General features: G+C 34.3%; 47 protein-coding genes and 2 pseudogenes. 31 read left to right on the top strand and 18 right to left on the bottom strand.

Annotated features, from left to right (window positions below):
- Nucleotides 1-324: 324 nt before the first annotated feature.
- The 5 genes from JOS54_RS07850 to JOS54_RS07830 form a co-directional block, all read right to left on the bottom strand.
- Nucleotides 325-945, bottom strand: a complete 621-nt coding sequence (locus JOS54_RS07850; RefSeq protein ID WP_203245032.1) for a R3H domain-containing nucleic acid-binding protein — start codon at nucleotides 943-945, stop codon at nucleotides 325-327.
- A 1-nt stretch (nucleotide 946) separates the two neighbouring features.
- A complete protein-coding gene (locus JOS54_RS07845) occupies nucleotides 947-1,858 on the bottom strand; it encodes a YidC/Oxa1 family membrane protein insertase (RefSeq protein WP_203245031.1) in 912 nt (303 codons plus the stop codon).
- 20 nt (nucleotides 1,859-1,878) lie between these two features.
- A complete protein-coding gene (gene rnpA / locus JOS54_RS07840; protein ID WP_203245030.1) occupies nucleotides 1,879-2,208 on the bottom strand; it encodes a ribonuclease P protein component in 330 nt (109 codons plus the stop codon).
- A gap of 30 nt (nucleotides 2,209-2,238) precedes the next feature.
- Nucleotides 2,239-2,373 (bottom strand): 50S ribosomal protein L34, encoded by a 135-nt coding sequence (gene rpmH / locus JOS54_RS07835; protein WP_203245809.1) that lies wholly within the window; start codon nucleotides 2,371-2,373, stop codon nucleotides 2,239-2,241.
- Nucleotides 2,374-2,451: 78 nt separating this feature from the next.
- On the bottom strand, nucleotides 2,452-3,201 hold the full coding sequence (locus tag JOS54_RS07830) for a M15 family metallopeptidase (RefSeq protein ID WP_203245029.1): 750 nt from the start codon (nucleotides 3,199-3,201) through the stop codon (nucleotides 2,452-2,454).
- Between the two features lie 75 nt (nucleotides 3,202-3,276).
- On the opposite strand from JOS54_RS07830, the gene JOS54_RS07825 reads away from it, so the two are divergent.
- From JOS54_RS07825 to JOS54_RS07800, 6 genes are read left to right on the top strand one after another with little or no spacing between them, the layout of a single operon-like run.
- Entirely contained in the window at nucleotides 3,277-4,110 is an 834-nt protein-coding gene (locus JOS54_RS07825) for a hypothetical protein (protein WP_203245028.1), read from the top strand.
- Nucleotides 4,107-4,679: an aminoacyl-tRNA hydrolase gene (gene pth, locus JOS54_RS07820; protein ID WP_203245027.1), complete on the top strand. Its 573-nt coding sequence runs from the start codon at nucleotides 4,107-4,109 to the stop codon at nucleotides 4,677-4,679. Before JOS54_RS07825 ends, pth begins: the two co-directional genes overlap by 4 nt.
- A gap of 53 nt (nucleotides 4,680-4,732) precedes the next feature.
- The gene (gene mfd, locus JOS54_RS07815) at nucleotides 4,733-8,155 is read left to right on the top strand and encodes a transcription-repair coupling factor (RefSeq protein ID WP_238928354.1); all 3,423 of its coding nucleotides are present in this window, start codon (nucleotides 4,733-4,735) and stop codon (nucleotides 8,153-8,155) included.
- Nucleotides 8,145-8,411: an RNA-binding S4 domain-containing protein gene (locus JOS54_RS07810; protein ID WP_203245026.1), complete on the top strand. Its 267-nt coding sequence runs from the start codon at nucleotides 8,145-8,147 to the stop codon at nucleotides 8,409-8,411. The genes mfd and JOS54_RS07810 overlap by 11 nt, the downstream gene beginning before the upstream one ends.
- A gap of 33 nt (nucleotides 8,412-8,444) precedes the next feature.
- Nucleotides 8,445-8,738: a septum formation initiator family protein gene (locus tag JOS54_RS07805; RefSeq protein ID WP_203245025.1), complete on the top strand. Its 294-nt coding sequence runs from the start codon at nucleotides 8,445-8,447 to the stop codon at nucleotides 8,736-8,738.
- Nucleotides 8,739-8,740: 2 nt separating this feature from the next.
- Entirely contained in the window at nucleotides 8,741-9,418 is a 678-nt protein-coding gene (locus JOS54_RS07800; protein ID WP_203245024.1) for a hypothetical protein, read from the top strand.
- Between the two features lie 125 nt (nucleotides 9,419-9,543).
- On the opposite strand, the gene JOS54_RS07795 is transcribed toward JOS54_RS07800, so the two are convergent.
- On the bottom strand, nucleotides 9,544-11,061 hold the full coding sequence (locus JOS54_RS07795) for a bifunctional UDP-sugar hydrolase/5'-nucleotidase (protein ID WP_203245023.1): 1,518 nt from the start codon (nucleotides 11,059-11,061) through the stop codon (nucleotides 9,544-9,546).
- 56 nt (nucleotides 11,062-11,117) lie between these two features.
- On the opposite strand from JOS54_RS07795, the gene JOS54_RS07790 reads away from it, so the two are divergent.
- The gene (locus JOS54_RS07790) at nucleotides 11,118-11,879 is read left to right on the top strand and encodes a tyrosine-protein phosphatase (RefSeq protein WP_203245022.1); all 762 of its coding nucleotides are present in this window, start codon (nucleotides 11,118-11,120) and stop codon (nucleotides 11,877-11,879) included.
- Between the two features lie 138 nt (nucleotides 11,880-12,017).
- Here the strand turns inward: JOS54_RS07790 and phnE (JOS54_RS07785) are convergent, their stop codons facing one another.
- From phnE (JOS54_RS07785) to JOS54_RS07770, 4 genes are all read right to left on the bottom strand, one after another.
- Nucleotides 12,018-12,833, bottom strand: a complete 816-nt coding sequence (phnE, locus tag JOS54_RS07785) for a phosphonate ABC transporter, permease protein PhnE (RefSeq protein WP_203245021.1) — start codon at nucleotides 12,831-12,833, stop codon at nucleotides 12,018-12,020.
- A gap of 10 nt (nucleotides 12,834-12,843) precedes the next feature.
- A complete protein-coding gene (phnE, locus tag JOS54_RS07780; RefSeq protein WP_203245020.1) occupies nucleotides 12,844-13,671 on the bottom strand; it encodes a phosphonate ABC transporter, permease protein PhnE in 828 nt (275 codons plus the stop codon).
- Nucleotides 13,668-14,420: a phosphonate ABC transporter ATP-binding protein gene (phnC, locus tag JOS54_RS07775; RefSeq protein WP_203245019.1), complete on the bottom strand. Its 753-nt coding sequence runs from the start codon at nucleotides 14,418-14,420 to the stop codon at nucleotides 13,668-13,670. Before phnC ends, phnE (JOS54_RS07780) begins: the two co-directional genes overlap by 4 nt.
- A gap of 65 nt (nucleotides 14,421-14,485) precedes the next feature.
- Entirely contained in the window at nucleotides 14,486-15,559 is a 1,074-nt protein-coding gene (locus JOS54_RS07770; protein WP_203245018.1) for a phosphate/phosphite/phosphonate ABC transporter substrate-binding protein, read from the bottom strand.
- A 157-nt stretch (nucleotides 15,560-15,716) separates the two neighbouring features.
- On the opposite strand from JOS54_RS07770, the gene JOS54_RS07765 reads away from it, so the two are divergent.
- From JOS54_RS07765 to JOS54_RS07680, 19 genes and pseudogenes are all read left to right on the top strand, one after another.
- Nucleotides 15,717-16,214: a QueT transporter family protein gene (locus JOS54_RS07765; protein ID WP_203245017.1), complete on the top strand. Its 498-nt coding sequence runs from the start codon at nucleotides 15,717-15,719 to the stop codon at nucleotides 16,212-16,214.
- Nucleotides 16,215-16,223: 9 nt separating this feature from the next.
- Complete coding sequence (locus JOS54_RS07760; protein WP_203245016.1) at nucleotides 16,224-16,955, top strand: M15 family metallopeptidase; 732 nt, start codon at nucleotides 16,224-16,226, stop codon at nucleotides 16,953-16,955.
- Between the two features lie 44 nt (nucleotides 16,956-16,999).
- Nucleotides 17,000-17,632, top strand: coding sequence for a dTMP kinase (tmk, locus tag JOS54_RS07755; protein WP_203245015.1), 633 nt, complete (start codon nucleotides 17,000-17,002; stop codon nucleotides 17,630-17,632).
- Nucleotides 17,622-18,581, top strand: coding sequence for a DNA polymerase III subunit (locus JOS54_RS07750; protein WP_203245014.1), 960 nt, complete (start codon nucleotides 17,622-17,624; stop codon nucleotides 18,579-18,581). Before tmk ends, JOS54_RS07750 begins: the two co-directional genes overlap by 11 nt.
- Nucleotides 18,578-19,624 carry a regulatory iron-sulfur-containing complex subunit RicT gene (gene ricT, locus JOS54_RS07745; protein WP_203245013.1) on the top strand — a complete coding sequence of 349 codons (1,047 nt, stop codon included), beginning with the start codon at nucleotides 18,578-18,580 and terminating at the stop codon, nucleotides 19,622-19,624. The genes JOS54_RS07750 and ricT overlap by 4 nt, the downstream gene beginning before the upstream one ends.
- Nucleotides 19,621-20,475 (top strand): 16S rRNA (cytidine(1402)-2'-O)-methyltransferase, encoded by an 855-nt coding sequence (gene rsmI, locus JOS54_RS07740; RefSeq protein WP_203245012.1) that lies wholly within the window; start codon nucleotides 19,621-19,623, stop codon nucleotides 20,473-20,475. The genes ricT and rsmI overlap by 4 nt, the downstream gene beginning before the upstream one ends.
- A 34-nt stretch (nucleotides 20,476-20,509) precedes the next feature.
- The gene (locus JOS54_RS07735; protein WP_203245011.1) at nucleotides 20,510-21,058 is read left to right on the top strand and encodes an FHA domain-containing protein; all 549 of its coding nucleotides are present in this window, start codon (nucleotides 20,510-20,512) and stop codon (nucleotides 21,056-21,058) included.
- Between the two features lie 52 nt (nucleotides 21,059-21,110).
- The gene (locus tag JOS54_RS07730; RefSeq protein WP_203245010.1) at nucleotides 21,111-23,969 is read left to right on the top strand and encodes an insulinase family protein; all 2,859 of its coding nucleotides are present in this window, start codon (nucleotides 21,111-21,113) and stop codon (nucleotides 23,967-23,969) included.
- Between the two features lie 85 nt (nucleotides 23,970-24,054).
- Complete coding sequence (locus JOS54_RS07725) at nucleotides 24,055-24,489, top strand: Fur family transcriptional regulator (RefSeq protein ID WP_203245009.1); 435 nt, start codon at nucleotides 24,055-24,057, stop codon at nucleotides 24,487-24,489.
- Nucleotides 24,449-24,988 (top strand): rubrerythrin, encoded by a 540-nt coding sequence (gene rbr, locus JOS54_RS07720; protein WP_203245008.1) that lies wholly within the window; start codon nucleotides 24,449-24,451, stop codon nucleotides 24,986-24,988. The genes JOS54_RS07725 and rbr overlap by 41 nt, the downstream gene beginning before the upstream one ends.
- Before the next feature lie 379 nt (nucleotides 24,989-25,367).
- Entirely contained in the window at nucleotides 25,368-26,066 is a 699-nt protein-coding gene (locus tag JOS54_RS07715; protein WP_203245007.1) for a response regulator transcription factor, read from the top strand.
- Nucleotides 26,056-27,996 (top strand): sensor histidine kinase KdpD, encoded by a 1,941-nt coding sequence (locus JOS54_RS07710; protein WP_203245006.1) that lies wholly within the window; start codon nucleotides 26,056-26,058, stop codon nucleotides 27,994-27,996. The genes JOS54_RS07715 and JOS54_RS07710 overlap by 11 nt, the downstream gene beginning before the upstream one ends.
- A 60-nt stretch (nucleotides 27,997-28,056) precedes the next feature.
- Nucleotides 28,057-28,269: a helix-turn-helix transcriptional regulator gene (locus tag JOS54_RS07705; RefSeq protein WP_002694906.1), complete on the top strand. Its 213-nt coding sequence runs from the start codon at nucleotides 28,057-28,059 to the stop codon at nucleotides 28,267-28,269.
- A 13-nt stretch (nucleotides 28,270-28,282) separates the two neighbouring features.
- Complete coding sequence (locus JOS54_RS07700; protein ID WP_203245005.1) at nucleotides 28,283-29,131, top strand: DNA adenine methylase; 849 nt, start codon at nucleotides 28,283-28,285, stop codon at nucleotides 29,129-29,131.
- Between the two features lie 5 nt (nucleotides 29,132-29,136).
- Nucleotides 29,137-29,451, top strand: a complete 315-nt coding sequence (locus tag JOS54_RS07695; RefSeq protein WP_203245004.1) for a hypothetical protein — start codon at nucleotides 29,137-29,139, stop codon at nucleotides 29,449-29,451.
- Between the two features lie 88 nt (nucleotides 29,452-29,539).
- Nucleotides 29,540-29,779, top strand: a pseudogene (locus JOS54_RS08045) (hypothetical protein); the annotation flags it as partial.
- A gap of 244 nt (nucleotides 29,780-30,023) precedes the next feature.
- Nucleotides 30,024-31,163, top strand: a complete 1,140-nt coding sequence (locus tag JOS54_RS07690; protein WP_203245003.1) for a hypothetical protein — start codon at nucleotides 30,024-30,026, stop codon at nucleotides 31,161-31,163.
- 465 nt (nucleotides 31,164-31,628) lie between these two features.
- Nucleotides 31,629-32,465: an amidase domain-containing protein gene (locus tag JOS54_RS07685; RefSeq protein ID WP_203245002.1), complete on the top strand. Its 837-nt coding sequence runs from the start codon at nucleotides 31,629-31,631 to the stop codon at nucleotides 32,463-32,465.
- Entirely contained in the window at nucleotides 32,450-32,845 is a 396-nt protein-coding gene (locus JOS54_RS07680) for a hypothetical protein (RefSeq protein ID WP_203245001.1), read from the top strand. The genes JOS54_RS07685 and JOS54_RS07680 overlap by 16 nt, the downstream gene beginning before the upstream one ends.
- Nucleotides 32,846-33,113: 268 nt before the next feature.
- On the opposite strand, the gene JOS54_RS07675 is transcribed toward JOS54_RS07680, so the two are convergent.
- The 8 genes from JOS54_RS07675 to JOS54_RS07640 all read right to left on the bottom strand — a co-directional run bounded on the left by JOS54_RS07675 (nucleotide 33,114) and on the right by JOS54_RS07640 (nucleotide 42,676).
- Entirely contained in the window at nucleotides 33,114-33,275 is a 162-nt protein-coding gene (locus JOS54_RS07675; RefSeq protein ID WP_203244948.1) for a hypothetical protein, read from the bottom strand.
- A gap of 195 nt (nucleotides 33,276-33,470) precedes the next feature.
- On the bottom strand, nucleotides 33,471-36,590 hold the full coding sequence (locus tag JOS54_RS07670) for an exodeoxyribonuclease V subunit beta (RefSeq protein WP_203245000.1): 3,120 nt from the start codon (nucleotides 36,588-36,590) through the stop codon (nucleotides 33,471-33,473).
- Complete coding sequence (locus JOS54_RS07665) at nucleotides 36,587-39,166, bottom strand: PD-(D/E)XK nuclease family protein (RefSeq protein WP_203244999.1); 2,580 nt, start codon at nucleotides 39,164-39,166, stop codon at nucleotides 36,587-36,589. Before JOS54_RS07665 ends, JOS54_RS07670 begins: the two co-directional genes overlap by 4 nt.
- Before the next feature lie 313 nt (nucleotides 39,167-39,479).
- On the bottom strand, nucleotides 39,480-40,274 hold the full coding sequence (locus JOS54_RS07660; RefSeq protein WP_203244998.1) for an ABC transporter permease: 795 nt from the start codon (nucleotides 40,272-40,274) through the stop codon (nucleotides 39,480-39,482).
- Nucleotides 40,268-40,999: an ABC transporter permease gene (locus JOS54_RS07655; protein ID WP_203244997.1), complete on the bottom strand. Its 732-nt coding sequence runs from the start codon at nucleotides 40,997-40,999 to the stop codon at nucleotides 40,268-40,270. Before JOS54_RS07655 ends, JOS54_RS07660 begins: the two co-directional genes overlap by 7 nt.
- Nucleotides 40,987-41,628, bottom strand: a complete 642-nt coding sequence (locus tag JOS54_RS07650) for an ABC transporter ATP-binding protein (RefSeq protein ID WP_203244996.1) — start codon at nucleotides 41,626-41,628, stop codon at nucleotides 40,987-40,989. Before JOS54_RS07650 ends, JOS54_RS07655 begins: the two co-directional genes overlap by 13 nt.
- Nucleotides 41,616-42,182 (bottom strand): SPASM domain-containing protein, encoded by a 567-nt coding sequence (locus JOS54_RS07645; protein WP_203244995.1) that lies wholly within the window; start codon nucleotides 42,180-42,182, stop codon nucleotides 41,616-41,618. The genes JOS54_RS07650 and JOS54_RS07645 overlap by 13 nt, the downstream gene beginning before the upstream one ends.
- Nucleotides 42,183-42,349: 167 nt before the next feature.
- Nucleotides 42,350-42,676, bottom strand: a complete 327-nt coding sequence (locus tag JOS54_RS07640) for a radical SAM protein (RefSeq protein ID WP_255520681.1) — start codon at nucleotides 42,674-42,676, stop codon at nucleotides 42,350-42,352.
- A gap of 1,157 nt (nucleotides 42,677-43,833) precedes the next feature.
- On the opposite strand from JOS54_RS07640, the gene JOS54_RS07635 reads away from it, so the two are divergent.
- The 5 genes and pseudogenes from JOS54_RS07635 (at nucleotide 43,834) to dcm (ending at nucleotide 47,407) form a co-directional block, all read left to right on the top strand.
- A complete protein-coding gene (locus JOS54_RS07635) occupies nucleotides 43,834-44,148 on the top strand; it encodes a glutaredoxin domain-containing protein (RefSeq protein ID WP_203244993.1) in 315 nt (104 codons plus the stop codon).
- Between the two features lie 6 nt (nucleotides 44,149-44,154).
- A pseudogene (locus JOS54_RS07630) lies at nucleotides 44,155-44,334 on the top strand (recombinase family protein); the annotation flags it as partial.
- A gap of 75 nt (nucleotides 44,335-44,409) precedes the next feature.
- Entirely contained in the window at nucleotides 44,410-44,703 is a 294-nt protein-coding gene (locus tag JOS54_RS07625; protein WP_238928353.1) for a helix-turn-helix transcriptional regulator, read from the top strand.
- On the top strand, nucleotides 44,684-46,162 hold the full coding sequence (locus JOS54_RS07620; RefSeq protein WP_203244992.1) for a Sau3AI family type II restriction endonuclease: 1,479 nt from the start codon (nucleotides 44,684-44,686) through the stop codon (nucleotides 46,160-46,162). Before JOS54_RS07625 ends, JOS54_RS07620 begins: the two co-directional genes overlap by 20 nt.
- A 9-nt stretch (nucleotides 46,163-46,171) precedes the next feature.
- Nucleotides 46,172-47,407: a DNA (cytosine-5-)-methyltransferase gene (gene dcm, locus JOS54_RS07615; protein WP_203244991.1), complete on the top strand. Its 1,236-nt coding sequence runs from the start codon at nucleotides 46,172-46,174 to the stop codon at nucleotides 47,405-47,407.
- The last annotated feature ends 72 nt before the right edge of the window (nucleotides 47,408-47,479 follow it).

Below are 47,479 nucleotides of genomic sequence, written 5' to 3'. Positions count from 1 at the left end.
TAAGATTGTGGATGTGTTTATAAATTAAATAGTTATCCACAAATAAGAAATCTGAAGTTCTTCTTTTAAGAATAACTAGAAGTATAAATTAGTCTTTTTTCAACAATCTAATTTCATCAATTGAAATGATCAAATAGACTGGAATAATTAGCATAAGAAAAGAAGTTTATAGGGTAATCATATTAGTAGTTTAATGAATTTACTTAACATATCTATATTGGTTTTCATTAAGGAGAATATCTATATTTGTGAATCCTTTTTTAGATAATCGATCAATTTAAAAAGCAGAAAACTTAACTCTTCTGCTTAATTTGAAAATACATTTTATAAAGACATATTTGGAATTTCTTCTACTTCTTCTTCATGGTAACGAATACAGATATGACGATTAGCACCAACCCCCTCTGATTCCGTAGAAATACCTGCCCAATCGGCTAAGGTTTTATGAATGACCTTACGTTCATCATTTGGCATTGGATCCAGTGCTGCATCCACATGACTTTGTTGAACCTGACGAGCTACCCGCTTGGCAATCGATTTTACCTTAGCATAACGGTCTTCCTTGTAGTGATTGATATCAATCATGACATCAATACGACGCTTAAATACCGCATTTATCGCAGCTTTTACAACAAAGTTTAAAGCCTGTAAGGTTTTCCCTTGCTTACCAATTAAGATAGCGTTATTTTCAGCGTTTAAGTTCACATGATAGGAACCACCTAAGTCTTCAATGGAAACTTCCATATCCAACTCAATTTCCGTGAAGAAAGCACCTAAATAATCAAATAAGAATTCTTTAATGTCTTCACTATCATAAATGTAAGCTTCAACACCTTCCACATCTTGATTTAAAATCGAATATTGCAATGTGCTTGGAAGAACACCACGTTCATTTGCAACGGCTTCTAACATTTCATCTAATGTTTTGCCTTTATAGATTTCCATATTAGCGACCTCCAATAGACTTCTGCTCATCAATTTTCTTTTGCACAATGACTGTCTTCACAATATCGACTAAGTTACGAACTAACCAGTAGTAAGACATACCGGAAGCCCAAGTTAAACCAAACAAAGCAATCATACCTACCATCAGGTATTGGGTCATGACTTGTTGGCTACTGCCACCAACTTCTTCTGGACGACGATGATGTTTCTTCGCTTCCGCTTCCGCTTTCTTCTTTTGCAAAATAAGCGGTAATTTAATCAGTGCAAATTGAGAAAGAATCATTAATAAGAATAAGATAACATAACCAGCAGAAGCTAGATTGCCACGCATCAATTGTTGCAAACCTTGCATTGGTGTTACTTGGAAGGTCATACCTAAGAAAGAACCATTCGCAACGGCTTCAGCACGTTGAATGGCGAAGAACATCGCCATGATGATTGGAAATTGAAGGAATTGAACCAACATCATAGAACCGGGATGAATATCATATTTATTCATCAAGGCTTGTTGCTCTTGAGCCATTTTCATACGAGCGTTGTCACTAGAAACACCTTCGTATTTTCTTTGAATCTTATTTAATTCAGGTTGAATCATCTGCATTCTTTGCATGGTTACTTGGGATTTAAAAGTAAACATTGCTAATAAAGTAGTAAGGGTAACCGTTACTAAGGCAATAGCACCACCAACACCAACTACATTTGACAAGTTGTTGATTAACCAAGCTAATGGCCAAACAAAGATAGCTGAGAACCAACTTTCTTTTTCAAAAACATATTTGAAAGTGGTTTGGCTGGTAATTAAGATTACCTTACCTTGAGCGTCATGAGGAACTGAACAACCACTGATGGTCACAATCACTCCGACAATGAAAGCTAAAGTAAGCAGCTTTTTCGTTCTTGTTGATAATTTCATAAGGACTCCTTGTGTAATGTTTAAATTATATCTTTAATTAAAGTTCTTTCCAATAGTTTTTCGTTTTCTTCAAAACACTTGTTTGGATATGCAAAACGAACAATCAAAACAACATCATAGGGATAGCGTTCAAAAGGAATCATTCCTTCCAGCATCATTCGAATTTGACGCTTGTATCGATTTCTTTGTACCGCATGACCAATTTTCTTTGGAATAGAGATACCAATTCGGGCTTGATCTTCCACTTTTTTTCGATAATAGAGCACAAAAGATGCATTCACTTTTTTCTTACCTTGGTGAATGAGTTCTTGAAACTCTTCTTTTTTCTTAATACGATTCACTTTTTTCATAAGACAAATAAAAAGTCACCTTTAGGCGACTTAAGCAGATAAAACCTTTCTTCCCTTTGCTCTACGTCTAGCAAGGACCTTACGTCCACCTACAGTAGCCATACGAGCTCTAAAGCCATGGGTAGCTTTTGTTTTTCTTTTGCTTGGTTGGTATGTTCTCTTCATCATGCCACCTCCAATACTTTTTTACATAACTGAAAACATTGCGAGATAATTATAGACAAAACCTAAGATAGTGTCAAACTACTTTTGGGTGTGAAAATACTCCTCAAAAGTAAGGTCAACACCACCTTCTTTCACCATTTTTTTCGCAACATCACTACCAACATAACGCCAATGCCAAGGCATATAAGTGTAGCCTGTAATCTTTTCTTTATGATTTGGATAGCGGAGAATAAAGCCATATTTATGCGCATTTTCAACCAACCATTTATAGGTACTTGTTTCAGCAAATTTAACTGTATTATGCCCGTCAGCTTTATCGGTAATATCCAAAGCTAAACCTGTCTGGTTCTCAGAAAAACCGGCACTGGCGGTTGTTTTATTCGCTTCTTCTTCCCCTAATAAATTCACCCGATTTTCGTAATAATCTTTTTGTTGGTCATAATTACGATAACCAGCGGTAATAAACATAGGAACCTTATCTTTTTTTGAAGCCTCAAACATTGCCTTGGCTTGATTAGCCGCTTCTTTTCTTAATTGAATAACATCGGCCGTACTATTTAAATAAGGACTAGATAAATCCGAAGGCACATAATCCTTTGGTAAACCATGTGTTTTATCCACTAAAACCGTAATGCTATTCGCTTCCGTTAAAGCTTGTGGTAAAGTTTTCTTTTGTGTATTCGTTGTGGTATTTTTTTGTTCAGGTTTAATAAAAGGTTTCGTTAATTGTGGATGGTTCAACAGAAAAATCGATACAGATAATATCACTATACCTACTACAATTACAGACTTCGCTATCACATTTAAGTTCATTCTTTTCTTAGACATAAAACTCCTTCATGTTCACTCCTTGCCATTGTACTGTATAATAATAAGCAATACAAATGGAGGATGTACACTATTATGCCAAAATTTTTAAATATTGCGATATGGGTTTTAATTGGTTATTTCATTGTTCGTATCTTTCAGACAAGCCGGAAAAACACCAAAACAAAAGGTTTAATCGAAGTCATTCGTTATGTGGATGATGAAGCTACATTCAATGATAAAATCGCTATTTTGGAAGATCAATTTCGTGATAAGAATGTTGAATATTTTCAAAAAACAGAGGTTTTAAAGCTTTGGGGTACGCTCAATCATGGAAGAACCGGTTCCTATACTTCTATATTAGAAAACATACAAGTAAAACAATTAGTGAATTATGATAAAGGGGCTTCGGTAGGTTCTAATGAAGATAGTTTCTTTTATCTATATTTATCCATTCCCAATCTTCTTTATGGTTTAAATGAATTGGACTTAATGAATGAATTATTCCGGAAATTAGAACCAATTACGGAACAATTACCTTCCGAAATGGTTGTTCAACTTGGTTTACAAGTGAAGAAATACTACCAAAGACAAGAGGACTTAGGAAAAGCCTTCTATCAATCTATCTTAGAAGGAGATTATGAAACTTTGAAATATTCTAAAAATATGATTAGTGTTTATAAATCTATTTGTTCTAGTTTGTTAGCGAAGATTGCTCAAGATGAAAATGATATCGTCACCCAAGACACTCATGCAGAAGAAATCCAACACTTCGCCTCTTTTAGTGTTGGACAGCGTTTCTTAAAGAACCTCGGCTTCCGGCTTCCAAAAGAAAAAGAGGAAGAAAAGGAAGAACCTACGGAACAGGACATGAATGAAACTATGGTGATGGAGAAACTAACCGATCCGGAAGATGAGAATCAAAAATGAAATTGATTGTTGGTTTAGGAAATCCGGGTCGGAAATATGAAAAAACCAGGCATAACAGTGGTTTTTTAGTCATGGATGAATTGGCTCGTTTGTGCCATGCTGATATTTCTCAAAATAAATGGAATGCCTTGATTACACAAGTTCGCATTGGTTCCGAACAAGTCATCTTAATGAAACCGCAAACTTTTATGAATGAATCGGGGATAGCTGTACGTCAAGCCTTTGATTTTTATAAGATAGCTTTGGAAGATATGCTGGTCATTCATGATGATATGGATTTAAAAGTAGGTTCACTTCGCATCCGTAAAAAAGGATCCAGTGGTGGACAAAAGGGAATGAAGTCTATTCAACAACACCTGAATAGCCAAGATATATCACGCATTCGTGTTGGTGTCGGTCATAGCAATCCGGGGGTTCATGAAGAAGTGCCGGATTGGGTATTGTCGCCGGTCTTTCCAGAAGAAAGAGAAACGTTTCAACAAGTTATTGAACAAGCAGCGAAAGCTTGTTATGAATGGGTGAATGAACCAATGGATTTGGTGATGAATCGTTTTAATAAGAAGGGTTAATGCAATGAACTCTTCTTTTGGTTGTATAATCACTAAGCAAAGGAGCATTGATTTTGTTGATACCGAATTGGTTAGTTCAAGTCACAAAAGAAAATAAAGCCTTAGATCAAATTCAGAAAAAGAAATCTCCGATTGCGATTTCATCTGTCATTCAAGAGGCTCTTTTAATCGTGCTTTCTTATAAACAAAAGCCAAGACCAATAATAGTCTTAAAATCCAATTTATACCTAGCTCAACAATTCTATGAAAGACTAACTTCTTTTTTATCCGATGAAGAATGCTCTTTATTTGGAACCGATGAAAGTCTTCGCATGGAAGCTATTGCGTCCTCGCCTGAATTAAGTGCGCAACAAGTCGATACTTTATCTTCTTTACAGAAACATCCAAATCAGATTGTTGTTACTTGTCCATCGGCTTATCTAAGATTTTTACCACTACCTAGTCAATTCCAGGAAGTTTCCATTCATTTAAAAGTCAATGAAGAATACTCCATGAATGACTTAAAAGAAAAATTACTGGCAAGCGGTTATCACCAACAATCTCATATTGACCAACCGTTAAGCTTTGCGATTCGGGGAGGCATCGTGGATGTGTATTCCATTAATTATGACCATCCTATTCGCTTAGAATTTTTTGATACAGAAATAGAATCCATTCGTTTCTTTGATGAAAATTCTCAAAAAACCATTGGAACTATTCAAGAAGTAGAGATTGTGCCAGCTTCAATTGTCTTTTTTTCAAAAGATCAAATCCAAGAAATTAAAGAGAACATTCAACAAGATTTAAACAATAATCCTAATGTGTTTTTACAAGATGAACTAAGAAATACCTTAGAGGCGATGGATGCTTATTTATTTGATAAGAGTATGTATCCATATTATGCGTTTGTTTCAAAAGTAGCTGGTCTATGGGATTATATGAATCAAGCGGAATTGTTTATTTCCGATGAAATCTTAGTACGAGATGCGATTAAGCGTTTAAAGGAAGACACCATTTCTTACATTCAAGAAATGGCACAGGAAAATAAACTGCTTCCTCGCTTTGCTTTGTGGCATGACTTGGAAAGAAGTGTACCAAAAGTACGTTGTTATTATGGCGATAGTTATGGCGATAATATTGCCCATATTGAAGAAGTTTATTTACCAAATGAACCTTTAGAAAAAAGAATTCAAATTGCACAAAGACAAATGACCACTATCTTTGTTTTAAATAAGAAAGAAATGCAAAGAGTGTGTGAAATCCTAAACCAAGAAAAGGCAGATTATCAATTTCTAAAGGGGAAAGACGAACTTGGTCAGGCTTCTTTGTATTTATATGAAGCAGATTGGTCACAAGGCTTCTTTTTAGCAGATAAAAATGTGGCAGTGTATACAGCACGTGAATTATTAGAAGTGCATCATCGTAAAGGTCGTTATGAAAATAAGTTTCGTAATGCGGAAGTGATTCATGCTTACCAAGAATTGGAACCGGGAGATTATGTGGTGCATGCGCATTATGGCGTCGGTCAATACCTGGGAATTGAAACCAAGGAAATTAAGCATATCAAACGAGATTTCCTAAGAATTATCTATAGAGCTAATTCGGAATTATTAGTTCCTTTAGAACAATTTCGTCTAGTTCGCAAGTTTGTATCAAGAGAGGGAGTGGTTCCTAAGTTAAACAAACTTGGTTCAGGAGATTGGGAAAAAACCAAAGCCAAGCTACAAAAAAATGTGGAAGAAATAGCCGGTCGTTTATTAGACTTGTATTCCGCTCGTGAACAACACATCGGCTATGCGTTTTCAAAGGATACTGAAGAAACAAAAAGATTTGAGGATGCTTTTCCATATGATTTAACCATTGATCAAGAAAGAGCAATGGTAGAAATCAAGAAGGATATGGAAAGTAATAAGCCCATGGATCGCTTGATTTGTGGTGATGTTGGTTTTGGTAAAACGGAAGTATCCATTCGAGCTTCCTTTAAAGCCGTTACTGACTATAAACAAGTGGTCGTTTTATGTCCAACAACCATCCTTGCTGAGCAACATTTTTCGACCTTTAAAAATCGTTATAAAGACTTTGCGGTTCGGATTGAAATCTTAGACCGTTTTGTACCTAAGAATAAACAAAAAGAAATAGTAGAAGATTTAGCGAAGGGAAAGGTGGATATTCTCATCGGTACACATCGTGTGTTGTCAAAGGATATTCATTTTAAAGATTTAGGTTTACTCATTATTGATGAAGAACAACGCTTTGGAGTCGAACACAAAGAAAAGATTAAGGAATTAAGAAATGGAGTGGATGTTTTAGCCCTAAGTGCAACACCAATTCCAAGAACACTTCAAATGTCTTTAATTGGCGTTCGTTCTTTATCTCAGCTAGAAACACCACCGTTAAATCGTTATTCCGTACAAACCTATGTGGTTGAAAAAAACCAAGCTTTAATTGTGGATGCGATTCAAAAGGAATTATCGCGTAAGGGGCAGGTTTTCTATTTATATAACAATATTGAATTTATTTACAACAAAGCTCGTACTTTACAGAAAGAGTTACCAGATGCACGGATTGGCGTTGTTCATGGTCAATTAGGACGTGAAGAAATTGAAGATATTATGTGGCGCTTTCATAATAAAGAAATAGATGTTTTAGTAACTACAACGATTATTGAAAATGGAATTGATATTCCAAATGTAAATACCATCTTTATTGAGGATGCTCAAAATTTCGGTTTATCACAAATTTACCAAATGAAAGGAAGGGTAGGTCGTTCGAATCGCTTGGCTTATGCGTATTTACTGATTCCAACGCGAAAACAATTATCGGAAATTGCCCAAAAGCGATTACAAGCTATCAAAGAGTTTGCGAAATTAGGCTCCGGCTATAAAGTGGCGATGCGTGATTTAACCATTCGTGGAGCAGGAGATTTACTAGGTTCTTCGCAATCTGGATTTATTGATACCGTTGGTATTGATATGTATATTGAAATGCTGGAAATGGCGATTGAAGCTAAGAAGAACAATCAAGTCGTGGAAAAGAAAGAGGCGAAAGTAAAAAACAACATTCAAGTTTCTTCATATATTCCAAAAGGCTTTGCGGCGGATGATTTTGATAAGCTGGATTTATATCAAAGAATTGATGCCTTGCGAACAAGTGAGGAATTAATGGAGTATAAGGTGGAAATTCGTGATCAATATGGTCGTTTACCAAAAGAGGTGGAAACTATTTTTGATAAGAAAGAATTGGATTTGGCTTTATCGCAAGCTCATGTTCAACATTATCTTGAAACTGTTAAAGGTAAAGAGATTACGTTTAGTCCATTGTTTTCACAAAGTGTGGATGGAGTGAAATTATTTTCGTTGTATTCAGAGTTGTCAAAGGATATTCAATTGAAGTATTTAAATCGGGCCATTACAGTTATTGTTCCAAATAATGAGAGTTTAAAGGTTTGTACGAAAGCTATTTATCTAGCAAAGGAGGCAATTCGTCATGAGAGTTGATAAATTTTTAAAGATTTCAAGGATATTAAAAAGAAGAACCATTTCAAAAGAATTGGCACTTCATGAACGAATTAAAATCAATGATAAGATTGTTAAGCCCAGTCATGAAGTGAAAGTAGGGGATGTGGTAGAGATTCAATATGGATTAAGAGTGCTTGCGGTTCGTGTCCTTTCGATGCAAGAAAAAACAAGAAAAGCGGATGCGGCTGAGATGTATGAGGTTGTTTATGAGAAACACTTAAATCTTGATGAATAGTGTGTTTCGTGATAAATTCTAAATGAGGAAATTATGGCAAAGAAAAGTAAGAAAACACGTTTAAAACCACTAACAAAGCTATTTCTTTTAGGGGCAACTGTCTTTATGTTGATACAGGTTATTCGTCAAGTGAATATGAATTTAACTTTACAATCACAATTAGCGGATGCGAAGGAAAAGCTTCAAAAGGTGAAGGATGAAAATAATCGACTTAATTCTGAAAAAGAGAAATTACAGGATCCGGATTATGTAGAAAGTTATGCTCGTTCAAACTATATGTTATCGAAGGATGGTGAACAAATTTTCTACATTCCAAAGGGGAAATAGCTATGAAAAAAATTAGTTTAGTTCTTTTGGTCAGTCTTCTTTTAGTGGCGTGTGGTACGAAAAAGGAAGAACCAAAAGTGGAAGAAAAGAAAGCAGAAACCAAAGAAACGCCACAGCCAAAAGAGGAAGATAAGACAAAATCTTTATCTCCAGATGAAGTAACTGATTTTGACCGCAATGCAGTAACGACTTTAATTAATCAAGAATTGCGTAAGAAATTTGGTGGTGATGTTGACTTAGTGAGCCAACAATCTATCTCTTTTACAAAGAAAGACGCTATGATTACTGCCAAGGGTACGTATTCTTTAAAGGGTGTTCGCAATGGCTTTGAGTTCCAATTTCAAGATAAGAATGTGGAATATGTTTTAACTTCTTCCAATATTCAAACTTCAATGACGCAAAGTAAAAAATCAGATGAAACACAAACTACATTACCCAATGAAAAACTGTATAAAACTTACGAAATGCGCGTTGGTTCAGGAATTTCTTTTACGGCGAAGCATAGTGGTGCCGGCAGCGTAAGAGCAACAGCTAAAAAAGAGGATGGAAAAGAAATTGAAATCTTCAATGAAAGTGGTACGTTTGAAAAGACGGTCACAACGGATTTAGAAGCGGGGAAATATACGATTTCGGTCTACACAACCGGTGGTAGTTTCAGTTTCAATTATCACGGGAAATAAAGAGATAAAATTTTTTAGGTTTTAAAGGGGTATTGGATCATTAGAAAACAGTAAACTTTATTGATATGTGTCTGAAAAATGGGTACATATCATAGAGTTACTGTTTTTCTTTTGTATGGAAGTCATTATTTTAATAAATGAATATTATCTTCAGGAATAAAGTCTATTTCAGGATGATTCTCAAGATAACCGGCAACTAAATCCGCAAAATCAATACCATTGTTTTGAATAACGACAGCTTCTTTTAACATATCAAAATTACCTCCGCCAGCAGCTCGATAGCTATTTAAAGCAATAGTAAATTCCTCTTCATCTTGCACACTATTTCCCTGGAAAACAAGCTGAGTAATTCGTTCATTAACTGGTTTGCTTAAATCAATGCTGTAATCAACACCGTCTATCATATCGTAGTTGTAATTCATCTTCTTTGGATAAATAAAGTTTTGTGATACCTCAATATCATTTCCTTTTAAAGTCCAATAAGAAGCACATTGTTCTAAGTAGGCTTTCAATTGTGCCCCCGTAATCTTTTTAACAACTAAGGTATTATCATAAATATACGTAGAAACAATATCTCGCATGGTAATGGTTTCTTTAAAACCAACAGCACCATCATAAATAGCGGAACCAGCCAATTGTGCTCCTGTTGTTTCCATTTGAATACGATTGATAAAAGTGACCAAAGGCGCTTTCTTTAAACGAGCTTGGAAGGTATCATGAATAGATAAATCCACTTTTGAATGACCAACAACAGTATCTAACCACTTTTGTGTTTCCCTTTCTTCTTTTTCCACTAATTTCATCATAGCTTCATCCGCCAACATATCATTTAATAGAATATGACTTTCAATATGATGATTTTCCGGATAAATATCAATCAAAGCTAATTCTTGTCCTTTATCAAGGGTTTGGGTGTAAATCGTATGAAATAACTCACCTGCTAAAGAACGATGTTGATGACCGCTAATCAGGACATCAATACCGGAAATCTCTTTTAAAATACGATAGCCTTGGTTTTCTCCGCGGTCTTCTTCTAATAAAGAACCATTGTTCAAATCTCTTTCAAAACCACCATGGTACATGCAAATGATGTAGTCCGGTTGTTCAAATTTTTGTAAATACTCGACGATTTTCTTCGCACTTTCATACGCATCCACAAATTCTAAACCGGCAATATTTTTTTCACTTTCCCAAGTTGGCGTATAAGAAGTCACAAGACTAAAAAAAGCTAGTCTAACACCTTCTACCTCTTTAACGGCATAACTTAAACCAAGAGGGACACCATCTCTTTTCACATTGGCACACAAACAAGGACTACCTACATGGTCAAGATGAGTTTGTAAGGCCTTTTGACCATAGTTAAAATCATGATTGCCTAGACCGATGAAATCATAATGCATTTCCTTCATGGCTTTGGTCATTGGATTAACATCATCAGCATGGAAATGATAATGATGACGAGTTAAAGGAGAACCTTGAATTGCGTCGCCGTTGTCCACTAAAATTGTGTGTTCATCTTTCAAAGAGTGAACGAGAGTCTTTAGACGAGCTAAACCGATGTTTAGGGATAAACCATTCGAGTATTGAGTTGGTAAGACGGTTCCATGGATGTCTGAAGTAGCTAAGATACGAATTCTTTTCATAGAGCTAAAATCCTTTCAATTTACTAATTATACAACAGCCGTGGTATGATTAAATTATGAATGCGGTTAGAAAAGAATTAAATTTAAGGGATTTAGGAAACATTCCAACTAGAACAGGACGAAAAATTAAAGAAGGTCTTTTCTACCGTTCATCGGGCTTAAATAAATTTAATGAACAAGATTTAGAGATAGTCAAAGCAATGGGTTTAAAAAAAATCATTGATCTTCGCTCTAAAGAAGAAAGGATGAAGTCACCTGATCCGGATTTAGGTGTACCAATTATTTATTTTGACAGCTATCGAGCAAAATATATGGATGATATTAATTTCGGTTTTGATGGTATGTTACGAAAAGGAAAAGAGGGACTTCACCAGCAAGAACTTCGAGTGAAATACTATGAAAATATGCCTTTTGGAAATCCTTATTTAAAGAAAGCGATGGAGCTAATTCAAGAGGATAATGTGCCATTCTTATTCCATTGTGCTAGTGGTAAAGATCGTACAGGTGTTATGGCAATCGTTATCTTGGGTCTATTTGAAGTGGAACAAGAAAAAATGATAGAAGATTATTTACTAACCAATTTGTATCGTAAATCCATCATTGATCAAGCTTTTTCGGAAAGAGCTTCTTTATTGCAAGAATATCCGGAGTTAAAGGGACCATTATTAGAAACATTTGGTGTGAAATCAGAAATGGGGTTAGCGATTATTTCGTCTATCCTAAATCGATATGGTGGTTTTGATCAGTATTATGAACAAGAATTTGGTATTGATGCCGAACTTAGAAAAACGTTGATTGAGCGCTATACAGAGAAATAAAAAAGGATTAACTATCCTTTTTTTCTGTTTAATAACAAGGTTGGCGGTTTAAAGTAATTGTTAATACAACAAAAATAGAAAAAAGACGAAGTTTTGTTCTATCACAAAAAAGACTTCACTAGGAAGTCTTAAAATGAACTATTGACGACCATGTGCCAAACGAGCACGAATCTTTGTTGAACAATATTCAATAATAATAACTAATACAATTAAGGATAGTAAGAAAGCTCCAACCGCATTCCATTTACTATTAGAAATAGCTTGTGATAATGGTGAACCAATACCACCGGCTCCAACAATACCTAAGATAGTCGCATCTTTTAAGTTAATATCAAAACGATAAATAGCGGTTGAAATAAAGGAAGCACTTAATTGTGGTAAAATACCAATCCTTACTTTTTGGAAGGTAGTACATCCCATCGCATCTAAGGACTCTAGGATACCCGTATCCAAGTCTTCAATAGCGGTGATATACATCTTAGAAATCATCCCAATCGAACATATCGCTTGTGTCACAACGCCACAGAAAGGACCAGGACCGGTCACACGAATCCAAACCAAAGCCCAAATCAAAGCCGGGATGGTACGAATCAATAAGATAATAGCGCGAAAAATATACGCAATTGGTTTTGGTACGATGGTTGTGGAAGCTAAAAAACTAAATGGAATAGCTAGAATAGCACCAATAATGGTTCCTAAGACCGCAATCGCAATGGTTTGAAGAATTAAATAAGGAATTCCATTTTCCGTTAAGTTTAAGATTAAATCCCAGTTAGGGGAGAAAAGACCTTTGGTAACACCTTTCGCAACATTCATTCCGGCTTCTGTAAAGCCTGCAAATTTAAGGGAAGAAGATCCCCATAACAAGGCAATAAAGATAACTAGGAAAACCGCAAAATTACGTAGGAAAGTTTTCGGCTCTTTGTTTAACATTTGATCGATTTGGTTATACATAAAGCCTCCTTTAAGATAATTTCTTTCTAATCATATTATTCACAAAATCAATCAACCAAACCACAATGAAGACGGATAGAAGAATCATACCTAAGTCGCTATAAGCTCTAAATCCCGTTCTTTCACGAATAAGGATACCTAAACCACCGGCTCCAACATAACCTAGGATAGAAGAAGCACGGACATTTAACTCAAAACAATACAAGCAATCGTCAATGTAGGTTGGTAAAATTTGTGGCATACAAGCTGTCCAGAAAGATTTAAATGTACTTGCTCCCATAGAAATCATTGCTTCATAAGGTCCCATATCAATTGTTTCAATGCTTTCATACAACATTTTCGCTACAATACCAACAGTAAAGACAATAATCGCCACCGTGCCGGCTAATGTTCCTAAACTAAAGACCAACGCAAAGATAGAAGCATAAATCAAAGCCGGAACCGAACGCAATACTGAAAGAATAAAACGGAAAACCAATAAACTAGGACGGTTTTTATTGATATTACTAGAAGAAAGAATGGCTAAAGGTAAGCCAATCAAACAGCCGAAAATCGTACCTGCCACCGACATTTGAATGGTTTCAACAAGGGGAGTCATCACGTGTGAAAAGTAATTGAAGTTTGGCTGGAAAATTTTACTTAAAATAACTGTAAATTCACTAATACGCGAAACCAAAAGAGAAAAATCAAAGTTTGTCATCTTGGCGGAAATATACACAACAACCACTAAAGTCACTAAGATAAAGGGCATACGATTAACCGGTTTATCAACGGTATGACCATTTTCTAAGCGAATGGTTTTGGCTTTGAATATACGATCAAATAAGGATGTTTTCATGCCTTAACCTCTTCATTGCCTTTATAGATATAATCCAAAGTTGCTTGGTCTAGATTTTTCACTAAACCATCATAAACAATATGACCTTTACGAATACCAATAATGCGCGTCGCATATTTAAGGGCTAAATCCACATGGTGAATATTCAATAGGATAGAAATATTCATTTCTTGATTGATGCGTTTGAAATCTGACATGACCACATCGGCCATGATTGGATCCAGGGACGCAACCGGTTCATCGGCTAAAATAATCGATGGATTTTGATTTAAGGTACGAGCTAAAGCAACGCGTTGCATTTGACCACCCGATAGTTCATCCACACGACTGTAAGCTTTATCAAGAATATTGACTTTGTCTAGTGCTTCCAGAGCGTGAAGCTTTTGTGCTTTGGAGTAAGAGGAGAACAATACTTTATACCAAGGCATATCCGGAACATTGGCCGCTAAAACATTGTTTAAAACAGTAGCGCGTGAAACTAAATTAAAGGATTGGAAAATCATGCCAACTTTGCGACGATATTTACGAAGATCCTCCCCTTTTAGTTTAGAAACATCTTCTCCATCGACGATTAACTCACCTTCTGTGATATCAATCATTCGGTTGACCGTACGAATCAAAGTGGATTTACCGGCACCGGATAAACCAATAATAGCGATAAAATTACCTTGCTCAATTTTTAAATCAACATTTTCCAGACCTTTTGTGCCATTGGGATATGTTTTAGAAACATTTTTAAATTCAATCATGTTGTTCTCCTTTTTACTTAAACGATAAAAAGACGATGCCTGAAAAGCACCATCCAGAATTCTTTTTACTTTTGATTTTGAACTGCTTTTAGAGCTTGACGAGCGCCGTCATAATCTTTATCGTTGGCTTTTGCGTATCCACTGTGCTTGTAAATACCGAAAATTTTCTTACCTTCCTCCGTCTTCGATAATTCCATAATCGAATCTTGGAAAGCGGTTATAAATTCTTTGTTGTAGATTTCAGGTTTTTTCATGGTTACGGTTACTGTATCGTTATAAACATTTTTGGTAACTCCGATAACATTCAATTCATTCCAGATGGAATCCTTGCGCCCCCATTCTTTTTGCCATTGCTTTTCATAGTCTTGACGACCATCTGCGTAACATACGATAACATCAATTTGTTCAGCGGCGGCTTGTTGGAATTCGGCGGCGTAGTTTAAGGTTGTTACCTTGGATAAGTCTTTAATACTCTTACCCTTGAATTGCTCTTGTAACCACATAGTTGGATAAATATAACCAGCAGAGCTTGTCACATCACGAACTGCCCACTTAGCCCCATCTAAATCTTCCCATGTTAATTTTTCACCGGCGTTAACTTTAGCCGCCAACTTCTTACCATATGCAGAAGGTCCAGCGTAAATTAAACCTTTGTAATAAGTCACCGGCTTTGTACTGTTTTGGGTCTTATTCGCATCGCCATTCCAATCCTTAGGGGTCGTGGAATCGTTTTTGAAACCATGACGAGTAGCGGTTAAGACAACATCTGAATCATGGGAATAAAGAGCATAAGTTCCACCGGGTAACCAAGCTACATCAACTGAACCGGCGGATAAAGCTTCCCCGGCAGCTTCATAACTATCAGAAACGGAAATGTCCACTTTACCGATGTTATATCCCTTTTCTTTCATCTTTGCCTTGAATAAATCACCTAAATTAGAAGTTGCTTTGATGATTTCATCTGTTGGACGAGATGGAACGAATTGGAATTTAAGACTAGCAATGTCTTTTGTACCTGTGTCAGCAGGTAATGCACGTCCATTCGCATCCTTCTTAGTTGTGTTAGCAGCTTTTCCGGAACTACAGCCAACTAATAGAGCAGCTGTAAGAAGCGATACCGAGATCTTTTTGATGTTCATATTTTTTCCTCCCAAATTGAACAATTTCATTATACAGAAAAAACACCTTAATAAATTATTTATTTATTCACAAATGATGTTTCTTTTATCAGGTGTATAATAGAGCAGTATTGCGTCAGTAGCAGCTACCTGACGATAATCAAAATAAGGAGAAAAAATGAATACAAAAACATTAACGCATATAGCGATGATTGCGGCGGTGTATACCGTTGTTTCCCTGGTTTTAGCACCATTTACATATGGGACAATCCAAGTTCGTGTGGCGGAAGCTTTAACGATGTTACCATTGATTTATGTACCATCTATTTGGGGTGTAACGTTAGGTTGCTTCTTAACCAATCTAATTGGTGCGTTCATGGGTACGAATCCAACCGGTTTTATTGATGCGATTATTGGTACATCAGCGACTTTCTTAGCCGCTTATGGAACCCATTACTTCCGTGATAAGAAAATTAAAAATATCCCTATTCTTAGTATCTTATGCCCCATTATTTTGAATTTTATCTTTGTTGGTGCAGAGTTAGCGTACTTGTTTAACCCGGATAACCTTGTGGTTGGCTTCTTAATTCAAGGCACCAGTGTAGCCATTGGTGAAACCATTAGTGTTGTCTTAGGCTATCTATTGATGAATCCCATGAAACGATTTATCCGGTAAAGGACATTTATGACAAAAAAATTATTCATCACAACGCTTGTGTCACTCGTTGTTCTATTGCTTGGAATTGTTTATATTCTAAATAAAAATAAAGATATAAAGCCAAATGTAGAACAAAGCCAAGTAGAAAAAACACAAATAGAAAAAGTGGATACAACGACAGCCTCATCTTTGACTTTTATTGTGAATAAGAAACACCCATTACCGGAGAACTATGAGCCGAAGGATTTGGTTCGCGTTCCCGTTAAAACGAATGGGACTCCATGGATGATGCGTAAAGAAGCTTCGGATCAATTAGTCAAACTTTTTAAAGCTGCAGAAAAGGATGGCATTCAACTTCGTTTAGGATCAGGCTATCGTTCCTATTCCTATCAGAAACAGCTTTACAATGCTTATGTACAAAGAAAAGGAAAGGCGGCTAGTGATACCTTTAGTGCTAGAGCGGGTCATTCCGAACATCAAACCGGTTTGGCGGCGGATATTCTAGGTGCTGACACAAGGTATGATTTTACTCAAAACTTTGAAAGTCAAAAAGAAGCAATTTGGCTAAAGAAACATGCACATGAATACGGCTTTGTTTTACGCTTTATTAAAGGTAAAGAAGAAATTACCGGGTATATGTTTGAACCATGGCATTTTCGCTATTTAGGAATTGAGGTAGCTAAAAAGGTTCAACAAGCCGGAACAGATATTACCTTAGAGGAATATTTTAAAGTTGAAGGAGGAAGCTATCCAAATTAGTTTCTTCTTTTTCTTTATGTACAAGCAGATGCTATAATGGTTTCATGAAAAACGCATTATTTATTACGATAGAAGGTCCCGATGGATCAGGTAAAACAACGGTGAGTAAAGCCATTTGTGAAAGACTTCAAAAAGAAGGTTATCTTCTCCAGCTAACAAGAGAACCGGGTGGCTCCAAGATTGCTGAACAAATACGCTCGGTGATTTTAGACCCTGATAATACAGAAATGGATGCTCGTACAGAGGCTTTATTATACGCAGCTAGTCGTCGTCAGCACTTGGTTGACAAAGTGTTACCTGCTTTGGAAAAAGGAATAGCGGTTGTTTCCGAACGCTTTGTGGATAGTTCTTTGGCTTACCAAGGTGTCGCTCGTCGCATTGGAATGGAAGCGGTTTGGAGGATTAATGAATTTGCGATTGAAGGCTGTTTACCGGATAAAACAATTTACTTAGATATTGATGCCGAAACAGGCTTAGAAAGAATTCAAAAAGGAAGAAACTACTTAGATCGTTTGGATCAAGAAGAAGCTTCTTTCCATGACCGTGTATTTAAAGGATACCAAGAAATACTCACTCGTTTTCCGGAACGCTTTATAAAAGTAGATGCCGGTCAAGACATTGAAAAAGTGGTGGAAGATACTTATCTTGTATTGAAAGGACTATTGGATGCTCAATAATCCGGCACTAATCAAAACATTAGCTTACCAACAAATTGAAAAAGCTCTAAAAAACCAAGACTTTTCTCATGCTTATTTATTTGTCGGGGATGCTGATCAAGATATTCGTGATTTAGCGACCTTTTTTGCGCAAAGTTTATTATGCACAGAAGAGAATGTGGCTTGTGGTAATTGTAGGGCTTGTGAAAGGGCGGCTCAAGGCTTACATCCTGATTATCAGCACTTAAATGGAGAAGTAAAAGCCATCTCTAAAAAAGAAATGGATGATTTACAAAGCTACTTCTCTAAAACAGCGGTGGAAAATCCAAAGGGAAGAAGGGTGTGCTATTTAGAACACATGGAAACAGCTAGTTTATCAGCACAAAATAGCTTGTTGAAATTCCTTGAAGAGCCGGCGGATAATGTTGTGATTATCCTAAGTGCACCAAAGGAATCGTCTATTCTATCTACTTTGGTTTCTCGTTGTATTCCCATTCATTTTCAAAGCGTTAATCGCGAAATATTGTTGGAAAAAGCTCTTACATTGGGTTATTCCAAAGAAGATGCTTACTTCTTATCCTTAATTAGTCAAAGTGAAGAAGATTTGAAACAAAACCAAGAAAGAGAAGAGTATAAAAAAGCGATTGCTATGTTGAAAGAAAGCCTAGAAAATCCACAAGAATTATTGGTGGATTACCATATTTCTTTTAAACCGAAGGATAAAGAAAACCACTTATTTTTATTAAATGCCTACTTTCATTTTGTGGCTCAAACCACGCGCCAAGCCTTACTGAAAGAAGAAATTGGTCCAGCTTGGTTGATGGACTACATGCAAAAAAAAGAAGACGATAAGCTTCAAGCAAAGGTGTATGCTTTAATGATGGAAGCCTTGGATTGTTTGAATAAGTACAATGATCCGACCTTACTTTTTGAACAAACAATATATCAATGGAGGATTTTAGAAAAATGACAACCATAGAGAAACATAGCTGTACCTGTCCTCTTTGCCAAGAGGATTCAGACATTCATTTCCCTTATAGCATAGCGGTTCGTTTTCGTAATGGCTCACGCCCGTATTCCTTTGGTTGCCAAGATGGCACTATTAAAAAAGGAAGTCATGTGGTTATTGAAACAGCCCAGGGTTTAGAACTGGCCGAAGTGGAAAGCGATGCGATTGATACCTCTCGCTATAAACTTAGAATGCCACAAAAGGAAATTTTAAGAATTGCTAGCGAAAAAGACATGGCGATGAATGCCCGGAATATTGAACTCGAAAAAGAAGCCCTGGAAGTTTGTAAAGAAGGAATCGCTCAATTCCAATTAGAAATGAATTTGTTGAGTGTGCAGTACAACCTCGATCAAACAAAGGTTCTGTTCGTTTATGCGGCAGATCAAAGAGTGGATTTTCGTGAATTATTGCGTTTCTTAGGCTCTAAACTCCATTGTCGAATTGAATTAAGACAAATTGGCGATCGCGATAAAGCGAAAATGATTGGTGCTATTGGGATTTGTGGTCGGGAAACCTGTTGTTCAAGTTTCAAAGATAAATTTGATGTTATTTCCATCAATATGGCAAAGAACCAAAATCTTGCTTTAAATATCGAAAAGCTTTCCGGTATGTGTGGAAAATTGATGTGTTGTTTGAAATACGAGGATGAAGCCTATAAGATGGCTGGTCAATCCTTACCAAAAATCGGTTCGCATATTCAAATAGAAGGACAAGAGTATCGTTTAAGTTCCATCAATGTCTTACGCGAAGAAGTGCGTTTGGATAATCGTGAAAGCACAATTTATGTCAGCTTTGCGGAATTAAGAGGAGAAGAAAAGCCAATCCTTGAACCAAAAGCTCCCGTTGTCTCAAAAGAAACGGCTAAAAAAGAAACAGTGAAAAAAGAAGTTTCAAAACCAAAGAAAAAGAAGGATAGTGGTTTACCAAAGATGAAACCACAAAAAGAAGTGCCACAAAAGAAAGTAACGACCCGTAGCTTTGGTAAGAAAAAGGTGGCGGAATGATTCGCCAGAAATCTTTTCAAAACCAAAAGTCTACTTTATATCTAGTACCAACACCCATTGGAAATATGGCGGAAGTATCTCCTCGTCAAGTGGAAACGTTGAAAAAGGTGGATGTGATTGCTTGTGAAGACACTAGAAATAGTGGTCAATTATTAAAAACATTGGGTATTCATAAACGTCTTATCGCTTATCAAAATTTCAATGAAGAAAGTTCTTCTAAGGGAATTTTATCTTTATTAGAAGAAGGAAAGAATGTAGCGTTAATCAGTGATGCCGGTTATCCTTTGATTTCTGATCCCGGTCAAAAGGTCGTTCGTCTTGTTAGTCAAGCCGGCTATAATGTGGTATCTATTTCCGGTAGTTCAGCTATTTTAAATGCCTTGGTAGCCAGTGGCTTGGTGGTTCAACCATTCTTATTTGTTGGGTTTTTAGGCAATCAAACAAGTCAAAGAAAGAAGCGATTGAAGGAATTGAAAGACTATCCAATGACCATGGTCTTTTATGAGGCGCCACATCGTCTTAAAAAGTGTTTAAAGGATTGCTTGGAAATACTAGGTGATCGTTCTTGTACTCTAGCGAGAGAATTAACGAAGTTACATGAGGAATACCTGCGGGGTACTTTTTCTGAAATTCTAGGGGTTTGTCAAGAATTAAAGGGAGAAATGGTTTTAGTGGTTGAGGGCAAGAAGGAAAGCAATGATGTGAATATGAGCCAAGTGGCTTTAGAGATTCAAAGGTTGGTGAATCAGGGTTTAAGAACCAAGGATGCCAGCAAACAAATTGCTGAAAAAATGGGTTTATCAAAAAATAAAGTCTACAATCTCTACTTGGAAACATTGCCAAAAGACTAGACTTTTCCTAAAATGAATAAAAAGAGGATAGAGTATGTTAAAGAATCCAACGGTATTAAAGTATATGATTTTCATTTTAGCGGGCATTATTTTAGTGCTTAGCATTGCGGTCATTTACCTAGTCTTTAAAAAGAATGAGTATTATGTTGAGGAAGAAGGAGAAGTGGTTAAACCGACTTCATCAGCTAAAAAACCTCAGCTTCAACCAATTGAACTGGATGTAATGGATGATGAAGTCACTAAGGTTGTACCAACTGTTCAAACCTCATCAACAAAAAAAGGTTTATTGTTTTTAGTGTTGGCGGCTAATCAATCCACTCAGAAAGCCTTAATGGAATTTCCTTGTGTGATTGGTCGTGATCCTTCCTCAGAGTTGGTGCTGAATGATCCGGCTGTATCGCGTAAGCATTGCCAAATTTTAAAGGAAGATGGTTCTTTTTTCTTAGAAGATTTAGCGGAGCATAATGGGACTTTCTTAAATGGTGAGAAGATGATACCGAATGTGAAAGTAAAATTAAATCTTGGTGATGAGATTATGCTTGGTCATGTGACCTTAAAACTGGAAAAAGACATTCGTGCTTAGGAATAGCCCTAAGTACTTTTTTTCACTATAATGTAAGGAAATTGGAGGCTTTATGCAGATAAATGAAAAATACTATGGTTTTACTTTGAACCAAATTAGAGAAGTACCAGATTTAAAGGGAAGGCTATATGAATTTACCCATGATAAAACCGATGCGAAGTTGAATTGGATTCAAACATCGGATTCCAATAAAACCTTTTCGATTACTTTTAAGACCTTGCCCTTTGATGATACAGGTGTCTTTCATATTTTAGAACACTCGGTTTTAAATGGTTCTAAGAAATACCGTACCAGAGAACCGTTTGTGGACTTGTTGAAACATTCTATGCAGACCTTTTTAAATGCGATGACATATCCGGATAAGACCGTTTATCCTGTTTCTTCACGCAACGATAAGGATTTTATGAACTTAATGTCGGTGTATATGGATGCGGTTTTTAATCCAGCTATTTATGAAAACAAGAACATTTTCCTACAAGAAGGATGGCGTTATGAAATTCGTGATGCCAAGGAAAATCCAAAGTTTAATGGAGTTGTTTTAAACGAAATGAAAGGGGCTTTCGCAGATGTGTATGCCAATATCTTTAATGAAATGTACCGCCAATTGTACCCGTCTAATTCGTATAAGTACGTTTCCGGAGGGGATCCAAAAGCCATTCCTGATTTAACCTATGAGAATTTTTTAGAAACACATAAGAAGTTCTATCATCCAAGTAACGCAAGAGTGATTTTAGATGGGGATGTGGATATTGAGGCCACTTTGAAATTCATTGATGAGGAATATTTCTCTCATTATGAAAAAGGTCAATCTTTCACAATTGAAAATCAAGAAATATTACCGGCTCGTACATCTACGATCGAAATCGAATTAGCACCGGAAGAAAGTGTTGAAAACCGCAGTTATATTAGTTTTGGTAAGATTTTGGGTAATTTTAATGAATTAAAAAAGAGAATGGCAATGTCCATTGTTCATTCTATTCTTGTTGGTACGAATGAAGCACCTTTAAAGAAAGCTATTTTAGAGGCTGGCTTGGCACAGGATGTGGACTATGCTTTAGAAGCTGAATTACAACAACCCTTCTCTATTTTAATGATGGTGAATACCGAAGAAGTGAACTTAGAAAAGATAAAAGAAGTTATTCGTTCTGTTACGAAGGACTATCATTTTAATCCAAAGGAATTGGAAGCTAGTATCAATGGCTTGGAATTTCATTATCGTGAAAAGAGTGAACCGGCCGGTTTGTTGAATGCTCTTCATTCGTTAGAAACATGGTTATACGATGGGGATGCGATGGATGGTATTCACTTATCACCAATTTTTGATGAATTAAGAAAAGCGATTTCAAGCTCTTATTTTGAAGATGTGATGAAAGAATTCTATGGTGATGAAGAGCATTGGGCAACCGTGATTGCGAAGCCGTCAAAAACCATTGCTAAGAAAAGAGAGGAAGCTGAACAAGCTCGCTTGGTAGCGGATAAAGAAAAATGGGTTGATGTGCAACCATATATTGATGAACAATTGGCTTTGGATGTTTGGCAAGCAACCCCGGACACTAAGGAACAATTAGACACCATGCCAAAATTGGCGTTGAGCGATGTTAATCCAGAGATAATGCGCTTTCCAACCGAAGAGGTCTCGTATCGTGGAATAAGAGTTCTAGTGCACCCTTCTGATCCATCGGGTATTGTTCACTTTAATCTATATTTCTCATTAGCCGGTTTACCAAAGGATAAATTGCCGGAGGTTTCTTTCTTAGCTCGTCAATTACTAGGTAACTTAGCAACGGAACAGTATTCTCTATCAGAATTAACTTCAGAAATCAAGAATTTAATTCCAGTGTTGAGCACGAATGTGACTTGTTTCACACCATATAACCAAGTGGATGGAACGCAGCCTTTCCTTGAAGTGACCGCTTCAACCTTGGAAAAAAATGTGGATCAAGCGATTGCTTTAATTCAAGAAATCTTATTCAGGACTAAGTTTGAAAAGGAATTTGTCTTGAATCTTCTAAGACAAAATAACGAGTCTATTCGCCAAGCATTGGTAAATAGTGGTAATACGTATGCCGTGTTAAGAGCGAAGGCGCATACTTCTGCCGAGGGTTTCTTTAATGAATACACGCTCGGAATAACTTATGGTATGTATTTACAATCCCTTGAGGATCATTTTGATGAGGATTGGGATGGTTTCTTAGAAGCCATTCAAAATTATATTTCTGTTATCTTTAGTCGAGATCGGTTCATCTTATCAGTGGCCGGTATTGAAAAAGAAAAGTTTGAGGATTTCATTTTTGCGTTAAATACGGTAAAAACAAATGGAATGGTTGTGCATTATCCTTTATTAACAGATGAAAAAGAAGCTCTACAAATTTCCGGTGGGGTTTCTTATACAGGTACATCGGCTAAGGTAGAGGAATATAATTCTCGTTATCGTGCTGTGGCTCATTTAGTAACCTATGATTTCTTGTGGACTGAAGTTCGTGTAAAAAATGGGGCTTATGGAACCGGTATGCGAAATGATCGTTCTAGTTTGAATACGTTCTCGTATCGTGACCCTAGTCCAACGGTATCTTTAGAAGTAAACCAAAAGATTGCGGATTATTTAAGAAGCTTTGCGAAGAATCCGGAAGCAGAAAATGATTTAAATATCATTGGTTCGATTGCGTCCGTGGAGCCATTGATGAATTATCGTAGTCAAATAAAGGTAGGGGATAATTTAGTGTTATCTTCGATTACGGATGATATTCGCCAAGCTGAACGTGAAAATCTTCTAACGATGAAGAAAGAGGACTATCTTCCTTTAGCGGATATTGTGGAAGAAATGATGAAGGATAGCTATCAGGTTGTGATCGGAAATGAAGCAATGCTATCGAAATTAGAGGACTATAAAAAGTTATCGATGAAAGAGTAAAGGATGTGGAAACACATTCTTTTTTAAAGAAAAGCTTGCAATAATATCAATCTGTTCTATAATGAGAATAGTTCTCAATAAGTGTATGAAAAGAAGACAAACAGAACAAAAAAAGGCTATTTTAGAAGCCATTCATGGAGAAGGGAAACATCTTTCTGCTGAACAAGTAAAGAGTTTATTATCTGAACAAGGTTTGGATATCGGTTTAGCGACGGTATATCGCAATTTGAATCAGTTGGCTGAAGATGGTGTTATCCGTAAGATGGTTGGTGAAAATTTCAATCTCTTTGACGGAAATCCTAATCCACATGATCATTTTGTTTGTTTGAAATGTGGGAAATTGATTGATTTAGGTAATCTTCCTTACGATTCCTGCCCGGATCGTCAGTTGGAGATGGCTTGCCCTGAGTTAAAGCTTATTTCCCATACAACGCTTTTTGAGGGATATTGTCATGATTGTCAAGAGGAGGACAAGAAAAATGGAATTAAAGGGATCGAAGACAGAAAAAAATTTGAATGACGCATTTGCGGGTGAATCGATGGCTCGTAATAAGTACACATTCTTTGCTCAAAAGGCTCGTGAAGAAGGATATGAACAAATCGCAAATATCTTCTTAGAAACAGCTCGTAATGAACAAGAACATGCTCGTTTATGGTTCCAAGCTTTGTGTGGTGGTGAAATTCCTACAACAGCTGAATGCTTACAAATGGGTGCTGATGGTGAAAACTATGAATGGACCGATATGTATAAGAAAATGGCTGAAGAAGCCCGTGAAGAGGGTTTCACAAGAATTGCCGCTCAAATGGAAATGGTTGCGAATGTGGAAAAAGGTCATGAAGAACGTTACAACAAGTTAAAGAGTAATGTTTTAAATGATCGTGTATTTGAAAAGGATGAAGAATCTGTATGGCAATGTGAAATTTGCGGATATACAATGACCGGTAAGAAAGCACCTAAGATTTGTCCTTTATGTGGATACAAGGAAAGTTTCTTTGAACTCGCCAAAGAAAATTACTAATCAATTTTCAACAAAGACCGCTTTTTAGTAGGTACAATTAGGGTTCGTAATTTCTGAAAATATCGGCATGGTTTGGTAAGTGATTACCAACTATGTCGTTTTTTCATGTTCTGACTGTGTCATAGGAAGTAAAAGATTCGCAAATAAATACTATAATTATGCTATATCATTAGAACAAGAGAACGGATAGATGGATAAGCCATCAGAAGAATCCAAAATACATGAAATCTTTAATTCTACATACGCTTGAAGGAGTGTTATTTAAAAATAATCTTGTTTTAGAAAAAGATTTTAATTTGGTATACAGCTATTTTAATAATTTCTTAAAAGATGAAAGAAGGGTTTAATGATACTATGTGAATACAAAAGGTAGATAAATATGGATTGTATATTACTAGTTGATGATGAAAAAGACATTGTAGAAGCCTTAAAAATTTTTCTTGCAAAAGAAAACTTTGAAATAAAAACAGCTACGAACGGGAAAGAAGCTTTGGCTATTATCCAACAAGAAAAAGTAGATTTAGTTTTAATGGATATCATGATGCCGGTCATGGATGGTGTTGAAGCCACGAAAGAAATTCGTAAAAATAAAAATATTCCCATCATTCTTCTAAGTGCTAAAAGTGAGGGAGAAGATAAGGTATTAGGCTTGAATATTGGAGCTGATGATTATATTACAAAGCCTTTTAATCCCGATGAGGTAATCGCCCGTATTAAAGCACAATTAAGGCGTTTTAAAGAATTAGGAATGCAACAAGAAGATAAAGACATTTACAGCCTTGGCGGCATTACTTTAAATGACCATTTAAAACAGGTAGATGTGGACGGAAAAGAAATCTCATTAACTGCCGTGGAATATGGCATCCTTAAATACTTTATTCAAAATCCTAAGAAAATTCTGACCTCGAATGATATTTACCAAGAAGTATGGAAAGAAGAACCAATCGGATCTGAAAGTACTATTGCGGTTCACATTCGTCATTTAAGAGAAAAGATAGAAATTGATCCATCACACCCTCGCTACATCAAAGTGGTTTGGGGTAGGGGTTATAAAGCGGAGGCTGATTATGAAAAATAAACTATTAGGAAGCACCACCATTAAAATCTTGGCATGGATGATTCTAAGTTTAGCCAGCTTTAGTTTTTTGATAGGCATATATGGCTCATTACTATCATCGGTTGCTTTTCGACAAACGCATGAGAGACAATCCGGTTATTTCACAACCTATGAAGCCAAAAATAAAATCAGGAATGAAACCCGGCATTTTCTAACGAAAATGGATAGTTTAGGCTTTAAAGCCACATCCGCAGCTAAGTATTTTGGCAAAGATAAAACAAACTTATCCATGACCATAAAAAAGGGAAATGAAACATTGCTTCAAAATTTCCCTTATGAAAACAATTCAAAGACCGTGACGGGTAAGTATTATTTCCGTAAATACCAAACAGGAGATAAAAATATGCCCTATGACTTTATCCAAAGTGAAGAGGGAGTAGCAGAGTATGTAGTGGAATATAAGGTTGTTCAACCATTGATGGTGATTGATTCATTGTTTCAAGGTTATCAAGTATATACCTATCTGGAGCAGTACCAAAGTCAGATTCAATTTCTATTGTATGGTGGTTTGGTGGGTATGGTTCTAGCAGCTACTTATTTATTAGTTGCGGCGGGGCATCGTAAAAATACAGATGAAATTGTTTTGACTTTTTTAGATAAAATACCATTGGAAATTAGTATTTTCATGCTGTTTTTTTTGCCAATTATGTTTTTGAGAGACTCAGGAATATCCGATTATATCGTAAGAACTTATTTGGCTAATTACTACTATGCGCTTTTTGTGAGTAAAGATAGAATTTTGAGTCTCATAATCTGTTTAGAAATTTGTGGCATATTGTTAGGTATGTTCTTATTAACAGTGGCGGTTCGTATCAAAGCTAAAGTCTTTTGGAAAAACACTTTATTATACAAGTCAATCCGGTGGGCAAGAAAACTATGGAACCACCTGAAAGAAAGAACGAGTTTAACGTGGATTGCGTTTTTCTTAGTAACAGTCTTCTGGCTCTTATTTGGTACTTATCGCAATAGATTATTTCAATTTGTGTTAGTTTTAGCATCCTTTGTGGCAGTTTTAATGTTTGTTCGTCAATCGGAATTATTATCAAAGGTTATGCGTGAATACGCTAAGGGAAATTTTGATTACACGGTTTCAAAAGAAGGATTAACCCCTATTTTTTCTACGCAGTTAGATGATTTATTCAAGGTGAAAGAAGGGGTTCAAAAAGCAATTGCTAATCAATTAAAGTCGGAACATTTAAAGACGGAATTGATTACCAATGTCTCCCATGATTTAAAAACACCATTAACGAATATTTTAAATTATGCTCAAATTGTTAAAGAAGATGAAAAGGAAGAAGAAAGAAAAAAACACATTGATATAATGATTCATCATGTGAATCGTTTGAAACGATTAACGGAAGATGTGTTGGTAGCTTCCAAGGCTTCAACGGGGAATATGCCTGTGCATATCAACCCTATCCATTGTGAAGAATTATTAGTTCAAATCATTGGTGAATACAGCGATCGTTTTAAAGAACGTGAGTTAGAAATCATTAAGATTAACCCAAATCCGGATTTAATGGTACAAGCTGATGGAGAGCTTTTATTCCGTGTTTTTGAGAATTTATTTTCAAATCAATTGAAATATGCCTTGGGAAAGACACGCATTTACTTAGATGTTATTGAAAAAGAAGATACCGTTCTCTTTGTGATGAAGAATGTTTCAAAAGAAGCATTGAATATCAGTGAAGAAGAATTGATGGAACGTTTTGTGCAGGGGGATGATTCCAGAAGCCATGAGGGAAGCGGTCTTGGTTTAAGCATAGTGAAAAGTTTAGTTCAGCTTCAAAAAGGTAACTTTTCTATCGAGATTAATGGGGATTATTTCCAAACTAGTATAGAACTAAAGAAGGTTTCTATAGCGTCAAATAAAGAAAACAAATTCATCTGATAAAAACTTGCGATTTTGCAAGTTTTTTTGTTACAGTAAAATAAGTTGAGAGGGTATAAAATGAATGTATCTTATCAACCGCTTTGGAAGATTTTAGAAGATAAAAAAATGAAGAAAAAAGACTTGATTGAGATAGCAAACATTTCAGAGAATTGTGTTGCTAATATGGGTAACAATAAATATGTTTCAATGGCGAATATTAGCCGTATATGTGAAGCTTTAGAATGTACCCCCAATGATGTATTTCAGTTCTGTGCAAGTGATAAAAGATAAGGAGGATAGGACTATGACTCAAAATTCAAGAAAAAAGAATACCGTTCTTTCTCCTGTAGTAAAATGGGTTGGTGGTAAAAGACAACTCTTAAGTGATATAATTCCACTTATTCCAAAAAACTTTTCTACTTATGTTGAGCCTTTTGTAGGTGGAGGAGCTGTCATATTTGAGATTCAGCCTAAAAAGGCAATTATAAATGATTTTAATAGTGAGCTTATAAATATTTATAAAGTAATTAAAGAGAAACCTAATGAATTGATTTTAGCTTTAGAAAATCACGAACAACTTAATTCAGAGGAATATTTTTACGAGGTGAGAGCATTGGACAGAAATGAGAATTATGGTGAAATGAACAATGTAGAAAAAGCCGCAAGAATTATTTATCTAAATAAAACGTGCTTTAATGGATTATTTAGAGTAAACCAAGCAGGACAATTTAATTCACCTTATGGGAAATATAAAAATCCTAACATAGTTAATACGCCTGTTGTGTTAGCAATGTCAAAGTATTTTAATGAAAATAATATAAAAATTATTGACGGAGATTACAAAAATGCACTAAAAAACTTGAGAAAAGGTGCATTTGTATATTTTGATCCACCATATATGCCGATTTCATCTTCATCTTCTTTTACAGGCTATACAGAAAATGGATTTGATAAAAAGCAACAAATAGAACTTAAGAAAGAATGCGACAAATTAAACGCTAAAGGGATTAAATTTTTATTATCTAATTCAGATCATCCTTTTATTAGAGAGTTGTATCAGGATTATGAAATCATTACCGTAAAAGCAAAGCGTTCAATAAATAGCAATGGCAATAAACGTGGAGAAATAAATGATATTGGTAAGGAATTATGATTAAAATGAATGTTAATGAAGCTTGGAGTAAACTTTTTGAAAAATATGATATTCTTAGTAAAATTAAGAAAGAGGGAGCCTTTTATATTACCGCTAATCAAATAAAAGAATTTAAAGAACCAAGGTTGATGGCAAAATGGGACAGTTCTGAAAATTTACCGAGTATTTTTAAGAAACATAATATTAATATTTTACCTACCAAAGAGGAAATTCAAAATATTATGAGAGAAAATAATGTGTGTAATGAGGGACAGATAGTTAGACGTTCCGGTTCGGTTTACTCATGGCTTAAATGGATATTTAACTTACAAAATATATAAAAGATAGAAGTATATTTTTATGTCGTACAGACAGAAGTTTATTGTTGAGATAGCAGAAATGTTATCTCTTTTTGTTGCTCATAATTAAAAAGAAAGGACAAGAAAAAAGAGAGGTAGACGGCTTTATGAAAAAGCAACAGTCTTTGAAAGTGTCTTTACCGAAAGCAAGGATTTCACTAAAGATGAATTTTATCAGCTCATCATATTTCTGAATATCAAAGAAATAATCAATCCCGTGTTTCACTTGATGACAATGGGCGTAAAAAGATTAATAGAAAAGTCAATCATTATTCTTTATGTTTATTTCTTTGTTAAATCAGCACAATAGAACATTTCCTGCTTTTATTCAGTTTAGATATGACACACGGTTTACTATTTATCAATAGATTATAGTTTCCCATTTAGAAGCAAAAAATATTGTTGGTTTATTTGTAAGTACTAATAAAAATAAGGAATTTCTAAAGTTTTTATTTAGGCATTCATAACTAGTTAATTATACAGGATAAAATAAAACAAAAAAAGACTATTAAAAATATTATTTTTTAAATAAAATATAAGTGGGAGAGAATATCATGAAAAAGAGAATGATCATTATGGCGACAGTATTACTGCTGGCAGGCTGTTCTAAAAAAGTAGAGAAGAAAATAGAACAGCCAAAAGAAACAGTAAATTCACACTTTAAAGTAATAAAGCATTATGAAATTAAAGCAACAGTAGGAGAGGGAGGTAGTTTTCATTATCTTGATGGCAATAAGCTATATACTTCAATAGAGAGGGAGAATAGTCCTATATTCCTAGGGTATCAATCGAAATCTCTCGGGTATATCGATATAACCAACGGAAAGTATATACCTATTTATCATTTTAAAGGGCTTGTGCGGTGCTGGGACTTTTTTGTGCATGAGAAGGGCTTTTACTCTTCTGAGTTCAAAGAAGATGGCGAAAAAGTTACGGTACAGTATAAAACAAATGGTCAAAGTAAAAAGATAGATGAAGGAGTTTTGGTCAATCCATGGGCGATACCAAACTTTCAGAAAATTGAAGGGAATCGATTACTTTACCAAATCATTACCAAAGAGAAGGGTCATTACTTTTATCATTTAAAGACAGTCAATCTAAGCAATCCAAGTGATATTAAAATATTGTATAAAGGAGAAGCTTATCCTAAAGTTTCTTATAATTATCAATATTGTGTAAACCGAAATAAAGTAACCTTTAATAAAACAGATGGTAAAAAAGGTTGGCATCTATCGTTGGATTTAAAAACCGGGAAAGTAAGCGATATAACAAGTGTTATTAAAAATCCAACTTCAAATACCATATATCTTGGGAACAACCAATATTTATTCGAAACGAATAGAGGGCATAGAGGAATTATTTATGATGTAGAAAAGAAAAAGGAAATTCTCAGTTTTGGAGGATCTACAGGTTATTTAGTAGGTATCGGAGATAGATACATCTTTGCGGTATTTGGACTAGGAGGCGAACATTCATTGGATGACTCTGGCGAACTAGTGGAATTAAAAGATGGTAAGACAAGAATTGTAAAGGTAAAGGGTTATAAAAATGTAGGCTCGGAAGGTTCACTGATGTTTTATGGTAATGGGAAACTAGTTACCGCAACTCAAAAATTGGCTAATTATAACAAGGCAGATCGCCATCACGTAATGATTATTGATTTATTGGAGGAGAGTAATGAAAAAAATAGTTAAAACCATAGTGGCTATATGGTGTACATTTGTGAATGATGTGAGACCAAAAAAATATATAGAGAGAAGTTCTGTACAATGAAAGTGATAACCAAACAAATAAAGGAGGTTCACTTCAACTTGCAAAACTTTTTCAAATGATGAATACCATGAATAGATAGAGTTATAAGTGGCTAATGAGATGAAAGAAATCACACAAGCAAAACAAAACTTGTTGAAAATACGTGTATGACAAGGCAATATGTATGCATGCAGATAACATAGGAATATATAAGTGCCTTAGTTGTATTTTCACCAATAACCATTTATTAAAAACAGTGATTTAAATTTATAAGGAGGTGAAAATTTATGAGTTATAAAAATTTTCAGAGGTACAGAAATGGAGATGGGATTTGCCTTCCAGTAGGTAAAATTGAACTAAGTAACATTTAAAAGTTTGAAAATTTTATAGAGAGTGAGAATAAATTTATGAAAAAAATCATAGCCGGATTGATTGCTATAATCATGTTGATTATACCTATACAGTCAGTATTTGCAGAAGAAAACAATAAATTAGATTCTGTTAACTCTGCGGAAAAGATTGAAAGTATCAAAACTGAATTTGAACAGATGTTTGGTTTTGATGATTCTAGGACAATTTCCCTTAAAGGTGTAACTAATAAAATGTTTATTGAGTTTGATTCACAGGAAGATGCACTTTACAAAATCAAGAATAGATGTTCCGGTATATTAGAGAAAATAAAGAAACAATATAGCCTTGATGATTTATCAGAATCCAATTGGCAGGATTATTACGGCGGTCTATATTCGATTATTGATGATGCGGGAGATGCTTTGGGCATTTCGGAAGCGGATTATGAATATCGTTTTTTGAGAGCTTTCTTTGATATTTATGAAAACAAATTTAAAAATGATAAAATAGTCAAAATTTCTTCTTTAGATTTATCATCAAGGGTTATAGACAATGGAGAAGAAAAAATAGTAAGTGAAGTCATCGCTAGTAACCTACCATATAAATCTCATTTTTCAAAGGAATATTTTGGAAAATCAAGTGCATATGAAGATTATACTGCTGAATCTGATAGAATAATTGAAGAAAAAAATAATTTAGAGTCAAGAGCGGCTATAAATGTTGTCCCTGCCATATCTTATGCACATGCTCATGCTACTAGTCCAAACACATCTGCATATCATTATTTCCATCGTGGAGATTGTGCAAACTTTGTTTCACAAATACTAGAAGCATCTGGGGTCAGTCAAGTGGTATATAACAATGTAAACTCTGGCTGGTGGCAGATATGGTAGAATTCGTAACTAAAAAAAATATCATAAACTTTTTGCTTCGAGTAATACCATTATCCACATTATTTTTTACATGGGTTGATGTTTACGGTATAAAGCCATATGACGGTATTGTTTGTGTATATGGAAATAACTTTACTTGTATTTTAGGCTTGGCAATTATTTTTATAGAACTATTTCTTAAATTAGATTGGAAATATAAGATAGGGCTTAATTTAATCGGAAATTTAATTTTTTGGGTTCCGTTATTTTATGCAACATTTAAAGAAACTAAGAATATAAATAATGTAACCGTTATGTGCCGTTTAAGTATCGCTATTGTAGGCTTATGTTGCATATCACAATTAAAGATGATTTACACAAGTAAATTATCTACTTTGTGACTGAATTGAATATTGTACATTTGTGAATGATGTGAGACCAAAAAAGTAAGAGAGAATCTTTTGTATGCTACCTTGTTAAGGTAATTTGAAATTTCGTAGGATTGATTGGAAAAACCTTTGAAATTTTGTAGGAAAACCCTTTGAAAAAACGTAGGGTTTTACCTAAAGTTAAGGAAATGATGGAGTGATTTATCATTTCCTTTTTATGTGATTACTTGATTTCTTAACCTTGTTAGTTAGTTTATCCGGTGAGTAGGATGTATACCCGTTATCTAAACTTAGTATCATAAGGGCATCTACCTCCGTGGTTTACTAAGCGTACATAGAAGGTGTGTACATCTTTATTATTCTTTTTAGATATTACCTCTTTACAGTATTCTACTTCATCATCCTTAAGAGCGATGATAGAACTGATTGAATCGTTAATCATAAATAAAAAACCTCCTTTCAGAATAAGATTCAATCTCATTCTAAAAAGGAGTTTTTAATTTTATACAACTAGACCCTATAAAATTTCAAATTGCCAAAATAAAAAATGTAATAATCAGTGATACCAAGCACAACCGGTGAAATCAGTTGTGCTTTTCATCTGTGGTTATGCTTAATTATGAAGTCAATACTTAGTCTATTTCTTTACACAAATAAATTTCTTTAAATGTAGAGAATAAATCCAAGTCTCTAAGTCTGGATAGCGATTTTCAAATGCCATGCGATATTGTTTTAGCTGAGCTTGGTAGCGTTGGATAAAGGCTTGTTCGTTTTCTAAATGGTCGGTTTTGTAGTCGATGATGATGGCTTTTTGTTCATTTGTTGCGATAAAGTCGATAATACCATGATACGATTGACCATCTTCTTCATAGTAATAAGGAAGCTCACGCTGAATTTTCATGGTTTTTAGAAGACTTTGAATCCAATCACTATTCTGGTAGAAAAGAATACTTTCTCTAGTAAAGAGTGGTAACTCATGATCGATTTCATCCAGTTTAACAGGATGATTTGGCAGCGTTTCCAGATAAGCGTGAACTTTAGTTCCAAAGGATTGACCGGTCTTATTCTTTTTCTTAAAGTTAAGTGGCTTTAATTGCATTGCATGATGGCTTGGAGAATCTTGTTTTGCAATAGAAAAAAGATTTTCGGGATAAGAGGGTAATTTTTGTACAAAAGGATAGTCTTGTGAAGAGGTGTATTCTTGTCTATTGCCTAGTTCTTTAATTTCTTGACATTTATATAAAGAAGGAGGTAGTTGGCTTAAAGCCGCTTGAACCAATGTTCCTAAATTACAGTGATTTAGAATGAAGTTTCTTGTTAAAGAGCCTTCTTTTTTGGATAGTGGAGCGACTAAATACAGCCTTTCTTCTGCTCGTGTAACTGCCACATAGGATAACCGTAAGAACTCCTCTCCAGCTTTACGGTGATTATCTTGTTGAATCATTCGTTTCACTAAAGAAGGATGATAGCTGTAATAGTCGTATTCATGGTAGTCCAAACCAATACCATATTGACTAGAAACCTCGACAGGACCGTTGCCGGAATGATTTTGATCACATTTGTATAAGAAAACCACTTTGTATTGAAGTCCCTTGGAATGATGGATTGTTTCTACTTTGACGAGATTTTCTTCTTCCAAATGAGCGTTGGATTCAGTGGAATATTCTTCTTCACTTCTTTCTAACCAATGTAAAAAATCATAAGGTGCAAGCACTTCTTCTTGAACAATCTTATCCAATAAATAATCAAAATTTGTTTTTTGTTGAGCGGAAAGGCGCTGATAGAAATCATTTTCCGTAGAAAGAGCTTGTAAGAAAACCAGGCTTCCTTCTTGAAGAAAGAGTTTCTTTAGAGCTTCTAAACGATTTTGGATAGCAATATGTGTGTCTAAGAAATATTGATTGAAACTAGAAGTAGTTGTTTCTCGGTTGTAGGATAAACGACTTTCCGCAAATTCTATATCCTGAACTTCAAATAGAGAAGATTGTAAAAGCGCAAATAAATGGATAGCATCGTGTTCATTGCAGAAATATTGAACAAAACTCATTATGGTTTGCACAACAGAGGATTTGAAAAATCCCTGTTTCTCATCAATGGAGTACGGAATATGAACTTCATCAAAGGCTTTACGAAGTTGAGCTTTGTCCGAATGACTTGGTGTTAATATACAAATATCCTTAAACGAATACCCTTTTTCCAATAAATGAAGGATTTCTTGACCAATCCAAGCGGCACTGAGAAATTTGTCTTTGGAATTGATTTGAATGATGTTGACAACAGAGGATTCTTTATCGTTGTCTTCTTGTTTGACTCTATTGCCAATGGTTACCTGATCCTCTTCGGCATAAGGGACAGAACTATTTTCGTAATTCATCAAGCTTCCAAAAAGGGCATTGGTGAATTGAACAATATGGTCTTTTGAGCGATAGTTATGTTCTAAGTGATAAACTTTGTCTTCATTAGCTTGCATAAGGCTAGCCATTAATTCCGGCTTCGCATTGCGAAATCCATAGATAGATTGCTTTAAATCCCCCACCCGGAAAAGATTATGACCATTAGAAATCATAGTTAAGATTTTATTTTGAAGCGCAGAGGTATCTTGAAATTCATCCACCATAATTTCAGCGTATTTTCTTTGAAGTTTTTTGGCTAAATAGCCATTGTTTTTCGCTAGGATTTCTAAAGAAAATAAAGCCATATCATGAAAGTCTAAAACATTGTTTTCGGCTTTGAGTTGTTGATAATTCAATTCCGTTGCTTGGCATAAAGACAATAAGTTTTGTGCTGTATCATGAAGATAGGGGGCTTCTTTCGCTAAGCGTTGTTCTTCCACTAAAGAATCTTCCAGGGCATTACGAATTTCAGTAAATTGTTTACTTAATTCACTAATTTCTTTTTTACGGAATTGGTATTTCGCTATTTGTTTTGTCATTCGAATCACGGTAGAATAATCGCGATTTTCTAACTCTTTTTGATAATCACAAACCACCCGCAAAAGATCGGCGATTTTTTTTGAAGTATTACTTGATTTTTCACTAATTAAGCAATCTTTCATTTGTTCTAAAATGGATTGTATGGAAGAGAGTTGTTCTTGCCAATAGGAAAAGAAATAATCCTGTAATTCACTAGGGAAATCTGAAAAATGAGTTAGTTTTGGATAAAAAGATAAGGCGTGATTCATCCATGCTTGATAATCAGAACTGGACTTAGCTTTATCGTTGATGGTATGCACAGATTTCTCTAAGGTTTGTGAATGGGAAAGAGGTTTTAATTCAAAATGCCTGGAAAGTTCTAGTGCTTTAGATGGATTTTGTTGATAAAAGGTAGAGAAGGCTTTTTCAAAAGCCAAATGTTGTAATTCTTTTTCTTGACCACCGGATAAAGTTTGTTTTAAACGAGCCGGGTTTAAACCAATGATGGAATAATATTGTTTCACTAAATTTAGACAAAAAGAGTCAATGGTGGATATTTCGGCTTTGGATAAGATAGCTAATTGGCGGTCAATCCATCCTTTTTCACTATCACTTATGTCTCTTAATTGATGAAGTTTACTGGCTAAACGGGATTTCATTTCCGCCGCCGCCGCTTTGGTGAAGGTAACGGCTAGAATTTGTTCTAAACTCACATGGTCTTGAACAACTCGTTGGGCTAATCTTTCTATTAACATATATGTTTTACCAGCCCCGGCAGAAGCGGACACAAGCACATTGGTGTTTCTTTCTTGAATGGCAAGACGTTGTTGATCCATGGTTGTCATTGCTTGTCCTCCTGTTGCTTTTCTAATAATTCAGACACTGAATCAGGAATGTGTGTTTCGGTGGCTCCATTTCTATAGGAACAAATTCTCTTATAGGAACAGAATGTACAATCCTGAGGTTTTCTTTCAATGGTGCCTTTCTTGAGTTGTTCATAAAAGTTCATTAACAAACGCAAAGTGACTTCATTGAAATCATCGTTGGTAATTTTAAAGCTTTTACTATTGAGTGTATTCTTGTTGTAATCAGAAAAATCATCATCTAATTTCCAACCACTAAGAGATTGATTATGAAGGAATGTAGGACGAAGAAAATCACCCTCGTAAACATCTTCTGCCTCTTTTTCCACGCTTCTTCGATTAAATTTATATTGAAGATAGTCTAATTTTTGTTTCTGAGGTGAAAGACTGAAATAATACGTAGCCCGAACTTTTTTATCTCCATCTTTTTCTAAAACTAATTTATAAGTCATGAGTTGAATTTGTTGACCAGATAAGTATTTGTATTTATCAATCCTATGTTCTGAAGATTTGTAGTCATATAGGTAGTAATCTTGGTTACGTTGATCTTGGTCAATACGGTCAATTTTACCGATTAGCTCTAAACCATCAAAAAGATTGATATGGAACTCCTGCTCACTGGCGATTGGCTTAATGAAATCATGTTTTTCTTCATATCCTTTTAAGTATTGTAAAGAGAAGTGAATGTTAGAAGCTAACTTATTTTCCATTAAATCAATGTCTTCAACATGGGATTTGTCTAACTCTTTCCAAAGCTCAAAATAAGGAGTCAATTGATGTTGGATATCTTCTAAGCTTAATTCATAATAATGACTTCCTTTTTGCTTAAAAGCCTTTTCTAAAATAGCATGGGTGATGATGCCGAGGTATAAACTATTGGGTTCAAAAGAACTTTGTTCTTGTATTTTTAAAAGACGACTTAAGAAGTATTGATAAGGACAACGATACCATTCTTCAATGGAACTGACGGAACCTTTCACCACCGGGTTTTGGGTAAACCATTCTTGCATAAAAGAAGGGGATAAGTTTTCTTCATGTTGATTGGTTTTTCTTGGTAGTAATTCCTTGGCTTTGATGATTTGGCTTTTCTTTGTGAATAAACTTTGAATGGCATAAGAAGCTTCTAGTTTTTTACCTTCATAATCCTTTTGGGAATAGGAGAAGTGAATTTGTTTACCGGAATGAAAGATCCAACTTAATTGTGAAAGGTAAGTTTCATAGCGTTCTTCATAGCTTGGATAAGAAAGTTGAGCGTAATAATCCTCATTGAAAATACCTGATTTATTAGGGATATTAGGATATGCATCACTATTCAAACCAATGATGTAAGAAAGTTCCGCCTGTAAAACAGGATGGCGTAAATCCGTTACCATGATTGGTCCAATTTCACTTGGTAAACAAAAGGATTTGAAGTGATCCAATAGTTCCAAAAAGAATGGCAAGTTGTCTTCATCCACTTGATCACCAATTTGATTTAAGAAGGATTCCAATGAAGAGGCAAGTTTTTGTTCCTGAAGGTTTTTAAGAAAGGGTAGGGTTATGAAAACATCATAGCTTTGTTTGAGTTTATCAACGATGGTACCGGCTTGTAAAAGAGTAGAAAGGTTTTCTTGAATAGCAAGATAAAAAGCATTGATTCGCTCTTGATAGCGAGCATAAGCTTTCGCTTCATCGGACCATAATTCTTCCATGCTTTGAATTGGTAATTTGGGGGATTCCGGTTCAACCTTGCTAAGATATTTTGATAATACATTTTGCTCGTCTTTGCTTAAAGAATGATGAAAGGCATTATTTTCAATTAAATCTAAGAAAGCCTTCACATCTTGTTGGTAAGCCACTAAGAATAAATCTTTAAAAATCCTTCCGACAAGGCTCGGTTGTTCTTGTTGATAAGCGGAAAAAGGAATGCCATAACGATGAAAGACTTGTTTTAAAATAGGAAATTGGGAAGAATATTGAGATAATACGATATTGACACTTCCTTTAAAAGAACAGATTTCTTGTGCCATCACTTCCATTTCTTGGCGAATATTTAAAGCGGTTCTTAAATCAGAAATAGTTTCTTGGAAAAAAGACCTAGAAGGTAGTTTCCCTTTTAATAAGTGACTATGGTAATCATCTTCTAAAACAATATCTTTTACTTCTAAAGAAGAAAGGTCTAATTGTTTATTTTGTTCAATTGCATTACGATAAGCATCCAATAAAGATGATTGTAAAACAAGACCAATCAGTTCTTTTAATTCTTTTTCAAGCTTGTCATTTTCCGGTAAGTCTTTTTTTTGAATACCAAAGGCAATGCAATCTTTCGCAAAGTGAATCACTTCTTGAACAAAAGAAGGGTATTGTAGCATACCTGCGTAGCTTGGGAATAAAGAAAAATCCGCTTTCCTTAATTCCGCTTGGATAGACCACATAAAAATGAGTGGGTCTTGGAAATCTTGGTTTAAGTAAGAAGAAAGTGGAGCGATTTGCACACCACTGACTAGACCATTTTTTTCTTTGAAATACCGGTGATAAAGTTGTTGCTGGAGAGGGGCATTGGCTACTATTTTTTTCATGATTTTATTTTACCATTTTTAAGGATAGGGTTTCACTAGATAAAGGTGGTTAAACATGTGAGCAGATTTATATCAATACACGAAGAGTATTATAATGATGATTTTTGTTTTTTGAGGTGAATTGACAATGTGCCAAGCAAATAATGTACGCCTATCAGCTACAAAAATAAAAAGTCACTGAAACCCTTTAAATAAAGGACTTCTGCGACCTTTTACTCTCTTGAAAGTGTTAAAGACAAGATTTTATTTATTGTAACATTTTCATCACCATTATGTGTCGCTAAGAAAACGATGATTTAAAATAGAAAAGTTGCTAATACCCAATGATTCCACCCTTCTTTTTTGATAAACGGTTTAATTTAACAAATATTAATTTAGAAACAATATAGTACATACCTGTCAAAACAAACAATATTCCCATTTCGTAAGGAATAGGTAATAAAGTTTCGTACCCAAATAGTAAACAGCGAATACTATCTAAGCCCCAAGTAAAAGGCATCCAAAGTCCTGCCAAGCGTAATCCAATGGGCATATTCACCAAAGGTACTAACATGCCACAAATAAATGGAGCTATATTCCCAATAAAAGAAACAAATTGATCACATTCTTTCCAAACTAACATTAGTCCCATCAATATCACCCCTAATGAATAACCTGAAAAGACAGAAATTAAGATAATCAATACACTAGCCAAGAAATCCAGCAAACTAATTTTAATAAAACTATATAAAATACTAAGCATAAATAACGGAAGAAAAGACACAATGGCACTTACAATACCATCAATTGACCATATAATCATTCGCTTATTCATACTTATCGGCAGCAATTGATTTTCATCATAGATACCTTGTTTCATTTCACTCCTTAATTGGAATGTAAACGACCAAAGGCACTCCACAAAACTCCAAATACTCAAAGCGACTAATAAATAAAAAGAATACTGTATGCCGGAAGAAAAGCCCCAAATAGCTTTATTGTCATTGAAAGTTAATGTTAAAGAAGGAAAGATAATCACGAAGATAGATAAAGTTTGAAGCCAAAAATTCACTTGATACCGCCATTGTGTCAAGAAGTTCGCTTTTACAATAGCCCATATTTTCACCATTGTTCAAAGTCCCCTCTCATTTTCATGCCATTTAAATTCTTATTGACAAAAAGAATTCCAATGATTAGCCATACCAGACTTACTAACACAAATAAACCAATCAAAATTGGACTAGCCATATACTCTATATCCATCACATGAATGGCATATGTTAATGGAATGAGATAGGAAACAAATCGGAGTGCAATAGGAAACTTTGTGATGGGAATCGTATACCCAGATAAAAATCCAAAGACATTTTGTAAAGTTGTATTTATGCCCTGCATCTTTTTAAACTTTAAAACAAAAGAAGAATATCCCACCGTAAAACAAAACAATCCTACGCTACCGATTATTAAAGTAATTAAAAACTTTACTATATTATCAACTGTTATTCCAAGAAACAGCCATGTGAGCACTAAGGTTATTCCTGTTACCAATAATTGACGAAGAACTAAATAAATATAGTAGAAAAACTGATAGGTGATAAAGTGCATGGGTGACATCAAGATCATACCTAGTACTCCCTCAATCTTTAAAGACTCAATGCCATAAGAAATACCATAGATTAGCTGCACTAACCACGACCATAGGAGCATACTTCCTAATACCCTTGTGGCCGCTCCGTAGTTTTGAGCTAATAAAACATACGGTGCCATCATAAAGAATGGATTAAAAATTAAATTTAAACTTCTCATCTTATAGCGAAAGTCATATAAATATTCCTTCTTGACTAGCCAGAACATAACTCTCCTTCTTTTATTGACAACTGCTTCCAATGGCTTGGAATATATCCCAATTGATGACTGACAACAATCACACATTTACCATTATTTACTTCATTTTCTAATATTTGCGTCAATAACTGACAACCGCTTTCATCTAAACCACTATAGGGTTCATCCAGGAATAAAACTTTGGGATTATGTAAGATAGCTCTGGCCAACATTAATCTCTTTTTCATACCTGTAGAATACGTTTCAATATATTTTTTATTATCTTCTAATTCTACTAATTTTAAAACTTCACCGACTCTTTCTTTTAATTTCTCAGCTTTCATACCATAGATAGAGCCCATCATTTCTAAATTTTCTCTTGCGGTCAATTTATAGTATAGTGTCCTCTCACTTGCAAACATATACCCGATTTGAGATTTGACCGTAGTACTTAAATGATCACTCTTTTCTGTGATGACAGTTACCTGTCCCGTATCCGGTAAGATTAAGCCCATCATCATTTTTAATAGTGTGCTTTTCCCACTACCATTCTCTCCACTAATGCAATATCCACCTGTAAAAAAAGAATAGGAAATTTCTTTTAAAACCGGCTGATTATCAAACCTCTTGGAACAACGTTCTAACTTTACATATTCCATTCGACAAGTTCCCCTTTTCTTTCCAAATAGTTTCCCATTGCTAAAATTAATCTATCGATAGAGGCGCTCAAATACTCTTTATTGCATTCCTTTTTGGTGCCTTGGATAAAAGCATTATAGGAACAACCCCCATTGCATAAAAATAAATACGGACAATTTTCACATTCCATATCCACATCCTTTTCACACCATTGGCTTTGCATTAAGGTATACATATACGGCTTTTCCAAAAAATCATCTTTGCTTATTAATTTAAACTTATCCATGCCTAATCCTGATATACATTTGTATAAGCTACCATCAGGTGAAACCATAATATCATTTTCAGATAATCGCATACATATAGGTGATGGCTTTAATTGGTTGATTTCACAGTTATTTTCAATTAAAAAATCTATCGCATCATAAACCACCTTAGCATACTCTTTTTCCTCCAAGATATTTTCATTTGTATATTTCGATTTAAATACCGGGTGGCATTCTCTTCCGACATTAAATATCATTCTTCCTGTCTTTATCTCAGATGGGAATTCCTCTAAAAGGAATGTAATCATCTCTATATAATCATTTAAATTTCCTTTATCTAAAACGCTATTAATAATTATGTTAATTTTTGTATGATTAAAAATAGTATGCAAATTTGCAATTATTGTTTTAAAACTTCCTACTTTGTTTTTCAGGTATCTTCTGGTATCATGTATTCTTTCAGTTCCATCTAGTGTTATCTGTATTTAGAAAATGGAAACTTAGTCAATAGTTCAATAGAATTTGCATCTAAATTAACCCCGTTAGTAACTGCACTATAGTAATCAATCGGCAAATTCCTATTTGTTGCTTCTGTTAATAAATTATTAACATAATTCAAGTTTAAGAAAGGTTCGCCTCCAAATAAAACAATTGTAGCACTTTGAAGACCACTTGCTTCTATTAGATTTTGCCAAATATCTACTCTTTCTTTAACACTTATTTCCTTTACATCTTTAAAAGTATTTTGTTGCATGCAATAAACACATCGAAGATTACATTTATAGCTTGATGCATCTGTAATTAACAGCTGATTTCTGCTATATTTGGATTTGTTTATAACATATTTAGATATCTTCTTTTCATCTATACTCTCATCGAAAATTACTAAGTTATCTTTTAAAAAAGTTAATATTTCTTCTTTTTTTAATAGTGTTCATATCTACGCCCCTCATAATTTCAAAGAAATTAATTTATTTGTTTCAGAATAACAGATATAAAAAACATTTTCAATATACTTTGTTTGATTTCATTTAGATTATGAATGTTCAGGGATAATTGAATCTATACTAATAAAGTAGACAAAAAGAAAGGAGTATTTCATGCCTAACAATCGTTATGATGAGGACTTTAAAAGTCCATCGTATCCCTTCATCAAAATGGCAAATCTCAATCACAGCTCAGCCGTGAGTACAGTATTTCCTTAAGTGCAATAAACATCAGTGTTGGAAGAGTGTATCGACTGATGCGTTCCATGGATTTACCTAAATTGTCTACAGACAAACCTATAAGACATCACCATATTAAGGTATCTGGCAAATGGTGCTATCTTTGTATTGCCATGGGATCTGTTTTCAAGGAAAATCATCGGCGGGCATATATCATCAAAACATGATGTAAATTTAACCATGACTGCATTTCATAAAGCATATAGTAAACGAAATATTCAATATGGATTGATTTTTCATTCTGGTGTAATCGGTTATATGACACCCAATGAGTATAAAGCTGAATTATTTTCTATAAATTTGTGCCTACTATATTGACTGTATTGCAATACAGATTCTCTTAAGAAGATAATAGAAAACAAAGTTAAGGATAAGTATTTGTATGAAGTGTTTGATAAGTATCATGAAATGCCATTAGAGACGACAGACTGGTATGATAGGATGATAAAAGAGGCTACTGAGGGGTATAAAGCATAATATTTATGTTTTAGGAGAAATAAAGAAAGCAAATAATATACGCCTATCAGCCACAAAAATAAAAAGTCATTAAAAGCCTTTAAATAAAGGACTTCTGCGACTTTTTACTCTCTTGAAAGTGTTAAAGACAAGATACAGGATATTAACAAAAATATTGTTATTTTCTAATCAATTCTAATTCTCTTGCTTGTTTTGCCCTCTCTATTTTGGTATAAATTGATTTATAATGTGTTGGTCAATGCTGATAGGGGGAATCATGTTTAAAATTTATGGTAGTGAAATGTGTTCGGATTGTGTGGCGTGTAAAGAAAACTTTGATTACTATGGTGTGAAATATGAATTTTTGGATATTAACACTTCTTTGAAAACCCTAAAAGAATTTTTGATTTTAAGAGATAAAGAAGCCGTCTTTGATCATTTAAAAGCTATTCATGATATTGGCTTACCGGCTTTGGTGAGAGAAGATGGAACTGTTTTTACTGATTGGGAAGCTTACTTACAAGAAATGGGAAAAGAAGTCATTTGGAGTCATAGGAGTGAATCTTGTTCTTTGGACCATAAGGGTTGTTAGTATGGACATAGTATTTCTAACCAAAAGAAAATACTTGAAGAATATGCAATTAAAAATGATTAAGATAATATCATTCACTTTACAGATGATGGTACAAGTGGAACAAGATTTGATAGACCCGGTTTTACATTAATGATGGAACAAGTCAATATAGGAAATATTGGAACAGTTATTGTAAAAGATATAGTATATAACGAATACTTAAATAGTCCTTGTAATCTTTTGAATGATATGTTCGATGAAATGTTAATATAACCGATAATGAAACTTGAGAAAACTCAAGTTTTTGTTATAATTAAGCAAGATAAAAAGGTAAGAGAGGATAGTATGAACATATCGTATGAGCCGTTATGGAATCTTTTGAAATCAAGAAATATGAAGAAAAAAGATTTATTAGAAAAAGCAAGTTTAACATCAAATTGCATAGCAAATATGGGTAAGAATGAGTATATATCTTTAAAGAATATTGCAAAGATTTGCTTGGCTTTAGATTGTAAAGTTGAAGATGTACTATGTGTTATAAATGAGGAAAAATATGAAAAATTTACCATATGATGATTCCAGTATAAAAGATATTTTTAGATATTCTAATGAACTTATTGGGTTAAGTTTTGCTGATGTATTAAGTAAAGTATTTTCTGATGTATTATTAGATGAAAAAATTGAGTATTATAATAATCCTAGAAGTAAAGGAAATTTAGGAAATTTATTAGAGGAACATTATTATTTATATAAACCTAACAGTGATTCGACCCCCGATTTTTATAAGGTTGGTATGGAACTTAAAGCTACACCATATGAAAAAACAACTAAAGGTATAAAAGCAGGTGAACGACTTGTTATCACAATGATACCAAATGATAAACCCATTGATATCGAGTTTAAAGGCTCACATTTGGAAAATAAAATAAAGCTTATTCTAATGATTTGGTATCATAGAATTAAAACTGAACCTAGAACGAATCACAGTATAGATTATGTAAATTTATATGATATTTATAGCGAAATATGTTCTAAAGATTTAGAAATAATTCTTGAAGATTATAAAACAATTGTGGAGAAAGTTATAAGTGGAAATGCTCATAAAATATCTGAAGGGGATACAAAATATTTAGGTGCTTGTACAAAAGGGACGACTGCAAGTAAAAGTTTGCAACCACAATTTTATAATAGAAATATACTTGCAAAAAGAAGAGCATTTTCTTTGAAACAGTCTTATATGACATATATTTTAAACAATTATGTTAATACTGGATTGATGAATTATGATTCTATTTTTGATAAGGACGAACTATTAGGAAATAACTTTGACGAAAAAGTAATAGAAAAAATAAATAAGTTTGTTGGTAAAACCGAAAAAGAATTATATAAACAATTTGATATTAATTTTACAACAAATTCAAAACAGATAAACAGAACTCTTGTATATAGAATGTTAGGTGTAAATACAGAGAATGCGGAAGAATTTGAAAAAGCTAATATTGTTATCAAAACAGTAAGAGCTCAAAAAAATAGAAAACCAAAAGAAAGTATGTCATTTCCCAAAATTAAAATTAAAGATTTTATAAATCAAGATTTTTACGATTCATTAGAATATGATTTTTTTGAAACAACAAGGTTTTTATTTGTTGTATTTCAAGATAGTGGTAATGGAGAATATATATTAAAAGGTGCAAGATTTTGGAATATGCCAATTGATGAACTAGAAACTATTGGCAAAAGTGAATGGGAAAGTTATAAAAACAAGTTTTTAACAGGAGTCAATTTTGAAATAAAAAAGGATAAGTCTGGCAAAGAAGTTGCTTATAATGATTTACCAAATAAAAGTGAAACAACGATTTTTCATTTAAGACCACACTCTTCAAAAAGTGCATATTTAATAAAAGGGCGTAAATATGGCAATGGTGGTGATAGAGATATGGATACTCTACCTAATGGAGATAAGATGACTCATCAGTGCTTTTGGTTTAATAATGACTATATAGCAAAAATAATTAAACATTTATTAAAATAGGAGAAATTTATGGAATTAACCGTAGCAGAACTTTTTGCAGGAGTAGGTGGATTTAGAGTTGGACTTAATAAAATAAAAGAAGTTGATGAGAACGGTAAGGCAATAGAAAATGGTTTTTGGAAATTTGTCTGGGCGAATCAATTTGAACCATCAACAAAAATTCAACACGCATACGACTGTTATATTAAGAGATTTGGTGTAGAACATCATTCTAATGAAGATATAAATAAAGTAAATAAGACTGAAATACCAGATCATACCTTATTAGTTGGAGGGTTTCCGTGTCAAGATTATTCAGTTGCAAGGTCATTGAATAGTGAACAAGGTATTGAGGGTAAAAAAGGTGTTTTATTTTGGGATATAAGGGATATATTGATTGAAAAAGCCCCACCATTTGTCTTGTTAGAGAATGTAGATAGGTTGTTGAAATCTCCATCTACAAAACGGGGAAGAGATTTTGCGATTATGCTTAAAACTTTTGATGAATTAGGTTATGATGTCCAATGGAGAGTTATTAATGCAGGAGACTATTCGATGCCTCAAAAGAGAAGAAGAGTATTTATATTTGCATATAAGAAGAATACAAAATTTGCAAATAGTACTAAATTGAATTTATCATTATCTAATATTTTCAATTTTGAATTTAAAGTTACCTTGAAAGATAAAACTAGAAGCATTGATTTATCTGAGTATAATGATGTATTCGATATATCTAATAATTTTAAAGAGGGTAAATTTTTAGATACTGGAATAATGAAAGATGGGAAAGCCATTTTTTCTGATGTAGAAGCAATAGTTGAAGAAAAATATACACTAGAAGAAATTATAAGAAAAGCTAAAAACATAAATAATAGTTTAAATAATTATATAGTAAAAGATGATAAGTTGGAAAAGTTGAAATATCTAAAAGGATCAAAACGAATCGAAAGAGTAGCAAAAAATGGTCATTCCTATATTTACAGTGAGGGCACAATGGCATTTCCTGAAAAATTAGATGAACCAGCAAGAACTATGCTTACAAGCGAGGGTACAGTTAATAGATCATCTCATATTATTTACGATACAGAAATAAAAGAATATAGGGTTTTAACACCAATAGAATGTGAATTAATTCAGATGTTTCCAATTAATTGGACAAATACTATGACTGAAAAAAGAAGATATTTTATGATGGGTAATGCATTAGTTACTGGGATAATTTCAAGACTTGAAAGTAGGTTAAGAAAAATAGTTGAAAATGAATAGACAGTATTTAGAGATAACAAATTATGTTATCTCTTTTTTTATACAAGAAACGAGATTTAAAAATGGCAGATA

This window comes from Bulleidia sp. zg-1006 (assembly GCF_016812035.1).
Lineage (GTDB): Bacteria > Bacillota_I > Bacilli_A > Erysipelotrichales > Erysipelotrichaceae > Bulleidia.
This window is presented reverse-complemented; position numbering and strand designations above follow the sequence as displayed.

Excerpts from the sequence above, each read along its gene's own strand:
- ricT (WP_203245013.1), top strand. The coding sequence starts at position 18,578 with ATGACAACCATAGAGAAACATAGCTGTACCTGTCCTCTTTGCCAAGAG.
- JOS54_RS07660 (WP_203244998.1), bottom strand. The coding sequence starts at position 40,274 with ATGGTGAAAATATGGGCTATTGTAAAAGCGAACTTCTTGACACAATGG.
- JOS54_RS07825 (WP_203245028.1), top strand. The coding sequence starts at position 3,277 with ATGCCAAAATTTTTAAATATTGCGATATGGGTTTTAATTGGTTATTTC.
- JOS54_RS07830 (WP_203245029.1), bottom strand. The coding sequence starts at position 3,201 with ATGTCTAAGAAAAGAATGAACTTAAATGTGATAGCGAAGTCTGTAATT.
- rsmI (WP_203245012.1), top strand. The coding sequence starts at position 19,621 with ATGATTCGCCAGAAATCTTTTCAAAACCAAAAGTCTACTTTATATCTA.
- JOS54_RS07790 (WP_203245022.1), top strand. The coding sequence starts at position 11,118 with ATGAATGCGGTTAGAAAAGAATTAAATTTAAGGGATTTAGGAAACATT.
- JOS54_RS07675 (WP_203244948.1), bottom strand. The coding sequence starts at position 33,275 with ATGATTAACGATTCAATCAGTTCTATCATCGCTCTTAAGGATGATGAA.
- rbr (WP_203245008.1), top strand. The coding sequence starts at position 24,449 with ATGGAATTAAAGGGATCGAAGACAGAAAAAAATTTGAATGACGCATTT.
- JOS54_RS07725 (WP_203245009.1), top strand. The coding sequence starts at position 24,055 with ATGAAAAGAAGACAAACAGAACAAAAAAAGGCTATTTTAGAAGCCATT.
- pth (WP_203245027.1), top strand. The coding sequence starts at position 4,107 with ATGAAATTGATTGTTGGTTTAGGAAATCCGGGTCGGAAATATGAAAAA.
- JOS54_RS07670 (WP_203245000.1), bottom strand. The coding sequence starts at position 36,590 with ATGACAACCATGGATCAACAACGTCTTGCCATTCAAGAAAGAAACACC.
- JOS54_RS07765 (WP_203245017.1), top strand. The coding sequence starts at position 15,717 with ATGAATACAAAAACATTAACGCATATAGCGATGATTGCGGCGGTGTAT.
- JOS54_RS07695 (WP_203245004.1), top strand. The coding sequence starts at position 29,137 with ATGAATGTTAATGAAGCTTGGAGTAAACTTTTTGAAAAATATGATATT.
- JOS54_RS07685 (WP_203245002.1), top strand. The coding sequence starts at position 31,629 with ATGAAAAAAATCATAGCCGGATTGATTGCTATAATCATGTTGATTATA.
- JOS54_RS07845 (WP_203245031.1), bottom strand. The coding sequence starts at position 1,858 with ATGAAATTATCAACAAGAACGAAAAAGCTGCTTACTTTAGCTTTCATT.
- phnE (WP_203245021.1), bottom strand. The coding sequence starts at position 12,833 with ATGTATAACCAAATCGATCAAATGTTAAACAAAGAGCCGAAAACTTTC.
- tmk (WP_203245015.1), top strand. The coding sequence starts at position 17,000 with ATGAAAAACGCATTATTTATTACGATAGAAGGTCCCGATGGATCAGGT.
- rnpA (WP_203245030.1), bottom strand. The coding sequence starts at position 2,208 with ATGAAAAAAGTGAATCGTATTAAGAAAAAAGAAGAGTTTCAAGAACTC.
- JOS54_RS07645 (WP_203244995.1), bottom strand. The coding sequence starts at position 42,182 with ATGATTACATTCCTTTTAGAGGAATTCCCATCTGAGATAAAGACAGGA.
- JOS54_RS07620 (WP_203244992.1), top strand. The coding sequence starts at position 44,684 with ATGAAAAATTTACCATATGATGATTCCAGTATAAAAGATATTTTTAGA.
- JOS54_RS07715 (WP_203245007.1), top strand. The coding sequence starts at position 25,368 with ATGGATTGTATATTACTAGTTGATGATGAAAAAGACATTGTAGAAGCC.
- JOS54_RS07770 (WP_203245018.1), bottom strand. The coding sequence starts at position 15,559 with ATGAACATCAAAAAGATCTCGGTATCGCTTCTTACAGCTGCTCTATTA.
- JOS54_RS07795 (WP_203245023.1), bottom strand. The coding sequence starts at position 11,061 with ATGAAAAGAATTCGTATCTTAGCTACTTCAGACATCCATGGAACCGTC.
- rpmH (WP_203245809.1), bottom strand. The coding sequence starts at position 2,373 with ATGAAGAGAACATACCAACCAAGCAAAAGAAAAACAAAAGCTACCCAT.
- JOS54_RS07850 (WP_203245032.1), bottom strand. The coding sequence starts at position 945 with ATGGAAATCTATAAAGGCAAAACATTAGATGAAATGTTAGAAGCCGTT.
- JOS54_RS07690 (WP_203245003.1), top strand. The coding sequence starts at position 30,024 with ATGAAAAAGAGAATGATCATTATGGCGACAGTATTACTGCTGGCAGGC.
- JOS54_RS07635 (WP_203244993.1), top strand. The coding sequence starts at position 43,834 with ATGTTTAAAATTTATGGTAGTGAAATGTGTTCGGATTGTGTGGCGTGT.
- JOS54_RS07805 (WP_203245025.1), top strand. The coding sequence starts at position 8,445 with ATGGCAAAGAAAAGTAAGAAAACACGTTTAAAACCACTAACAAAGCTA.
- phnC (WP_203245019.1), bottom strand. The coding sequence starts at position 14,420 with ATGATTGAATTTAAAAATGTTTCTAAAACATATCCCAATGGCACAAAA.
- JOS54_RS07625 (WP_238928353.1), top strand. The coding sequence starts at position 44,410 with ATGAAACTTGAGAAAACTCAAGTTTTTGTTATAATTAAGCAAGATAAA.
- JOS54_RS07710 (WP_203245006.1), top strand. The coding sequence starts at position 26,056 with ATGAAAAATAAACTATTAGGAAGCACCACCATTAAAATCTTGGCATGG.
- JOS54_RS07750 (WP_203245014.1), top strand. The coding sequence starts at position 17,622 with ATGCTCAATAATCCGGCACTAATCAAAACATTAGCTTACCAACAAATT.
- JOS54_RS07800 (WP_203245024.1), top strand. The coding sequence starts at position 8,741 with ATGAAAAAAATTAGTTTAGTTCTTTTGGTCAGTCTTCTTTTAGTGGCG.
- JOS54_RS07655 (WP_203244997.1), bottom strand. The coding sequence starts at position 40,999 with ATGTTCTGGCTAGTCAAGAAGGAATATTTATATGACTTTCGCTATAAG.
- JOS54_RS07700 (WP_203245005.1), top strand. The coding sequence starts at position 28,283 with ATGACTCAAAATTCAAGAAAAAAGAATACCGTTCTTTCTCCTGTAGTA.
- JOS54_RS07730 (WP_203245010.1), top strand. The coding sequence starts at position 21,111 with ATGCAGATAAATGAAAAATACTATGGTTTTACTTTGAACCAAATTAGA.
- JOS54_RS07810 (WP_203245026.1), top strand. The coding sequence starts at position 8,145 with ATGAGAGTTGATAAATTTTTAAAGATTTCAAGGATATTAAAAAGAAGA.
- JOS54_RS07735 (WP_203245011.1), top strand. The coding sequence starts at position 20,510 with ATGTTAAAGAATCCAACGGTATTAAAGTATATGATTTTCATTTTAGCG.
- dcm (WP_203244991.1), top strand. The coding sequence starts at position 46,172 with ATGGAATTAACCGTAGCAGAACTTTTTGCAGGAGTAGGTGGATTTAGA.
- JOS54_RS07650 (WP_203244996.1), bottom strand. The coding sequence starts at position 41,628 with ATGGAATATGTAAAGTTAGAACGTTGTTCCAAGAGGTTTGATAATCAG.
- JOS54_RS07760 (WP_203245016.1), top strand. The coding sequence starts at position 16,224 with ATGACAAAAAAATTATTCATCACAACGCTTGTGTCACTCGTTGTTCTA.
- JOS54_RS07705 (WP_002694906.1), top strand. The coding sequence starts at position 28,057 with ATGAATGTATCTTATCAACCGCTTTGGAAGATTTTAGAAGATAAAAAA.
- phnE (WP_203245020.1), bottom strand. The coding sequence starts at position 13,671 with ATGAAAACATCCTTATTTGATCGTATATTCAAAGCCAAAACCATTCGC.
- JOS54_RS07665 (WP_203244999.1), bottom strand. The coding sequence starts at position 39,166 with ATGAAAAAAATAGTAGCCAATGCCCCTCTCCAGCAACAACTTTATCAC.